Raw genomic sequence first — 54,817 nt, forward strand, 5'->3', positions numbered from 1 at the left:
GGTCTGACGACTGATGCCCGCGACCTGGGCCACATGCGAGAGCGTGATGGCCGACCAGTCGCGGGTCAACAGCAGGTCGCGCATGCCGTCCAGAATCGAGTCGCGCAGCAGTACCCGGGATGCCTCTGCATACGGGATGCGCTGCTTGTCTCGCGGCCGACTCACACGGGCGACAATATCGCTTTCCGGTGCGATTTCGAGCGCGTCGCTCGACATGGTCAAGACCGTGAGACCTCAACCATGTCGAAATCGGCCTTCGCCGCACCGCAATCCGGGCAGCTCCAGTCGTCGGGGATGTCGTCCCAACGGGTGCCCGGGGCGATGCCGTCCTCGGGCCAGCCCTTGGCCTCGTCGTACTCGAATCCGCACTGCACGCAGACGTAGAGCTTGTAGTTTTCGTCCGAGTTGCTCATCGGGTCACTCCAATCGGTTCGAAATCGATCTTCTCTCGTACCGCGCAGTCCGGGCAGCACCAGTCATCGGGCACATCGCTCCACAACGTCCCGGCCGGGAAGCCTTCTCGCGGAGCGCCTTTCGCTTCGTCGTAGATGTAGCCGCACCCGGGGCACTCGAAGGCGCTCATGCGGCCGCCTCCTGCCCCGAAGCGGCGGCGCCGTACCGGGCCAGGACCTTCTCGCGCAGCCGCGGCTGGATGTTCACCTTGGTGATGTCACCGTCGTAGTGCTCCAGCACCCGGTGGTCCATCACCTTGCGCCACAACGGCGGCAGATAAGTGAGCCCGATCAGCGACGCGTACCCGCTCGGCAGGTTGGGCGCGCCGTCGATGCTGCGCAGGGTCTGGTACCGGCGTGTCGGGTTGGCGTGGTGATCGCTGTGCCGTTGCAGGTGGTACAGGAACAGGTTGGTCACGATGTGGTCGGAGTTCCAGCTGTGCACGGGTGCGCACCGCTCGTAGCGACCGCCGGAGGTCTTCTGCCGCAGCAGGCCGTAGTGCTCAAGGTAGTTGACCGATTCCAGCAGGCTGAAGCCGTAGATCGCCTGGATCACCATGAACGGCACCACGCCGAGACCGAAGATCGCGATCAAGACGCCCCAGAACACCACCGACATCGCCCACGCGTTGAGCACATCGTTGGACGGATGCCACGGCGACTTGCCCTGCCGGCGAAGACGCTGCGCTTCCAGTTCCCACGAGGACTTCAGACTGCCGAACACGCTGCGCGGCAAGAACTCCCAGAACGTCTCGCCGAACCGCGCCGACGCGGGATCCTCGGGGGTGGCCACCCGGACGTGGTGCCCACGGTTGTGCTCGATGTAGAAGTGGCCGTACCAGGTCTGGGCCAGCGTGATCTTGGACAGCCAGCGCTCCAGCGAGTCCCGCTTGTGCCCCATCTCATGTGCGGTGTTGATGCCCACCCCTCCGAGCACACCCACCGACAATGCGATGCCGATCTTGGCCGGCCAGCCCAGCCCACCGTCGAACCCGAGCCAGCTGAGGTCGGACGCCGTGAACAGATAGGCCCCCATGATGACGCTGGCGTACTGGAACGGGATGTAGACGTACGTGCAGTACCGGTAGTACTTGTCGTTCTCCAGCTGCTCCATCACCTCCTCGGGCGGGTTCTGGCCGTCGGGACCGAAGCGCAGGTCCAGCAGCGGCAGCAGGACGTAGAGGAGGATCGGGCCGATCCACAGCGGCACCTGCGCGGCGACGTGCCAGCCGGCCTGGTTGAGCGCCCAGACCAACGGCAGCATCACGAAGATCGCCGTCGGGGCGATCAGCCCCATGAGCCACAGATGCCGCTTCTTGTCCCGCCACTGCCGGACGTCTGCGACGTCCCGGCCGCCGGAAAGTCCTGCCACCACGATGAGCCTCCTTTGTGAGCGCTATCACTGCAATGACTTGACTATAGAAGCTGTTATGTCTCCTGTCTAGACATTGAACTATGTTTTGTAAAGCTCTCGGGGTGTGCGGGGTCACAACCAGCTGCACCGAAACGGAAGCCAGGGACAGATCCACGGCGGATCTGCCCCTGGCTTGGAAGTTGAGGTCGCGGGCGCCCCGCTCAGACGGTGGCGACCTCACGGTTGGCCAGCACGGAGTGCCGCCGGCCGTAGACGAGGTACACCAGCACGCCGATGCCCATCCAGGCCAGGAACCGGATCCAGGTCAATCCGGTGAGATTGAGCATCAACCACAGGCAGGCCAGGATCGCGGCGATGGGCAGCACCGGCACCCAGGGCGCGCGGAAGCCGCGCGGCAGGTCGGGCCTGGTCCGGCGCAGCACGATCACGCCCGCCGAGACCAGCACGAAGGCGAACAGAGTGCCGATGTTGACCATCTCCTCGAGACGGCCCATCGGGAACACCGAGGCGGCGATCGCCACCAGCACGCCGACGATCACGGTGATCCGCACGGGCGTGCCGTGGCTCCCGGTGACGGCGAGCCGGCGCGGCAGGAGGCCGTCGCGCGACATCGCGAACAGGACCCGCGTCTGGCCGAGCATCAGCACGATCACCACGGTGGTCAGGCCCGCGAGCGCGCCGATGGAGATCACTTTCGCCGCCCAGTGCACGCCGTTGGCCTCGAACGCGGTGGCCAGGTTGGCGTGGCCGTCGGGCGCGTCCCGCAGCACGGTGTAGGACACCATTCCCGACAGCACCACGGCCACGGCGACGTAGAGCACGGTGACGATGCCGAGCGAGGCCAGGATGCCCCGGGGGACGTCGCGCTGCGGATCGCGGGTCTCCTCGGCGGTGGTGGCGACCACGTCGAACCCGATGAACGCGAAGAACACGATCGAGGCGCCGGCCAATACGCCGTACCAGCCGTAGTGGCTGCCCGCACCACCGGTCAACAACGAGAACAGCGACTGATCGGCCCCGGTGGCGCCCTCGCCCGCCTCACCCGGCGGGATGAACGGGGTGTAGTTGGCGGCCTTGATGTAGAACGCGCCGACGATCACCACCAGCAGCACGACCGACACCTTGATGATGGTGATGACGAGGCTGAAGTGCGCCGACAACTTGGTACCGATCACCAGCAGCACCGTCACCATCGTGATGATCAGCAGCGCGCCCCAGTCCACGGCCAGGCCACCCACATCGGCCACCCCGCCGCCGAACCCGAAGACGGTCCCGAGGTAGCTCGACCACCCCTTGGCCACCACCGCCGAGGCGACGGCGAACTCCAAGATCAGGTCCCAGCCGATGATCCAGGCCACGAACTCGCCGAAGGTGGCATAGGAAAAGGTGTACGCACTTCCGGCCACCGGCACGGTCGAGGCGAACTCGGCGTAACACAGCGCTGCCAGACCGCACGCCACCGCGGCGATGACGAAGGCGATCGAGATCGCGGGACCGGTCAGGTTGCCCGCCGTCGATGCGGTGATGGTGAAGATGCCCGCGCCGATCACGACCGACACCCCGAAAACGGTCAGATCCCACCACGTGAGGTCTTTGCGCAGCCGTGTCGACGGCTCATCGGTGTCAGCGATCGACTGCTCAATGGTCTTGATGCGCCGAAGGGCAGACATAGGTAGTGGTGCCTCTCATCCTGGCCTGGGTCACGCCATGTTCCCATCACGGCCGCCCGGAATTGCGTAGGACTCTCAAACTGCTGCAGAACCGTGCTGTCGCACAGCAGTGGGGCGTAGATCACATTCGGCGCCGATCGTGATACGGTCCGGCGCATGGCTGAGCTCCCCTACTTTGACCTGCTGATAGACGAACGGCAGGACGGTGGCGAAACCGGCCAGCTGTGGGAGAACCAGGTGCACTGGGGTTATTGGGAGAACCCCAAGACGGCGACGGGCACCCGAGACGACTACATCACTGCCATGGAGCAGATGGATCACGTGCTGTTCGCAGCCGGAAAGGTCGCCGACGGGCAGAAGCTGCTCGACGCCGGCTGCGGTTTCGGGGGCACCATCCAGCAGATCAACGGCACGTACTCCGACATGGACCTCACCGGGCTGAACATCGACCCGCGTCAGCTCGCGGCGGCCGAGGCCCAGACCAAGCCGGTCAACGGCAACGAGATCGGCTGGGTCGAGGCCGACGCCTGCCAGTTGCCGTTCGAGGACAACTCGTTCGACCGGGTCCTTGCCGTCGAGTGCATTTTCCACTTCCCATCACGCGAGAAGTTCCTCGCCGAAGCCGCACGCGTGCTCAAGCCGGGCGGCTACATCGCGGTGTCCGACTTCGTTCCCACCATGATGTTCTTCGGCAAGACCCCGATCTGGATGGCGATCCGCCCCCGAATCGCCAAGTCCTACGGGACGCTCGGGAACGTCCCACTGCGGGGCTACAAGTCGATGGGCAAGCGAGCGGGCCTCGAGCTCGCCGCCAAACGCAACATCCGGAAGAACACGTTGCCGACGTACCCGTTCCTGCTGAAGTTCTTCCGCGAGCAGGGCTCAGCCGATGCCCAGAAGACGATGATCGTCGGCACCCGCTGGATGAAGTGGCTGTCCAAGCTCGGCCTGATCCAGTACCGGGTCTACACGTTCCACAAGCCCGCCTGACCTCTCCCGAGGCGAGCAGACGCCAAGAATCCGCCGGCCCGGTGTCACACCCTGGGCCGGCGGATCGCTGTTGAGGGACGGTCAGAGAGTCGGCATGAACTCGGCGAGCGCCAAGATCATGAACACCACCAGCGCCAGTCCGATCAACCCGCCCGCGGGGATCATCGCCACGCACACCACGACCCAGACGAAAAGCCTGGGCCATTCGAACGGCTGGTTGCCCATCACTCCGCCGCGCCGGTCCCGCAGCNAGATGTGTAAAAGAACAAGACCCTGGCCATGATCGCGACGGCCGCGACCCGCCATGCCACCACGGTTCGGAGTCCGGCCGCGTCCAGGATGCCGGGGCCTCGATCAGGCTCGCCGCGGTATCGCGGTAGTCGCCCGTCGATACCCAGCATTCGCCAGATCCAGCGCGACCATGCCGTTCGTAAGCCCAGATCCTCGGCTACCCGCCGGACGTCGGCAGCCGATTCCGCCATCATCCGGCGGGACCGGGCGCTCCTCCAGAACGCGTCCTTGAAGACGCGTCGCGGAACACCGAACTGCCGGGCGAACGTTCGCGGCGGTCCGATCATCTCCCCGATCAACCACCGGAGGAAGAAGGGGAACAGAAACGCGTACCACGCCCGTTTGAATCGCCCGACACGTTGCATTCGTTCGGCCAGATGGTCGTCGGCGAACGCAATGTGGCGGGCTTCCTCCGCAAGGTGGATGTAGGTGATCTTGTTCAGTAGTGGCGGCACGTTGGCGGCGCCACGGTGCTGCAGTGTCTGCTGGAAATGCAGTGGTTGTTCCCCGCAGAGCACCCCGATGAAATGGATGATGTTGGCGTAGCCGCCGATGAAGCCCAGGATCGGCCCGATCACGCGGGATCCGCGCCGCATGCCGGGAACGTCCTCACCGGTGCGGTTGACGAACTCCTGGAACATCTGGATGTGGTTGCACTCGTCGACGAGTTCGTGGAGCAGGTAGCGGAATACCGGTGACCCGTTCGGCAGTTTGCCTGCGTAGTGCACCACCCCGCGGATCAGCATCATCTCGAACTGCAGGGTGACCTTGAGGGTGTTGGCGGTGATCCAGCGCCCCATGTCGATTCGCCGCTGCAGCGGCTGCTGGGCGTACCACTCGGTGGCTGCCAGAGGAGCCGATTCCGGGTCCAACTGCCACCGCGGATCGTTCTCGTCGAGCGCGTTCTGCGGGGCATCCCAGTCGATGTCGACGTACGGATCGAAGCTGCGACGGACCGTAGCTCGAGAGAGGGCCTCCACCCGATCGATGTAGAGGTCCTCTGATAAGCCGTCGTCCGCGTCGCTGATCGTCGTCATTTCCCCATCCGTTGAGTGAAGTTGCTTGCAGAGGGTACCAATCTGAGAGCTCCATCACGTCTCTAGCCACGGAATTGTGCCCCGGTTTGTTGCAAGCCTGCTGATCCGACCGTGATTTTGCGGGCCGACCTGGGCCGATACGTCTCACAGCAGGTCGAGTGCGGCGCTGCGCGGAGGGCCACAGTTGCGGTCTGGCAGGGCCGGCACGGGCAGCGGGAAAAATGCCGGACACAATTGACGTGGATTCTCATTCCTCCTCAGGACGTGCGCCGTCCCCCGTACGGTGGTAGCCGATGGGCAGGACTCTCGAAATATCGCCAAACCACGCTGTTGTCATCGGAGGGAGCATCGCCGGCCTGTGCGCGGCCCGGGTGCTCGCCGATCATTTCGCCGACGTCACTCTCTACGAGCGCGACGAGTTACCCGATGAACCGGTCAATCGCACCGCCGTGCCCCAGGGTCAGCATGTGCACCTGTTGATGGCGCGGGGCGCTCAGGAACTTGAGCTTCTGTTCGAAGGCCTGCTCGACGACATGGCTTCCTCGAACGTCCCAGTTGTCGAGAACCAGCCGTCCTCCATCCACTTCGAGGCAGGCGGTCACCTGTTGGGCACCGGCCAGACGCTCGAGTCGAACTTCACCGCCTACGTACCCAGCCGCGGACAGCTCGAATGGCAGATTCGCCGACGCGTGCTGGCCCTGCCGAACGTGCGGATCGTCCGTCGCGGGGTGAGCGAGCCGCAGTACGACCCCGGTACCGAACGGGTGACCGGGCTGGTGCTCGACGACGGTGAACAGGTGGCCGCCGATGTGGTGGTCGATGCCTCCGGTCGCGGCAGCCGCCTGCCGGTGTGGTTGGAGCAGTGGGGATTCGAGCGACCGCCCGAGGAATCGATCAAAGTCGGAGTCACCTACGCATCGCAGCGCGTCCGCATCCCGGCCGAGCTCATCACCGAGAAGATGGTCCTCGTCAGCGCGAAGCACGACAGCGGCCTGGGCATGGGCATGCTGTTCCACGAGGACGGCATCTGGACGGTGACGGCGTTCGGAGTCGCCAAGGCCGAGCCGCCGAGCGACTTCGACGGGATCAAACAACTCGGCACCACCGCCCTGCCACCGCACCTCGCGGCGGCCCTGCGCGCCGGTGAAGCGGTCGGCGAGATGAACTTTCACCGCTATCCCGTCAGCAAGTGGCGTCGGTACGACAAGTTGGGCCGATTCCCTGACGGGATCTTCCCGTTCGGTGATGCAGTGGTCAGCCTGAACCCGACTTACGGTCAGGGCGTGACCATGTCGGCTGTCCAGGCGGCCAACCTTCGGCAGGTGCTGGCCGAGGGAACCCACGACGTGACCGCCCGTCTGGCTCGCCGCACCGCGAGAACCACCTATCCGGTGTGGACCATGAACTCGGTGGCCGATCAGGTGGCACACGGGGCCGAGGGCGACCGGGCCTTCTGGTTCGGCCCGGTGTTCGGGCTGTTCGACCAGTTCCTGGGGGCCGCTGAAACCGACCCGGTACTGGCCGAGTGGTTCTTGCGCCGCACCAGCATGCTCGACAGCCTCTGGCTGACCCCGCCGCCGCGGATCATCGGACGGGCGATCCGCCACAACGTGCGAGCCTGGCTGGCCGAACGGAGCCAACGTGGCAGGTCCGCGGACTCGATGTCCGTCTCGCGCTAGATCCCGACGGTCACCCGGAAGAGTTTCGTCGGCTCCCCGGCGGTGACCCGGATCGGGCCGTCCTGCGCCGCCACCCAGGCGGCCGAACCCCGGTCCATGGTCAGCTTGTCGTCGTCGGCGTACACCACGGCAGCGCCCTGCGTGCACAACAACAGTTGCGGGCCGTCGTGGTGGGAGTGCACGTCGATCTCGTCGCCGATCCGGTCGCCGTCGATCGTCAGTACCGACACCGCGAACTCTTGCGCCGGTGTCTGATAGACGGTTTCGGCTCCGTGAGTGACGGTTTCGGGAACCAGCTGGTGTTCCGGGGTCGGGGTGAAGTCCAGCACCCGGAGCAGTTCCGGCACGTCCACGTGCTTCGGGGTCAACCCGCCGCGCAGCACGTTGTCCGAGTTGGCCATCACCTCGACACCGACCCCATGCAGGTAGGCATGCAGATTCCCGGCGGGCAGGTAGATGCCTTCGCCCGGCTGCAGGCTGATGCGGTTGAGCAGCAGGGAGGCCAGCACACCGGCATCGCCGGGATAGCGCTCCCCGAGTTCCAGCACGGTCTTGACCTCGGCGGCGAATTTCTTTGCCCCCGAACGGATGTAGTGGACCGCCCCGTCGAGAACGGCCGGCACCAGCACGTCGAGGTCTGGCTGCGGCGCGGTGATCCAGGTGGTGAACAGCGCCCGCAACCCGTCGGCGTCGGACTGGTCGGACAGCAGGTTGATGAACGGGTCGAGGTCCGAGACGGCCAGCGCCCGCATCAACTCGACGGTGTGCTCGACGGGCCGGAATCCGGCAAGGGCATCGAATTGCCCTAAGGCCACCAGCAATTCGGGCTTGTGGCTGCGGTCGCGGTAGTTCCGGATGGGCGACGACACCGGGATCTCCAGCCGGTCCTCACGGTCGAAGCCTTCCCGGGCCTGTGCGGCGCTGGGATGCGCTTGCAACGACAACGGCTCGTCGGCGGCGAGCACCTTGACGAGAAACGGCAGTGCGTCGCCGAACCGGCCGATCGCCACACTGCCGAGTTGACCCTCGGGGTCGTCGGTGACGGCCTGCAGCAGCGACTCCTCGCCGTGCTCGGTCTGCAACCAAGCCGGATCGGCGGGATGCGCACCGAACCACAGCTCAGCCTCTGGATGGATTGTGGGACTTGGCCTTCCGGTGAAATCGGCGATGGCCGTCCGCGAACCCCAGGCATAGGTCCGCACCACTCCGCGTAGCAGATGCACTTCTTATCCTCGAACCAGTTTCAAATACACGGCCGTCATCTCGACACGCACGGCCAAAATCGCAAGTTGTTGTTCGGGGCGCCCGGCCGGCAGAACCGTCCCGGCCTGTTCGGGTACGTCCTCGGCACCGACCACCGTGATGTCGTCGAAGCCGGCGACCCGGGCCCCCACCGATTGCCGTTCGTCGTCGGTGATCAACGCGAACGTACGCGTGCGCCGAGGCAGCGGTCCGTCGATCTCCTCGTCATGGAACAGCGAGCGGGCCGCCGGCGACCCCAGTGCCCCACTGCCCACAGCGGCCAGCACATCGCCCAGCCCCGCGGCCCCGACAACCTCCCCGGCCAGCCGCAGCATCGCGGTGGCACCGTGCCGGGCCAGCGCCAGGGTGGCCGGATTGGCCCCGGCGAGCACCACGTCACTGTCCGACATGCGCTCGGCCAGGGTCTTGGCCGGGTTGGTGAACAGTTCGCGCCCGGCGCTGTTGCGCAGCGCTTCAGCGTCCAGTTCGTCGGCCAGCGCGGACAGATCCACGCGCATACCGGAATCGACCACATGCAGCGCGGCCAGACCGGCAGCCAGGTACCGGGTCAGGCCGAAGTCGTCGGGGACCCACAGCCGCGGCGCCAGCACCACCGCGCGCCCGGCCGCGACGTCCCGCAGTGGGCCCTCGTGCGGTGCCACGATCAGCACCCGTGCGCCGCGACGCACCCCGGTGGCCGCCGCGTTCACCAATGCCGGGTCGCCGGGATCGTCACCGGCGACGATCAGCACATCCAACGCGCCGAGCCATGGCGGCGTTTCCCCGGCCACCACGAAGGGTGCCGCGATCGACGCACCGAGCACACCGGCGAGGATGGCGCCCGCATGTTCGGCGGTACCGCGACCGCCGACCCAAATCACCGTGCGCGGAGGATGATCGGAGCGCAACGGGTCGAGCACGCCCTCGGCCAGCGCCGCCGCGGTCGCCCGGACCTGGGCTCCCGCCATGGCCGCGGCCCGCAGCAGACCGTTGCGATCGGCGGCGAGAAGTCCGTCGCCGTCGTCCAGGTCGACCGTGGCGTCCACGGCGTTCACGGCACCGGCTCGCTCACTTCACGGATCTGCGCCGAAACTCTGTCGACGAGTGCGGCCACGTCCTCGGCCGTACGTGCTTCCACGTTCAGCCGCAGCAGTGGTTCGGTGTTGGAGGTGCGCAGGTTGAACCAGTTGCCGTCACCGAGATCGACGGTGACGCCGTCGAGATGGTCGATGGAGTGGATCGAGCTGCCGAACGATCGCAGCACGGCGTCCACACAGGCCGGCGCGTCGCTGACGGTGAAATTGATCTCCCCGGAGGCCTCGTACCGCTGGTAGTCCGCCATGAACTCCGACAGCGGACGGTCCTGCTCGCCTAGTGCGGCCAGCACGTGCAGCGCGGCGAGCATGCCGGAATCGGCGCCCCAGAAATCGCGGAAGTAGTAGTGCGCGGAATGCTCCCCACCGAAGATGGCGCCGGTGTCGGCCATCAAAGCCTTGATGTAGGAGTGGCCGACGCGTGATCGCACCGGGGTTCCGCCGCGTTCGGCGACCAACTCCGGGACGGCGCGCGAGGTGATCAGGTTGTGGATCACCGTGGCACCGATCTCGCGGGTGAGTTCACGCGCGGCCACCAGGGCTGTCACCGCCGAGGGCGACACCGGTCGGCCGAGTTCGTCGACGACGAAGCACCGGTCGGCATCGCCGTCGAACGCCAGGCCGATGTCGGCGCCGGTGGCCAGCACATGGGCCTGCAGGTCGACGAGGTTGTCGGGATTCAGCGGATTGGCTTCGTGGTTGGGAAACGTTCCGTCGAGTTCGAAGAACAGCGGCAGCACGGTGGCCCCCGCGACCGGTCCGAGCACCGCGGGGGTGGTGTGGCCGGCCATGCCGTTGCCCGCATCGACCGCGATCCGCAACGGGCGCAAGGAAGACAGATCGACCAGCGACCGCAGGAAGGCCCCGTAGTCGGACAGCACGTCGCGGTCGGACACCGACCCGGCACGCCCGTCGAACGCGGGCACGCCCGCGATGACCTCGTCGGCGATCACCGACAGCCCGGTGTCCTTGCCCACCGGCTTGGCCCCGGCCCGGCACAGTTTGATCCCGTTGTAGGCGGCCGGGTTGTGGCTCGCGGTGAACATCGCCCCCGGGCAGTCCAGCAGGCCCGAGGCGAAGTACAGCTGGTCGGTGGAGGCCAGCCCGATGCGGACCACGTCCAGTCCCTGGGCGGTGACGCCGTCGGCGAACGCGGCGGCCAGCGTGGGTGAACTCTCCCGCATGTCGTAGCCGATCACGACCTGCGACGCACCCTCGGCGCGGACCAGACGAGCGAACGCGCCGCCGACCTCGGCAACGAAGGCCTCGTCGATCTGGGAGCCGACCAATCCGCGGACGTCATAGGCCTTGATGACATCGTGAACAGCCGTCGCTGGCCTAGACATATAGCTCCTTGTGAAACGGGATCGTTGGCGCCAGCCTAGNCGCCGCCACGGGCCGCGCCGGGCTGACCTTCGCGGACCGCGTCGGCCAGCGCCACCAGATCGTCTTCATCGGGGTTGGCGGGCAGCGGCCCGGCATGACGGACCAGCTCCCAGCCTCGCGGCGCCGTGATGCGTCCGGCATGGCCGACGCACAGGTCCCAGGAGTGGGGCTCGGACACCGTGGCAAGAGGTCCGACCACAGCCGTGGAGTCGGAGTAGACAAAAGTCAACGTCGCCACGGCATAGTGCGGGCACCCGGGCCGGCAGCAGCGACGGGGAACATTCACGCACCAGAGATTACTTCGGACGATCGCTGCGCGGTGCCGGACACGCGCAGCCGACGGGCCCCCGATCCCGAACCGTTACGATCATCGCCGTGGCCCAGCGCAACCCATGGCGATCGCGTCGCGGCCGCGATATTCGCGGTCCGCTGCTTCCGCGAACGGTTCCCGGCTGGCGCAGTCGCGCCGAGCGGTTCGACATGGCGGTGCTGGAAGCGTATGAGCCGATCGAACGGCGGTGGGGTTCACGATTGCGCGAACTCGACGTCGCCGTCGACGAGATTCCGCGGATGTCCCCGAAAGATCCGGACAGTGTGCAATGGCCACCCGAGGTCATCGCCGACGGGCCGATCGCGCTGGCGCGGCTGATACCTGCTGGGGTTGATGTCAGGGGGAACTCGACCCGGGCTCGAATTGTCTTGTTCCGCAAGCCCATCGAGCGCCGGGTCAAAGGATCCGATGAGCTGGCTGACTTGCTGCATGAAATCCTGGTGGCCCAGGTGGCCACCTATCTGGGAGTCGAACCGTCAGTCATCGACCCAACGATCGACGACGACTGACGTCGGGCGCCCGCGACGGGCGCTCAACTGCACGCGTCAGATGATGCCGCGCTTGAGGCGCCGACGCTCCCGTTCGGACAAACCGCCCCAAATACCGAAGCGCTCATCGTGCGCGAGCGCGTACTCCAAGCACGCATCCTTGACTTCGCAGCCCTGGCAGATGCGCTTGGCCTCGCGGGTAGACCCGCCCTTCTCCGGAAAGAACGCCTCCGGGTCGGTCTGTGCGCACAGCGCACGTTCCTGCCATTGGTCGTCCTCAGTAGCCGGATCACCATCAATGTGATCGGGAACCAAACTCAGTTGAGGGCGGGCGACCGCCCCCTCCGGTGTCGGCCCGGCGTTGATGTGCGGTGCGTTGTCTACCGAGCCGAGTAGCCGGCTGTCAAACCGGACCACACGATCGAAATCGCCGCTCTCATAAGACATTATCCCCCGCCTCCTCACTCGGTCTCGTAGATCCTAAGTGGAGCCCCACTATTGTTCTCTGCGGTCACCCCATTCGAACATTTGATCGAATCTCGGTCCGCGACACCGGAATCGGTCACCAACCGGGAAATGACACATCTGTGATTACACACGTGTTAGCTGCCGGGGTCAAGCGCCAGGGCGCGAATTCATACCATCTCGTAATGTCAAATCGGCGCGTCGCGACATCGGCGTGTCCTGGCCGTGACGACGTCGTTTCCATCCGCGAGGCCTCAACGCCTAGGGTCGGACGTTGTGAAGATCACCGTTCTGGTCGGCGGCGTCGGAGGCGCCCGCTTTTTGCTGGGGGTCCAGCACCTGTTGGGCCTCGGGGCATTCAGCGGCGACGACAGCAAGCATGAACTCACCGCGATCGTGAACGTGGGTGACGACGCCTGGATGCACGGCGTGCGGATCTGCCCAGACCTCGACACCTGCATGTACACGCTGGGCGGCGGCATCGATCCGGAGCGCGGCTGGGGTCATCGCAACGAAACCTGGCACGCCAAGGAAGAACTCGCCGCCTACGGCGTGCAACCCGATTGGTTCGGCCTGGGCGACCGGGACCTGGCCACCCACCTGGTGCGCACCCAGATGCTGCGTGCCGGCTACCCGCTGTCGCAGGTCACCGAGGCGCTGTGCAAGCGCTGGTCACCCGGGGCGCGCCTGCTGCCGGTCACCGACGACCGGAGCGAGACGCATGTGGTCATCACCGACCCGCAGGACGGCTCACGGCACGCGATCCACTTCCAGGAGTGGTGGGTCCGATACCGGGCACAGGTGCCGTCGCACAGTTTCGCGTTCGTCGGTGCAGAACAGGCAACCGCGGCCCCGGGTGTCACCGAGGCCATCGCCGACGCGGATGTGGTGTTGCTGGCACCGTCGAACCCCGTCGTGAGCATCGGGCCCATCCTGCAGATACCCGGCATCCGCGCCGCGCTGCGCTCGACCAAGGCGCCGGTGATCGGCTACTCCCCCATCATCGATGGAAAACCTTTGCGCGGCATGGCAGATGAGTGCCTGCGCATCATCGGCGTAGAGTCCACGTCACAGGCCGTCGGAGAGCATTTCGGCGCCCGGTCGGCGACCGGCCTGCTCGACGGTTGGCTGGTGCACGAGGGCGATCAGGCCGAGATCGACGGCGTGCGGGTACGTGCCGTGCCGTTGTTGATGACCGAACCGGCCGCCACCGCCGAGATGGTGCGGGCCGGCCTGGATCTCGCGGGCGTCGCCCTGTGACCTCCGCAGTGAACACCGAGCACGGCTCGGCCGGCCGGGTCGAGATTCTGCCGGTGCCAGGACTTCCCGAGTTCCGGCCCGGGGACAACCTGGCCGCTTCGCTCGCCGAGGCGGCGCCGTGGCTGCAGGACGGCGACGTGCTGGTGGTCACCAGCAAGATCGTCTCCAAGTGTGAAGGCCGCATCGTCACCGCACCCTCCGATCCGGAGGAGCGGGACACCTTGCGGCGCAAGTTGATCGATGACGAAGCCGTCCGGGTGCTGGCACGAAAGGGCCGGACCCTGATCACCGAGAACGCCATCGGCCTGGTCCAGGCCGCGGCCGGCGTCGACGGTTCCAACGTCGACTCCAACGAATTGGCACTGCTGCCAATCGATCCCGACGGAAGCGCGGCGGCCCTGCGTGANCACCACGGAGCCACCGATCACCAACGCGCCGGGTGCGACGGCCGCACCCTCGTGGACGAGGGACTCACCACGCTGACCGTTGAGTGCCGGCGAGGGCGCGATTCCACGCACCAGATCGGCCGAGCCGCGCACGAAGTCCTCGGGCGTGCCCATGTCGCGCCAGTAGGAGGCGTCGACGTATCCGCACACCTTCAGCCCGTCGGTGAGCAGGCCCGGGAACACCTCGCGTTCCACCGATACCGGCCGCCCCTTCGGGATCTGGTCGATCACATGCTTTTTGAACACGTAGCAGCCGGCGTTGATCTGGTCGGTCGGCGGATCCTGGGTCTTCTCCAGGAACGCGGTGACGACGCCGTTGGCGTCCGTGGGCACACAACCGAACGCGCGGGGATCGCTGACCCGCACCAGATGCAGCGTGACGTCGGCCTGATGGGTGTCGTGTGACTCCAGCAGTGCGGCCAGGTCGGCGGCCGAGAGCACATCGCCGTTGAACACCATCGCCGTCTCGTAGCGCAGCTTGTCGGCCACGTTGGCGATTGCACCACCGGTGCCGAGCGCCTCGGTCTCCGTGACGTATTCGATCTCCAGCCCGAGGTCGGACCCGTCGCCGAATGCCTCCTCGAAGACCTCGGCCTTGTACGACGTACCCATGACCACGTGCTTGATGCCGGCCTCGGCGATCCGGGCCAGCAGGTGGGTCAGGAAGGGAACACCCGCGGTGGGCAGCATCGGCTTGGGCGCCGAGAGGGTCAGGGGCCGAAGCCGGGTGCCACGTCCACCGACGAGGACGACGGCGTCCACTTCTGCGGGATTGATCACGTCAGCGCCCTTTCGCCTGCTTACGTCGAGAACTGCCGACCACCAGGCCCGCACGTGCTGCCAGCGCGCCCCGGATCGTCCACCGTAACGGTGCCTGCCAGGCCGCCGGATACCGATCAGCCAGGAAAGTGTAGGTACTGCGGTGATGGGCGGCCAAGTTGCGCGCCGGGTCACGGCCGGTGGAGTGGCCCTTGTGGTGGAGCACCTCGGCGGTCGGCACGTAGACGTTCTGCCAGCCGGCCCGGGCGATCCGATCGCCGAGATCGACGTCTTCCATATACATGAAGTAGCGCTCGTCGAAACCACCGACGGAGTCGAAGGCGGACCGTCGCATCAGCAGGCAGGACCCCGACAACCAGCCGACCTCACGCTCGCTGGGTTCCTGGCGGTCCTGGCGGTAGGCCGCGGTCCATGGATTCGATTTCCAGAACGGGCCGACCACGGCATGCATGCCGCCGCGGATCAGGCTGGGCTGGTGGCGCGCCGACGGGTAGACCGAGCCGTCGGGGTCGCGGACCAGCGGCCCCAGCGCACCGGCCTGCGGCCACCGGTGGGCGGCGTCGAGCAGCAGGTCGATCGAACCCGGTCCCCACTGCACGTCCGGGTTGGCCACGATAAAAAATTCCGAGCACTCCGCATCCGATATCTCGGCGGCGCCGCGGTTGACCGCACTGCCGTAGCCCAGATTGCTGCCGGTGCGCAGCAGCCGCACGTTCGGGTACCGCTTCTCCGCCTGTTCTGGCGCACCGTCGGTCGAACCGTTGTCGGCCATGATGACCTTCACCGGCCGATCGGTGGCCAGCGCCAGCGACGCCAGGAAACGGTCGAGATGTGGGCCCGGCGAGTACGTCACCGTCACCACTACGAGCGGGCGGACCGCATCCTCAGTCACNACCATGGGCCGGGCCTGGCGCAACGGCCAGGCCGATTTCGCGATCGGGGCATCCGGGCTGACCGTGCTGCACGGCTACGCGGGCGCACGCGACCGCCACGGCAACGAGCTGTTGGTCACCGAGGTGGCCGTGGCCGACGAGATCGCCGCCGCGGCCGATCTGGTGAAGGGCAAGCTCACCGCGATCCCGGTCGCGGTGGTGCGTGGGCTGGATCTGCCCGACGACGGGTCGAACGCGCGCACGCTTCTGCGTTCCGGCGAGGACGACCTGTTCTGGTTGGGCACGGCCGAGGCAATCCAGATGGGGCGCAACCAGGCTCAACTGCTGCGCCGTTCGGTACGTCGCTTCAGCGATGACCCGGTCGACCCCGCCGTCATCGAGGCGGCCGTCGGCGAGGCACTGACCGCACCGGCCCCGCACCACACCCGCCCGGTCCGGTTCGTCTGGGTGCAGGATCCCGCCACCCGCATCCGGCTGCTCGACCGGATGAAGGAGAAATGGCGGGCCGACCTGACCGGTGACGGCCGGGATCCGGAGTCGGTCGAGCGACGGCTGAACCGAGGCCAGATCCTCTACGACGCACCCGAACTCGTGATCCCCTTCATGGTTCCCGACGGCGCACACAGCTATCCCGACGACGCGCGCACCCAGGCCGAGCACACCATGTTCACCGTCGCCGTCGGCGCCGCGGTGCAGGCCCTGCTGGTCGCGCTCGCGGTGCGCGAGGTGGGCAGCTGCTGGATCGGCTCGACGATCTTCGCCGGCGAGGAGGTGCGGGCCGAGCTGGATCTGCCCGCCGACTGGGAACCGTTGGGCGCCATCGCGATCGGCCATGCCGCCGATCCGCAACCGGAGCGCGATCCGGTGCCCACCGACGGCCTGCTGGTCCGCAAATGAGCGCTGAGAGCCTGCACGCCTCAGCGGTCGAGTTGCTGACGCGTTGGCAGACACCGGATCCCGGCCAGGACACGCTGCGCCACGCGGTGTTGTCGTTTCTGGCCGCCCGTCCCGATGCCTGTCTGCGGGCCTGCGTGCCCGGCCACATCACGGCCTCGGCCCTGGTCGTCGACCACACCGGGACCCAGACGCTGCTGACGCTGCATCCGCGGTTCGGCCGCTGGCTGCAGCTCGGCGGGCACTGTGAGGAAGCCGATGCCGACATCCCGGCGGCCGCACTGCGTGAGGCCACGGAGGAATCGGGAATCAGCGGCCTGACCATCGACCCGCAATTGGCCACGCTGCATGTGCATCCGGTGACCTGCTCACTGGGAGTGCCGACCCGCCACCTCGATATGCAGTTCGTGGTGCGCGCACCGGCCGGCGCCGAGATCGCCTGCAGCGACGAGTCTTTGGACCTGCGCTGGTGGCCACTGGACGCGCTTCCCGACGGCACCGACTTCGGGCTGAGACAACTCGCCGATTCGGCGACCAGAAGCGCCTAACCGGGCGCCTGCGTGCAGTACGCCCGCCGTGCCGCCCGCAACGCGACCGCCGTCTGCTCGGGGGTGGCCGCATACTGACCGGCCATCTGGTCGATCACCGCCTGTGCGGGTGTGCCGGTGTAGAGCAGCCGACACATCTCCCGGCCCACCAGTAACAGCTGGTCGTCATCGCCGGGAAAGACCCCGCGCGTAGCTTTCAGGTAGGCAGTGTCTTGTGCGGTCAGCGGTATCGGCCACGCCGCCGCCTCCGGTGCCGAAACCCCTAGCACCGCCCCGAGCAGCAACGCCGCCGCGATCGGTGCCACTGCATTGCGCCGCAGTCCGTTGAACATGGCCCCTCCCCTTCTGCCGGTAGCAGCCTAAGCCCGGATAGGTGCCGGCAAACACACTTTCTCGCCAAGTTCGGGTAGTCGACTACTCAAGCGCTGCCACGCCCTCAGGGATATTCGGCGCCGGTGCCGAATGTGCACCAGCTGATTCGGACCTGCATCGCCAGTGATGGCCGCGAAGGTCAGACGTCGGTCGAGTACCGGATCCCGCCGTCGGGAACGGACACGCCGGGCCACACCCGCGCGCCGCGCAGCAGCTCGCAGCGCGCGCCGATGTCGGCCCCGTCGCCGATCACACCGTCGCGGATCAGTGCCCGCGGGCCGATGCGGGCCCCGAAGCCGATGATCGAACGCTCGATCACCGCACCGGCTTCCACCCGCACCCCGTCGAAGATCACCGCGCCGTCGAGCCGTGCGCCGGCACCGATCTCGGCGCCGCGGCCCACCACGGAGCCACCGATCACCAACGCGCCGGGTGCGACGGCCGCACCCTCGTGGACGAGGGACTCACCACGCTGACCGTTGAGTGCCGGCGAGGGCGCGATTCCACGCACCAGATCGGCCGAGCCGCGCACGAAGTCCTCGGGCGTGCCCATGTCGCGCCAGTAGGAGGCGTCGACGTATCCGCACACCTTCAGCCCGTCGGTGAGCAGGCCCGGGAACACCTCGCGTTCCACCGATACCGGCCGCCCCTTCGGGATCTGGTCGATCACATGCTTTTTGAACACGTAGCAGCCGGCGTTGATCTGGTCGGTCGGCGGATCCTGGGTCTTCTCCAGGAACGCGGTGACGACGCCGTTGGCGTCCGTGGGCACACAACCGAACGCGCGGGGATCGCTGACCCGCACCAGATGCAGCGTGACGTCGGCCTGATGGGTGTCGTGTGACTCCAGCAGTGCGGCCAGGTCGGCGGCCGAGAGCACATCGCCGTTGAACACCATCGCCGTCTCGTAGCGCAGCTTGTCGGCCACGTTGGCGATTGCACCACCGGTGCCGAGCGCCTCGGTCTCCGTGACGTATTCGATCTCCAGCCCGAGGTCGGACCCGTCGCCGAATGCCTCCTCGAAGACCTCGGCCTTGTACGACGTACCCATGACCACGTGCTTGATGCCGGCCTCGGCGATCCGGGCCAGCAGGTGGGTCAGGAAGGGAACACCCGCGGTGGGCAGCATCGGCTTGGGCGCCGAGAGGGTCAGGGGCCGAAGCCGGGTGCCACGTCCACCGACGAGGACGACGGCGTCCACTTCTGCGGGATTGATCACGTCAGCGCCCTTTCGCCTGCTTACGTCGAGAACTGCCGACCACCAGGCCCGCACGTGCTGCCAGCGCGCCCCGGATCGTCCACCGTAACGGTGCCTGCCAGGCCGCCGGATACCGATCAGCCAGGAAAGTGTAGGTACTGCGGTGATGGGCGGCCAAGTTGCGCGCCGGGTCACGGCCGGTGGAGTGGCCCTTGTGGTGGAGCACCTCGGCGGTCGGCACGTAGACGTTCTGCCAGCCGGCCCGGGCGATCCGATCGCCGAGATCGACGTCTTCCATATACATGAAGTAGCGCTCGTCGAAACCACCGACGGAGTCGAAGGCGGACCGTCGCATCAGCAGGCAGGACCCCGACAACCAGCCGACCTCACGCTCGCTGGGTTCCTGNCCGGGCGCACCCGCTCGGGGTCCGCGCCGACGGCCGCGAAGGTCTCCCTGGCCAGATCGAACCGGCTGGCCGGCCCGGTATTGATCGCGTGCAGCACACCCGGGCGCACCGCGCCGTCGGCGATCTGCAGCAGCGCGGACACCAGGTCGCCGGTGTAGGTCGGCGATCCGATCTGGTCGGCCACCACATCGACGGGTCCGTCGCCGGCCGCCAGTCGGCGCATGGTCGCCACGAAGTCGGCTCCGTCCTCGCCGCGGTACACCCAGGCGGTACGCACGACGTGCGCGTCGGGTTTGGCGGCCAGCACGGCCTGTTCCCCGGCCAGTTTGGTGTGGCCGTAGACGTTGACCGGCCCGGTCGGCTCATCGATCTCGTACGGCGTGCGGCGGTCGCGGTCCGCGCCGAACACGTAGTCGGTGGAGATGTGCACCAGCCCGGCCCCGACCTGGGCGCACACCGTGGCGAGGTTTCCCGGACCGGTGGCGTTGACGGCAAAGGCCCTGGCCTGGTCGGTTTCGGCGGCGTCCACCTGCGTGTACGCGGCACAGTTGATCACCACGTCACCGGGCTGCACGACCTGCCGGACCGTGTCGACGTCACTGATATCACATTCGGCCGAGCTCAGGGCCAGCGTCTCACGTCCCTCGCGACGCGTTTGATCAGCCAATACTCCGCCAACCATGCCTCCGGCCCCGGTGATCACGATGCGTTGCGCCATCCGCCGAGTCTGGCACGCCGGTCCGCGTTACCCGGCTCACGTCCAGGCCGCAAGTAGCCTGGGCAGGTGCCCATCCCCCTGCTCCGCTCCGTCGCTGTCGCCGCAGCGTCGGCCGTGGTACTCGGGACCGGGGTGGCCTGGACCCAGATCCGCTCCTTCGAATCCGGCATCAATCACATCAGTTCGCCGGCCCTCGGCGAGGGCGGCGACGACGGCGCGATCGACATCCTGCTGGTCGGTATGGACAGTCGCACCGATGCCCACGGCAACCCCCTGTCCGCCGAGGAACTGGAGACGTTGCGCGCCGGCGACGACGTGTCGACCAACACCGACACGATCATCCTGGTGCGCATCCCCAACAACGGGAAGTCGGCCACCGCCATCTCCATACCCCGCGATTCCTACGTCGAAGCGCCGGGCTGGGGAAAGATGAAGATCAACGGCGTGTTCGGGGACGTGAAGCTCGACCGGATGAAGCAGCTCGTCGAGGTCGAGGGTGAAGATCCGGCCACCGCGGAGCCCAAGGCCACCGAGGCCGGCCGCGAGGAACTGATCCAGACCGTCGCCGGGCTGACCGGTGTCACGGTGGACCATTACGCCGAGATCGGCCTGCTGGGTTTCGCGCTGATCACCGACGCGCTCGGCGGCGTCAACGTCTGCCTCAAAGATGCCGTCTACGAACCCCTGTCGGGCGCCGATTTCCCGGCCGGCTGGCAGAAGCTCGACGGCCCACAGGCTCTGAGCTTCGTCCGGCAACGCCACGACCTGCCCCGCGGCGACCTCGACCGGGTGACCCGGCAGCAGTCGGTGATGGCCTCGCTGGCCCACGAGGTGATCTCCAGCAAGACGCTGTCCAGCCCGGCCACACTCGGCCGGCTGCAGAACGCCGTGCAGCGTTCGGTGGTGATCTCCGACGGCTGGAACATCATGGACTTCGCCGAACAGCTGCAGAAGATCGCCGCGGGCAATGTGGCCTTCGCGACCATTCCGATCCTGCGTGAGGACGGCTGGAGCGACGACGGCATGCAGAGCGTGGTCCGGGTCGATCCGGACGAGGTCCACCGGTGGGTGGCCAGCCTGCTGCAGGACCAGGACGAGGGCAAGACCGAGCAGCTCAGCTACTCCCCCGACAAGACCACCGTCGAGGTGGTCAACGGCACCGACATCAACGGCCTGGCCGCCGCGGTGTCACAGGTGCTGAGCAACAAGGGGTTCGTGCCCGGCGCCACCGGCAACCACCAGGGCGCCCCGCCTGCCTCGAGCCAGGTGCTGGCCGCCAAGGCCGACGACCTTGGCGCCCAGGCGGTTTCGAAGGACCTCGGCGGCCTGCCCATCAACGAAGATTCGTCGCTTCCGGCCGGTGCGGTGCGGGTGGTGCTGGCCGCTGACTACGTCGGGCCCGGATCAGGGCTGGACGGCACGGACCCGACCCTCGGTGACGTCGATCCGGCCGCCGCCGGCGACCTGTCCGGCGACACCGGCGGCGAGACCCCGCCACCGCCGCCCTCGCCGATTCTGACCGCGGGTTCCGATGATCCGAAGTGCGTGAACTGATCGCCCTCGAGTACAACCAGAGATTATGAGCACAGTCAGCGCCGCGGTGCTGGATCCGTTGTTGGCAGCGGATCCGGCCGGGCCACGGATCACCTATTACGACGACGCCACCGGAGAGCGCATCGAGTTGTCGACGGTGACGATGGCCAACTGGGCCGCCAAGACCGCCAACCTGTTGCGCGACGAGCTGGATGCCGGCCCGGGCTCCCGGGTGGCGGTCCTGCTGCCCGCGCACTGGCAGACCGCCGCGGTGCTGTTCGGGATCTGGTGGATCGGCGCCGAGGTGGTGTTGGGCGGTGGTTCCGACAATTCAGCCGACCTGGCGCTGTGCACCCGGGAGCGGCTCGATGAGGCCGACGACGCGGTGGCCGGCGGCGAGGTCGCGGTGCTGTCGTTGGACCCGTTCGGCAAGCCCGCCGCCGATCTGCCCATCGGCGTCACCGACTACGCCACGGCAGTCCGCGTGCACGGTGACCAGATCGTGCCCGAGCGGGTTCCGGGGCCGGCCCTGGCCGGGCAGTCGGTGGCCGAGGTGCTGCAGCGGGCCCAGAATGCTGCGGCCGCACAGGGTTTCACCGGTTCGGACCGGGTGCTCTCCACCGCATCCTGGAACACCCCTGACGAGCTCGTGGACAACCTGCTGGCGGTGTTCGTCGCCGGCGCGTCACTGGTCCAGGTGGCCAATCCCGATGCCGATGCGCAGGAACGGCGTCGTACGACGGAGAAGGTCACCCGCGGCTAGCGCTAAGCCCAAATGCCCAATGGCCAGTTATTGCACGGCCATTCGGTGAAAGCGTGCATTAACTGGCCACTGGAGCGGCGTTGGATTACTTGAGCAGGGCGCGGCTCATGACCACACGCTGAATCTGGTTGGTGCCCTCGTAGATCTGGGTGATCTTGGCATCGCGCATCATCCGCTCCACCGGGAAGTCCACGGTGTAGCCGGCGCCACCGAACAGCTGCACCGCGTCGGTGGTGACCTCCATGGCCACATCGGAGGCGAAGCACTTGCTCGCCGCCGAGATGAAGCCGAGGTTGGTCTCGCCACGCTCGGCCCGCGCCGCGGCGTGGTAGACCATCAGGCGCGCGGCCTCCAGCTTCATCGCCATGTCGGCCAGCATGAACTGGACGGCCTGGAAATCGGCGATGGCGGTACCGAACTGCTTGCGGTCCTTGGTGTAGGCGATCGCCGCGTCCAGCGCGCCCTGGGCGATACCCACGGCCTGCGCACCGATCGTCGGGCGGGTGTGGTCCAGCGTCGCCAGCGCGGTCTTGAAACCGGTACCGGGCTCACCGATGATCCGGTCGCCGGGGATCCGGCAGTTCTCGAAGTACAGCTCGGTGGTCGGGCTGCCCTTGATGCCGAGCTTGCGCTCCTTGGGGCCGACGCTGAAGCCCTCGTCGTCCTTGTGCACCACGAACGCCGAGATGCCGTTGGCACCCTTGTCCGGATCGGTCACCGCCATCACGGTGTACCAGGTCGACTTGCCGCCGTTGGTGATCCAGCACTTGGTGCCGTTGAGGATCCAGTCATCGCCGTCGGCCTTGGCACGGGTGCGCATGCCTGCCGCGTCGGAACCGGCCTCACGCTCGGAGAGCGCGTAGGAGGCCATCGCCTCACCGGAGGCCAGCGACGGCAGCACCTGCTTCTTCAACTCCTCGGAGCCGCGCAGGATCAGGCCCATGGTGCCCAGCTTGTTGACCGCCGGGATCAGCGAGGCCGAGCAGTCCACCCGGGCCACTTCCTCGATCACGATGCAGGCCGCGACCGAGTCGGCACCCTGGCCGCCGTACTCCTCCGGCACGTGGATCGCGTTGAACCCCGAGGCGTTCAGGGCCTGCAGAGCCTCCTCCGGGAAGCGCGCATTCTCGTCGACGTCGGCCGCGTGCGGGGCGATTTCCTTCTCCGCCAGCGCCCGGATCGCCGCCCGGAGCTCCTGGTGCTCCTCGGGCAACTGAAACAGATCGAATGATGGGTTACCGCCCCAGCCGGCCATGATCTTCTCCCTAGCTCTGCGCTCGTGGCTCTCTTGGATCAATCGTTGCGCGGACTGCACATCGAGTGCATCGCCCTGCTACTTTCGGTACTCAGTACCATAGCATCGGCACTCAGTCCCACGAAAGGTGCACTCATGCCCGATCTGCCAAGTACACGGGAGCGCCTGGTCAGCGCGGCATTCGAGCTGTTCGAAGAACGTGGGTACGAGGCCACCAGCGTCGACGACATCGCCGCACGGGCGGGGGTGGGACGCACCACCGCGTTTCGCCAGTTCGGGTCGAAAGAGGCGTTGATCTTTCCCGATCACGAGACGCTGCTGCGGCGCGCCGACGAGAGGTTGTCGGCGGCGCCGGCCGACGCGCTGCCCGCGGAAGTCATCGCGGTGGCGACCACGTCGGTATTCGAGAACTATCTAGCCGAGGGCGAGCGCGCCAGGACGCGGTATCGGCTCACTCGCACGGTAGGAGCCCTGCGCGACTTCGAAACGGCCGTGGTGTCACGGTATGTCCGGCTGTTCACCAGACATCTGAGGGCCGCGCAGAGCGGGGACTGGACGGCAGATCTGCGCGCCGAACTGTTTGCCAACGCCGTGGTTGCCGCGCACAACCACGTGCTGCGCCGATGGCTGCGCGGCGACGTGACGAATCCACGATCGGACCTGGCCGAGGCGCTGGCCGCGACCTGGCCGATCTATCGGGGCGGCGCCGGCCGCACCGCGGTGGTGGTGATGTCGACCGATGAACCGATCGAGTCCTTGACGCCTCGCATTCGCGAGCTCATCGGGGATTGACGTCAGTCGTCGCCCAACAGGCGATCGCGCAAGGCGGCGTCCTTCGCCAACACCATGGCTTCCAGATCAGCTTGGAATTTCACCATCCGAGCCTGCAGCGCGGCGTCCGCGGCGCCCAGAATTCGCACGGCCAGCAATCCCGCATTCCGTGCTCCGCCAATGGAAACCGTGGCCACCGGCACCCCGGCCGGCATCTGCACGATGGACAGCAGGGAATCCATGCCGTCGAGGCGGGCCAGTGGCACCGGAACGCCGATGACCGGAAGCGGTGTGGCCGAGGCGACCATGCCGGGCAGGTGTGCGGCGCCTCCGGCCCCGGCGATGATCACCTCGATGCCCCGGTCCGCGGCGGTCTTGGCGTAGTCGAGCATGCGTTGCGGCGTGCGGTGCGCCGAGACCACACCGACCTCGAACGGCACCTCGAACTCCGCGAGGGCGGTGGCCGCGTCGGACATCACCGACCAGTCACTGTCGCTGCCCATGATGAGCCCGACCCTGGGACCCGAACCCGAGCCCGTCGCTTCGCTAGTCACCGTGTTCATCCCATCCGTCGGTCCACTCACCGTGTGACAACCAGTGCGCCGCCCGCACCGCACGCTCGCGGAGTTCGTCCATATCCGTGCCGATGATGTTGACGTGCCCGAGTTTGCGTCCGGGCCGCTCCCCCTTGCCGTACAGGTGCACCTTCGCATCGGGGATCCGGGCGAACAGGTGGTGCAGCCGCTCGTCCATCGACATGGTCGGCGTCTGCGGCGCCCCGAGGACGTTGGCCATCACGGCGGCCGGCGCAATCGCCGAGGTGTCGCCGAGCGGGTAGTCCAGCACGGCGCGCAGATGCTGCTCGAACTGGCTGGTGACGGCGCCGTCCATGGTCCAGTGCCCGGAGTTGTGCGGGCGCATGGCCAGCTCGTTGACCAGCAGGCCACCGTCGGCGGTCTCGAACAGCTCGACCGCCAGCACCCCGACCACACCCAGCTCGTTGGCCACCCGCAGGCCGAGTTCCTGTGCGGCCGAACCGAGTTCGTCGGACAGTCCGGGCGCCGGCGCGTACACCTCGACACAGATGCCGTCGCGTTGCACGGTTTCGACCACCGGCCAGGCCGCGCCCTGCCCGAACGGCGAGCGCGCCAGCAGCGCGGCGAGCTCCCGGCGCATCGCGACGCGCTCCTCGGCCAGCACGGCCACGCCGTCGGCCAGGTACCCGGCCACGACCCCGCGGGCGGTGGCCAGGTCGTCGGCCATCACCACGCCCTTGCCGTCATAGCCGCCGCGCACCGTCTTGATCACCACCGGACCGTCGATCTCGCGCACGAACGCCTCGACATCCTCGACGGAGGTGATCTCGGCGAACCTCGGCACCGGGGCGCCGAGGCTCTGCAGCTTGCGCCGCATCAACAGCTTGTCCTGCGCGTGCACCAGCGCCTGCGGCGGCGGGTTCACCGTGATCCCCTCGGCGACGAGCTGCTCGAGGTGTTCGGTCGGCACGTGCTCGTGGTCGAACGTCAACGCCGAGGCGCCGGCGGCCGCCTGCCGCAGGGCGTCGAGATCGGTGTGAGACCCGATGACGACATCGGGAGTGACCTGCGCGGCGGATTCGTCCGGTCCGGCGGCGAGTACTCGCAGTGTCTGCCCGAGGGCGATCGCGGCCTGGTGGGTCATCCTCGCGAGCTGGCCGCCGCCGATCATCGCCACCACGGGCGATGCCCCGCCGGCAGGCGAGGACGGCTTCTTGGGAGTTGTCGGCACGCGCTCTATGGTGTCATGCGCCGATTGTTGTCATCTCCGTGACCGGTGCATTGACCTGCGGTTAAGGCCCGGCCTCGCAGCGATGCGGCATCGAAGGGCGCATTTCCGTACACTGCCTACCTGTGTCCTTCGCCGATGCGACCATCGCGCGCCTGCCGCGATTCGTTCGTCCCTACGCCGAGCAGCATCACGAACTGATCAAGTTCGCGATCGTCGGCGCGACGACGTTTGTCATCGATTCGGCGATCTTCTACACGCTGAAGCTCACCGTGCTGGAGCCCAAGCCGGTCACCGCCAAGATCATCGCCGGCATCGTCGCGGTCATCGCCTCCTACATCCTCAACCGGGAATGGAGCTTCCAGAACCGCGGCGGCCGCGAGCGCCACCACGAGGCATTGCTGTTCTTCGCATTCAGCGGCGTGGGTGTGCTGCTGTCGATGCTTCCGCTGTACTTCTCCAGCTACGTGCTGGGCCTCCGGGTGCCGGAGGTGTCGCTGACGGTCGAGAACATCGCCGACTTCATCTCGGCCTACATCCTGGGCAACCTGCTGCAGATGGCGTTCCGGTTCTGGGCGTTCCGCCGCTGGGTGTTCCCCGACGAGTTCGGCCGCAACCCCGATCTGGCACTGGAATCGACGCTCACCGGTGGCGGCATCGCCGAGGCGCTGGAGGACCACGCCGAGCGCAAGTCGGCCACGGTGACACCGCTACGCCGGCCCAGCCGCCGCGCGAAGCTGCGTCAGCTCGGTGACTCTTCGGACCCCAGGGTGTCGAAAACTTCGTGATACAGCAGTGAGTGCACCTGTTCCACGCGCGGAATGTCGTGGAATTCCAGGGGATCTTGCGACGCCGATTCAATGATCAGGGTGCCGGTGCGCAGCACCCGGTCGATCAACCCGTGGCGGAATTCGACGCTGTTGATCCGGGCGAGCGGGATGTCGATGCCGGCCCGGGTCAACACGCCGTGGCGGAACATCACCCGCCGATCGGTGATGACGAAGTGCGTGGTCCACCAGTTCAGGAACGGCCAGACGGCGAGCCAGCCGACCACGACGAGCCAGATCACCCCGATCACGATGAACAGCACGTTCTTGGCGGTGGCCTGCCAGTCCATGGCATTGACCACGGCCGCCACGAAGGCCGCGGCCGCCGTGGCCAGGAGCAGGACCAGGACGGCGCCGATCAGGCGTTTCCAGTGCGGGTGCCGATGCAGCACCACCTGCTCGTCTTTGGCCAGCACATTCTCCGGGTAGCCCACGGCAGAACTCTACGACTCCACGGGCCGCAGGTGGGTGATGTCGCCGGCCGACACCGTGACCCGGTCGGTTCCGGTGTCGATGATCAGCCGACCGAGTAGGTCGATGTCGGCGGCCGTTCCCTCCACGCCGGTGTCCCCGGGCAGGATCGCTCGCACCCGGCTGCCGATGGTGACGCTGCGTTCGCGGTAATCGGTCGCCAGCTTGGGGTCGGCCTCGCGCCAGCCGGCGAACCGGTCGGCCAGATGCCGTAGCAGCGCCTGAGCCAGCGGGCCGCGGTCCACGATGGCCGCGCCGAGCCGGGTCAGCGAGGTGGCGCGCGGGTCGGGCGCCTCGTCGGAGGTCATCGTCACGTTGAGGCCGACGCCGACCACGACGACCGGTGCCGGTGACGCCACCTCGGCCAGGATGCCTGCGAGTTTTCCGCCGCCCGGCCCTACCTGCACGTCGTTGGGCCATTTGAGGCCCACGCGGATGCCGGTGAGCTCGGCGACGGCGTCGACGACGGCGACCCCGGTGGCCAACGGCAGCCAGCCCCAGGTGTCGACGGGCACCCCTGCGGCGTCGACCCCGACGGACAGGGCCAACTGGGAACGCGGTGGGGCCGACCACTGCCTGCCGTGTCGGCCGCGCCCGGCGTTCTGATGCTCGGCGATCAACACCGCCCCGGCGATGTCCTCCCCGGCGGCCGCCCGGGCCAGCAGATCGGCGTTGGTGGATCCGGTTTCGTCGACGACGTCGAGCCGGCGCCAGGGCGCGCACAATCCGGCTCGCAGTGCGGCGGTGTCCAGCGGTGGTCGCGTATTCATCGCGGCCAGCTTACTGGGGGCCGGAAATGTCACTCACCGCAATTGGATTCGGTGGGCGCCCCGGCGAAACGCTGCACCAGCCAGTTCATGATGTCTTCGTCGGGATAGCCCTTGTCATGATCTGCCTGGGACAACTCCACATGCTGGATGTCAGCGCCCAGGCGGCAACTGAGCTTCACCGAGTAGTCGACCCACGACGGCAACACCACCTGGTCCTGCGTTCCGTTGATCACCACCATCGGCGCCGCAGGCGGCCGCTGCGGCAACGCGGTCTGTCGCAACGCGCGTACCAGCTCGTCGGTGGCCTCGACGCTTTCCGGCCGCATGTCGTCGGCGTCGAGGCCGGACCGCAGCCAGGTGTCCTGCTCCGTACAGCCGAGGAAGCCGGGGATCGTCGGGTCGGCACTGCCGCGCAGGTACGGCGACGTGCTGGGCAACAGGCCGGCTCGGTGCAGGCCGACGACCACCAGCGGCCACACCCCTTGTTGTTCGGCGGTCAGCTCGCCGCGGTAGGCCCGCTCGGCCAGGTCGACGACGTTGACCGGCGGCGCCAGTGCCATGGCGCCGGCCATCGTCAGACCGTCACCGTAGGTGTCAGCCAATTCGTTTGCCGCCCAAGCGGACTGACCACCCTGCGAACCGCCGAACGCCGCCCAGTTCGATGACACATCGGGAAACAGCCGCATCAGCGCCCGGGTCGCGTCGATCAGGTTGTAGCCAGCCGAGTACGGCTCAAGATAAGCGTGCACACCCTGATCGCCGAGGCCCTCGTAGTCGCTCATCGCCACCGCGAAGCCCGACGCGAGCAGACCGGTGACCGTGGCGGTGTACCCCATCAGGTCGGGCCGCAGCGACGGCCCACATCCGTGGTCTGACCCCGTCGTGGCGTGGCCCACCGAAACCACGGGCCAACCGCCGGCCGGCGGCGCACCCTTCGGCACGGCGAAGACCCCACCGACGTCGACCGGCCGGCCGGTCACCCCCGATGTCGAGCGGTACAGCGCCCGCTTCACTTCTCCGGCGGCTGCGGCGAGTTCGGCTGAATAGCGCACCCCGGTGTCGACCCTCACGATCTCACCGCGCCGGGCCAGGGCCTCCGGGGTGGGAGCCGCCGGGGCCCGGGCGATCGGCGGATACAGACCCGGAGCCTCCGGGGAGGACGACTTTGTCCCGCACGACACCAGACCGACCGCGAGCAGTACGGCGCAGACATAGCGAGCCACCCGCTCGGCGCCGTGCCGCATCGACATGTCCGTACCCCGCGGGGCTATCGCGGCGCCGCCAGGTTGGCCGCCACCTCCTGCTGCCAGAGCTCGTTGGCGTGCGTGGTGTCGACCTCCTGCTCGAAGCGGTCGGTCATGTCGGGCGTGACGTCGGCGACGTCGACATAGAACTGCTCGTACCACCGCCGATGGTGGTAGACGGGCCCGTCCTCCTCCGTCAGCAACGGGTTGTCGATGCGCGCCTTGTGTTTCCAGATCTCGACGTCCTCCATGAAGCCGTCACCGAAACTGCGGCTCATCGTCGCCGCAAGCTTCTCGGCCTTCTCGGCCGGCAGCCCCGGATTGCGCTGGACCGCGACGCCCCACTGCAGCACGAACGAGTCGTGCGTCACCGGGTAGTGGCAATTGATCAGGGCGATCTCGACGGTGAAGTTCGGGGCCAGATCGTTGTGCAACCAGTTGATCATGTACGCCGGGCCGAAATACGTTGCCTCCGAACGCAGATAGGTGCCGTCCCAGAGTTCTCTGGTGGCATAGTCCGGCCGCGGCTTGGACTCCATGAACTGGCTGGCGGTGTGGCCTTCGATGACGTTCTTGAAGTACGTCGGGTAGGCGTGGTGGATGTAGAAGAAGTGCGCCATGTCGACGTTGTTGTCGACGATCTCGCGGCAGTGCGACCCTTCGATCAGCAGCGAGTTCCACTGCCACGGTGACCAGATGCCGTCCTCGTAGCCCTCGATGGTGGGCGGGGTCAGCTCGGCGGCCGGCTCCGACCCTTCCGGGTCGTGCCAGACCAGCAGCTGGCCGTTGACCTCGATGGTCGGCCATTTACGGGTGCGGGCCAGCCGCGGTGTGCGCTTGGCGTACGGCACCAGCTTGCACTTGCCGTCGCTGCCCCAACGCCAGTCATGGAACGGGCAGGCCAGATTGTCGTCCTTGACCGACCCCATCGACAGGTCGCCGCCCATGTGCCTGCAGTACGAATCCAGCACGTGCAGCGCGCCGGCCGAGTCGGAATAGACGACGAGTTTGGTGCCGAACGCCTCGATGCCGTGCGGCTGCCCGTCGCGGAACGAATCGGCGAGCCCGATGCAGTGCCAGCCGCGCGCGAACCGCGTCATCGCCGCGCCGGCGTCGATCTCCCGGATGTCACTCATGCTTCTCGTCCTAACATGTCTTTGACCGCCAGGTGGCTGAACAGCATGCTCGTTCCGATCGGATTTCCGCCGCCGGGATAGGCATGGCCGCTGGGGGCGGCCATGGTGTTGCCCGCCGCGTACAGGCCTGCGATCACCTGACCGTCGGTGTCGAGTACCCGGGCGGCGGTGTCGGTACGCAGCCCGCCCTTGGTGCCGAGGTCGGAGATGCCGAACGCCGCGGCATGGAACGGCCCCTTCTCGATCGCGACCAGAGGTGACGCGCCGCCGGAGAACGCCCGATCGTAGGCCTCGTCGCCGCGGCCGAAATCCTCGTCCGTGCCGGACGCGACGAAGGTGTTGAAGCGTTCGACGGTGGCGGTGAGGTTGTCGGCGTGGACACCGATCTTGGCGGCCAGCTCCTCCAGGGTGTCGGCGGTGTGCCACAGCCCGGCGTCGATGTATTGCTGGGTGTCGACCATCGAGACGTTGGTGGCCTTGACCGGAGGTACTTCGCCCTCACGGTCGTCGTAGATCATCCAGTACGGCAACGTCATCGAGCCGTCGGCCAGCCGGGGCAGGATGGCCCGGCCGATGCGGTCGTAGGCCGCCGACTCGTTGACGAACCGCTGCCCGTTCTGGTCGACGAAGATGCCGCCGGTGAACCACAGCGCGAAGGCCGACCGTCCGTCCGGATGCGTCATTCCCGGGGACCACCACGCCTGCTCCATGAGGTCGACATCNAGAGGTGTAAAAGAGACAGCCGTACTCACGGCGCAGTTCGTCGTTCCCCTCGAACCCGCCCGCCGCGAGCAGCACGCCCCGGCGGGCCTGGATGGCCCGGCGCTGACCGTCGGATTCGACGATCGCGCCGGTCACCGTCCCGTCCTCGACCACCAATTCCACCAGCGCGGTGTTGCGCCGCAGCGAGGCGTCCGGGTACTGCTCGATGGCTTTCAGGAAGCGGGCGATGAGGGCCCGGCCGCCGATGAAATAGTCGTCGGGCTGTTCGGCGCCGAGCCGGTCGGCGTCGAGCGGCCCGCGGACCAGCTCACGTAGGTGCGGCGCCTTCTCCACCTTGAGCGGGCGGGCCGCGATGTGGCGCTGACCGTCGGTCCTGGCCTTGGGCGCCTTGCCGAAGTAGTCGGGCCACGGCATCGGGGCGAACTTCAAGATGTCGTCGGCTTCGAGGTACTCGATGAGGCCCGCACCGCCGCGAACGTAGGTGTCCTGGAGTTCGCGCGGGGTGCGGTCGCCGACGACGGCGTGGTAGTACTCCAGCGCGTCCTCGATCGTGTCGTCGGTGCCGGCCCGCTTGAGCACGGGATTGCACGGGAACCACACCCCGCCGCCACCGGAATACGCTGTGGTGCCGCCGAATTTGTCGCTGGCCTCCACCAGGATCACCGACAGGCCTTCGCGGGCCGCGGTGTAGGCGCCGGTGACGCCACCGCCGCCCGACCCGGCGATCAGCACATCACACTGGTCATCCCACTTCATAGATAACGCTGCCTCCCGTACTGCGTGAACTCGGCGTCCAGCGACTGTTTGTCATCGTCGCCCATGGCCTCATACGCGGGCGCGCCGCGTCCCACCCACCGGTACACGACCTCGTCGGTGTGCCAACGTTCCTGTTGCAGTTCACGTTTGAGCACCTTGTTGGACCCGGTGACCGGTAGGTTCTTCGACACCCGCAGGAACCGCGGAATTCCCTTGCTGCCCAGATCGTCCTGTTCGGCGAGGTAGTCGACGAACGCCGCGGCGTCGAAGCCGCTGGGGTCGGCCACCTCGATCGCGGCCATCACCTGGTCACCCGACCGCGGATCAGGCACCGCGTAGGCCCCGGCCGCCACCACCTCGGGATGGCGGCGCAGTACCCGCTCGATGTTCAACGCCGAGGTGTTCTCGCCGTCGACGCGGATCCAGTCCCCACGCCGGCCGGCGAAGTAGATGAAGCCGTCCTCGTCGAGATACCCGAGATCACCCGTCCAGTACCACCCGTTGCGGATGCGCTCGGCGTTGGCTTCGTCATTCTTGTAGTAGCCCTCGAAGGTGCGGGTGCCGAACTTGTCGACGATCTCCCCGACCGCATCGTCCGGATTCAGCACCCGGCCGTGCTCGTCGAAAACAGCTGGGACGCAATCCTTCAGCGATTCCGGATCGACGATGGCCACCCCGGCATGCGCGGGCCGGCCCAGCGCGCCCGGCGGCATGTCCGGCGCCAGCACCACCGCTCCACCACCCTCGCTGGACCCGTAGCCCTCGAACAGTTCGGCACCGAACCGGCGCTTGAACTCCTTCTGGTCGTCCGGCGAGGCCTCGGTGCCGAAACCCCGCACCAACGGGTTGTCGGCGTCGTCGGGTTGTTCCGGCGTGGCCATCAGGTAGCCGAGCGCCTTGCCCACGTAGGTGAAGAACGTCGCGCCGTAGTACCGCACGTCGGGCAGGAACCCCGACGCCGTGAACGACGGCGTCAGGCACACCGTCGCGCCGACCGACAGGGCGGGCGCCCACAGCGCCATGATCGCGTTGCCGTGGAACAACGGCATGCAGCAGTACTCGACGTCGTCGCGCACATGGCCGAACTTCTCGGCAGCCGCGTAGGCGATCCGGGCCAGCCGCCCCTGGCTGCAGATGACGGCCTTGGAGGCGCCCGTCGTCCCCGAGGTGAACAGCAGCAGCATCAGCGAGTCCTCGCCGACCCCGGCCGCGGCGGCGGGAACGCCGCGGTGTGCGTCGACCAGCGCCAGGTAGTCCGGAGTGTCGATCACCAGGATGCGTTCCGGGCCAAGCCCGATGTCGAGGCTGCGCAACCGCTCGGCACCGGCGGTGTCGGTGACGATCAATTGGCAATCGGCATGGCGGATTTCGGCGGCCAGCTCGGCGGCGCCACGGGTGGGGTTGATCCCGACGACAGCGGCCCCGACGAGTGCCGCACCGCCCAACCAGAACACGAAGTCGGGCTCGTTGTCGAGCAGGATGCCGATATGGAAGGGGCCTTGGAATTGCCCCGAGTCCCGCAGCGCCTGGGCCAGCGCCCCGCGCGCGGCGGATTCGGCCACCACCTCATCCCAGGTCCAGTCCCGGTCGCGGGTGCGCAGGCCGAGGTGCTGGTCGCCGACCCGGTCGAGCAGCAGCGACGCGATGTCGGTCCGGGCGTCAGGCATGGGCTTCGGCGGCGGCGCGCTTCTGGTCGACGTACTTCTGCGGCAGGTCTTCGGGGTTCAGCTTGGTCACGCTGACCGGGCCGGTCTGGTAGGCGTCCTCACCGAGGATCAGGCCGTCGGCATCGATCGGCCAGTTGATCAGCTGACGGAACAGCAGCAGGTAGTCGCCGTCCGGGTCCTCGACCTCGACGCCGATCGCCTGGGCGGCCGCCCCCGGGTAGATCATCTTCATCCAGCCTTCGGTCATCAACAGATCATCGTCGACGGCAAGGCGATCGATCTCGAAAACGAGGTGGTTGGCACCGCTGGCCACGAATGCCTCGTAGTAGGCACGCACGCCCTCGGTGGTCTTCGGCCCCATGTCGGCGTTGGCGTACCAGAAGTGATAGTCCGGGTTCGGAGCCAAGGTGGCCATCAGGCGTTCCATGTCCGGCTCCGCCTCGGCCTTCATGTGCTCGAGAACGATGCTGAGCACCTGACGATGCCGCTCGTCGGTGGTCACGGCGAGACGTTCTTCCACCGGAACCCAGGTCTTGGTCGGGTCGATGACGGCCATGTCGGCCTCCTTGTCTGTTGCGGGCTGCATCGCAATCTTGGCCAAAGTGGTGATGCCCGTCACCCGACATGCGTCGCGCGATCCGACCGATTCGCCCGACGCCCGTCGGGGTGGGCCGGGATCGCGCCAGGCTCCTCCCCCGAAAGCAACGCCATGGTCGCTGCGCGGCGCCGCCAACGACCATGGCGTTGTCCTCGAGTGACGTGGGAGCCGAATCTCGGTGTTCGGCGTCCAACAGATGTGCGAGTTCCATTCGTCGGGAGCGCGGCCGTGGCGGCCGGCCATCTCACGAGAGGCCAGCTGCGCAGCCGGTATCGGCCGATCTACCGCGATGTCTATGTACCCCGCGAGCACCAGACACGCTTGCGTGACAGGGTCGTCGGCGTCGCCCTCACATCGCCCGATGCGGTGATCGCCGGCCTGGCCGCCTCGGCGATGCATGGTGCCAGGTGGGTCGACGACACCGCTCCGGTCGAATTGATCGCGACCGTCCGGCCTCAGCGGGGGTTGATCGTTCGGCGGGAAACCGCGCATCAGGACGAGGTCATGACCGTCGGAGGTATCCGCGTTACCACTCCGGCCCGGACGGTTTTCGATCTCGGCCGTCACCTGACGAGGGACCGGGCCGTCGAGCGGATGGACGCACTGATGAACGCTTGCCCGGTCGACCTTGAGGACGTCGCGCTCATCGCGAAACGCCATGCCGGTGCTCGGGGCCTGCGACGGCTCAGGGTGGCGTTGCCACTGGCCGATGCGGGGGCCGAGTCGCCGCCGGAATCGCGGCTGCGGTTGTTGTTCATCGATGCCGGACTGCCCTGTCCAACAACGCAGTTCGTCATCTGCGACGAATCCGGGCGTTACGTCCGCCGGATCGACATGTGCTGGGAGCAGTACCGGGTCGGGGCCGAGTATGACGGCGAGCAGCATCTGACCAGTCGGCAGCAATATGTGCTCGACGTTCGGGTGAACCGGGTGCTGCAGCGGCTCGACTGGCACGTGGTGCACGTCATCAAAGAGGACCGGGGCGACGACATCGTCGCGCAGGTGCGCGCCGCCCTGGTGTCGCGGGGCTGGGAACCCGGTCCCGAAAGCAACGCCGTGGCTGCCCGTCCGCGCCGTGAGCGACCATGGCGTTGATCTCGCGAAAGGCCTAGAGCAGGTCCGCGTCGGCGAGTTCGGCCGAGGACATCGAGATCCGCCGGACCATGAGTACGAGCGTGCCAAGAAACCGGTCCACCGGATCCTCGAAGTCCCAGCCCATGGCGGCCTGGATGCGGGCCAGGCGGGCCGCGACCGTGCTGTGGTGCACGTGAAGTTCGGCGGCGGTGCGCCGCAACGAGCCGTAGACGAAGAACGCCTCGGTGGTCTGCACATCGAGATCCCCGGCGGGCGTCGACGCAATCTCGTTGATGCGGGCCACATCTCGGTTACGCCGCACCCGGTCGATCGGCAGGTCGGCCAGCAGCTCCAGCGAGCTGAGCCGTTCGTAGGCCACCACGCGCCTGCCGAACCCGGTCGACGACGCGAACCGCAGCGCCCGCACGGCTTCGTGCCATGATGTGGACGCACTGAATGCGCTTCCGACAGAACCGATTCCGACCCACGGCCCGGACGCCGTGTGGGTGCTCACCACCGCGGGAAACCGTTCGACGATGAGCCGCTCAAGCCGATCCGAGAGCTCGCGCATGTCGAACGACCCCTGGCACACGATCGCCGTGGCGTTGCCGATCACCGCCGACCGCACCGTCGGCGCGGACAGCACATCGGTGATCAGATGGACCGTCTCGCCCGGCGAATGACCCGACGCCGCCAGCACACACGTCGGCCGGAGCTCGTCGAGCCCCAACAGCCGCATGGCCCTGGCCCGGTCTTCGCGATGTTCCTTGGCCGACAACACCACCTCGAGCAATGCCGGATCACCGAGGTGCGGAGTGCCGCTCACCCCGGTCCGCGCCGCGACCCGCCCGATCACCCGGCGCAGCCGGTCGAGCAGCACGGCATCCAACGGGTGGCCGGAGCCGTCTCGCTCCACCCAGACGACGGTCTCGTGCCCCACCGGCGGCGCGGCGCCGTCGTCGATCGGATCGAGGCGTCCCGATGCGTCGTAGCGGACGGCGGTTCCTCCCGGCCACCGGACACCCACGGGGCATCCGGCGGTCAGTGCGGCAAACCGTACGGCCGCATCCGCATTGGCCTCCTGCTCCTCCATCGCGTCGAATTGGGCGACGAGCCGCAGCACCGATGCGGGATCGGTGCCCAGTTCAGAGAGCAGAACCGGCGCCGTGGTCATGTCGAGAGCGTAGGCGCAGGGCCGCCACCGGCGTCAGGCCACAGCACACAACGCCAACCAGAGTGACGCGCGCCACGCCCACCTCTCTTAGACCTGTCTTAGGGTTACCGATAACATCGGGTCCCATGACGAGCGTTACCGAGCCGTCCGCCGAGCACCAGGTGGACATCCACACCACTGCAGGCAAGCTGGCCGATCTCAAGCGACGGGCCGAGGAGACGCTGCACCCGGTCGGCGAAGCCGCCGTGGAGAAGGTCCACGCCAAGGGCAAGCTCACCGCCCGCGAGCGCATCCTTGCCCTGCTCGACGAGGGTTCGTTCGTCGAACTCGACGCGCTGGCCAAGCACCGCAGCACCAACTTCGGCCTTGAGAACAACCGGCCGCTGGGCGACGGTGTGATCACCGGCTACGGCACCATCGACGGCCGCGACGTCTGCATCTTCAGCCAGGACGCCACAGTGTTCGGCGGCAGCCTCGGCGAGGTCTACGGCGAGAAGATCGTCAAGGTCCAGGAGCTGGCCATCAAGACCGGCCGCCCGCTGATCGGCATCAACGACGGCGCAGGCGCCCGCATCCAGGAGGGTGTGGTCTCCCTCGGCCTGTACAGCCGGATCTTCCACAACAACATCAAGGCCTCGGGTGTCATCCCGCAGATCTCGCTGATCATGGGTGCGGCGGCCGGCGGGCACGTCTACTCCCCCGCGCTGACCGACTTCGTCATCATGGTCGACCAGACCAGCCAGATGTTCATCACCGGCCCGGACGTCATCAAGACCGTCACCGGCGAGGACGTCACCATGGAGGAGTTGGGCGGCGCCCACACCCACATGGCCAAGTCCGGCACCGCGCACTACGTCGCGTCCGGTGAGCAGGACGCCTTCGAGTACGTTCGCGATCTGCTGAGCTACCTGCCCCCGAACAACTACGCCGAGCCGCCGCACTACCCGGTGGCCGCGCCTGAGGGCTCCATCGAGGAGACCCTGACCGAAGAGGACATCGAGCTCGACACGCTGATCCCGGATTCCCCGAATCAGCCGTACGACATGCACGAGGTCATCACCCGCATCCTCGACGACGACGAGTTCCTCGAGGTGCAGGCCGGTTACGCGGGCAACATCGTGGTCGGCTTCGGCCGGGTTGACGGGCGCCCGGTGGGCATCGTGGCCAACCAGCCCACCCAGTTCGCGGGCTGCCTCGACATCAACGCCTCGGAGAAGGCCGCCCGGTTCATCCGGACCTGCGACTGTTTCAACATCCCGATCGTCCTGCTGGTCGACGTCCCCGGCTTCCTGCCCGGCACCGACCAGGAGTACAACGGCATCATCCGCCGCGGCGCCAAGCTGCTCTACGCCTACGGCGAGGCCACCGTCGCGAAAGTCACCGTCATCACCCGCAAGTCCTACGGCGGCGCGTACTGCGTGATGGGTTCCAAGGACATGGGCGCCGATGTCGTGGTCGCCTGGCCCACCGCTCAGATCGCAGTGATGGGCGCTTCGGGCGCGGTGGGCTTCGTGTACCGCCAGCAGCTCAAGGAGGCGGCCGCCAAGGGCGAGGATGTTGATGCCCTGCGCCTGGAGCTGCAGCAGACCTACGAGGACACCCTGGTCAATCCCTACATCGCCGCCGAGCGGGGCTACGTCGACGCGGTCATCCCGCCGTCGCACACCCGTGGCTATGTCGCCAACGCCCTGCGACTGCTGGAGCGCAAGATCATCCAGATGCCGCCGAAGAAGCACGGGAACATCCCACTGTGAGCGCCGAGGTGCAGGCCGACGTCACCACCGACGAGGCCAAGACAGATCACGAGGCACACATCAAGGTGCTGCGTGGCGAGCCCACCGACGAGGAGATGGCCGCGCTGATGGCCGTTCTCAGCACCGCCGGTGGCGGCGCGGCCGAGCCGGCCGTGCGTGACCGCAACCTGTGGGGCCACCCGGTCGACAAGCTGCGCTACTCGATCTTCAGCTGGCAGCGGGTGACGCTGCTGGAGCGCACCCACATGCGGCGCTAGTGAGCCGCTAGATGACCCGGGTCGTCCTGGGTTCGGCATCGACAGGCCGGCTTGGCGTTCTGCGCCAGGCCGGCCTCGATCCGTTGGTCGTGGTTTCGGGTGTCGACGAGGACGCCGTGATCGCGTCGCTGGCCGATGCCCCACCGGAGCGGGTGGTGAGCGGACTGGCCGTCGCCAAGGCCGATGAGGTGCTCACCCGTCTGCCCGCGGCGCTCGCCGCGGACTGTGTCGTCATCGGCTGTGACTCCATGCTGTTTCTCGACGGGCGACTGTGCGGCAAGCCTGGCGATGTCGACACCGCGCGGCGACAGTGGCAGACGATGGCGGGCCGGACGGCCCAGCTGTACACCGGCCACGCCGTTCTCGCCGTCCGCGACGGGGCGGTGGCCCATCGCGTCGTCGACACCGGAATCACCGCGGTGCGGTTCGGTTCGCCGTCGGAGGCGGATCTGGAGGCCTATCTGCGCACGGGCGAACCCCTCGGTGTCGCAGGCGGTTTCACGCTCGACGGGATGGGCGGCTGGTTCGTCGACGGCATCGAGGGCGATCCGTCCAATGTGATCGGGTTGAGCCTGCCGTTGCTGCGCCGGATGCTCGCCGCGGCTGGGATTTCCATCGCGCAGCTATGGGCGCCGCGCACCGGGAGCTGACCGGCCTATCCGGCAGACGATCGCGGCGGAATCATGATGTTGGGCGATTCCGTGTGCAGGCGGTCCAGGGTCGTGGCCAGTTTCATGCCGGGTGTATCGATCACACGTCCGTACTCCTGTCGAATCTCGTTGAGCGAGACCACCGTTCGATAACACCGCGGTCATACCGACCCCGCCGGGGACCATCGCGGGCCGACGGCGTCGCGCGGCAGTGACCAAATTGCAACCTTTCCGGCTGGCGGCACGCCGTGTCGATGCCCAGAAAAGTCTCAACTACGGGTTGACACTGGGCCGATGCCGATCGAAGAAACGATGTGGGATGTTCGCGTGGCCCGCGACTTCGAAACATGCGATCTGGAGCGGCTGCGCGCCGCGTTCGCCGACATCATCACCAAACGGCTGTCGCCGGGCAAGCGACTGCTGCGGGTGGTGACCTGGTCCCAGAACGGCGGCTCGCTGTTCCGCGCCAACAACGGTGCCCGCCGGTACGCCGTGGCCTACGAGGTGGCCTACACCGCCTAGCCCCGCGCCGCGAGCGACTGCGGCGACGCAGATAGCCGGACCGACGGTACGCTCATGGTGTGCCGCTGCCTGCTGATCCCAGCCCCACTCTTGCCGAGTACGCCCATCCGGAGCGCCTGGTCACCGCCGACTGGCTGGCCAGCAACCTGGGCCGGCCCGGCTTGGCCATCGTCGAGTCCGACGAGGACGTCCTGCTGTACGACACGGGCCACATTCCCGGTGCCGTCAAGATCGACTGGCACCTCGACCTCAACGACCCTCATGTGCGTGACTACATCAACGGTGAGCAGTTCGCCGAGTTGATGGACCGCAAGGGCATCAGCCGCGACGACACCGTCGTCATCTACGGCGACAAGAGCAACTGGTGGGCCGCCTACGCGTTGTGGGTGTTCACCCTCTTCGGTCATCCCGATGTGCGCCTGCTCGACGGCGGCCGCGATCTGTGGGTCTCCCACGGCCGCGACACCACGCTGGAGGTGCCCACCCGGCAATCCAGCGGCTACCCGGTCGTCGAGCGCAACGACGCCCCGATCCGCGCCTACAAGGACGATGTCCTGGACATCCTCGGCAAGCAGCCGTTGATCGACGTCCGCTCGCCTCAGGAATACACCGGCGAACGGACGCACATGCCCGACTACCCGGAAGAGGGCGCGCTGCGCGGCGGGCACATCCCCACGGCGAAGTCGATCCCGTGGGCCAAGGCGGCCAAGGACAGCGGCCAGTTCCGCAGCCGGACCGAGCTCGAGGAGCTCTACAGCTTCCTCACCCCCGAGGACAAGACCGTCGTGTACTGCCGCATCGGTGAGCGTTCCAGCCACACCTGGTTCGTGCTGACCCACCTGCTCGGGCTGCCCGGCGTGCGCAACTACGACGGCTCCTGGACCGAGTGGGGCAACGCCGTGCGGGTGCCCGTCGCCGTCGGCCCCGACCCTGGTTCGGCACCGTGACCATGCCGGCCGCCCTGGCTGAGGTCGTCTCCGACTTCCAGGAGGTGGCCGGCCAGGACAAGCTGCAGCTGCTGCTGGAATTCGCCAACGAGCTGCCACCATTGCCGACTCATCTCGAGGAGGCGGCAATGGAGCCCGTGCCCGAATGCCAGTCCCCGCTGTTCCTGGACGTCGACGCATCCGACCGCGCCAATGTGCGGCTGTTCTTCAGCGCACCCCCGGAGGCGCCGACGACGCGTGGCTTCGCCGCGATCCTGGCCACCGGTCTCGACGGCCAGCCGGCCGACGACATCCTGGCGGTGCCCGATGACTTCTACACCGCCCTGGGACTCGGCGCGTTGATCAGCCCGCTGCGGCTGCGCGGAATGTCGGCGATGCTGACGCGCATCAAACGGCGGCTGCGCGCGGCCTGAGGTCCCGCCGACCTGCTACGGGTCCGGGTACATCCGCTGGGTGAGTTTCGGGACGACGTTGCCCGCCGCCGCGGGCAGGATCTCAGTTCCGTTCCGATCGACGATGGCCGAATCGGTGACGATGGGCGGCGCCACCGAGCCGTCGACGAACCGTGAGGTTTCGTGAACCTTATGTCCGACGCCGAGACGGCAGCCGTCCGACTTCGCGAGATCGCCGAGTTCTTTTGGCGCCCAAAATAATTCGGGGTTGACGAGCAGCGGCCCGGCCTTGACCGGGCCCGCCCCGCCGTAGGTGTAGCACGGGAAGTTCCACTTGTTCGGCCCGCGGCTTGCCGACTCGCGGATCTCCGCGCGCACCGATTCGCCAGGCGCCAGGTAGTACACGGTGACGCGGAGGCTTTTGGGAAACTTCTGGGTGAAATAGCCGATCACCGGCAGGGGTCCGCGATTCTCCGGCGCCGGGGCCACGAAGGCTGCCTCGACCGCGGCCTGCGCTTGTTCGGCTTCGCGCTTGCGTTTGGCCGACAGGTCGTCGCTGATGATCGAGCCACCGAGAAACAGCGCAACGATGACCAACCCGACCCCGCCTGCCCGGGTCAGCCCATAAACCGTGTCGCTCGGTTCGTTGGCCTCCGGATTTTTGAACTTCCAGGACTCGGTCACCCACCAGAGGCGCCTGGGCCAGGCCACCATGACCGCACCGGCCAACACGCCGACGACAATGACGAGAATCCCCGTTCCCACGGGCCAACCGTAGTTCCGCCGAGCCCGGCGGCGACGCAGCAATTTCCGCCGTCAGCAGGACCGATGGAGCCACACCGAGATTCGGGGTGAAACCTACTCACGGGTAACCGATACCGGTTTGGCAAGCCTCAAGGTGCGGCGCATAAACTGCCCGCGATAGATTCTTAAAGACGTTTCTTAGAGAACTGCCGAGGAGGCACCGTGGCCAACCACGCCAGCTCAAAGATCTCCAAGGTGCTGGTCGCCAATCGCGGGGAGATCGCGGTCCGGGTGATCCGCGCCGCCAAAGACGCCGGCCTTGCCAGCGTGGCCGTGTATGCCGAGCCGGACGCCGATGCACCGCACGTACGCCTCGCCGACGAGGCCTTCGCCCTGGGTGGCCAGACCTCAGCCGAGTCCTACCTGGTCTTCGAGAAGATCCTGGATGCCGCCGCCAAGTCCGGCGCCAACGCCATCCACCCGGGTTACGGCTTCCTGTCGGAGAACGCCGACTTCGCCCAGGCCGTGCTCGACGCTGGGCTGATCTGGATCGGGCCGAGCCCGCAGTCGATCCGCGATCTTGGTGACAAGGTCACCGCCCGCCACATCGCCGCACGCGCCCAGGCACCGCTGGTCCCAGGCACCCCGGACCCGGTGAAGGACGCCGACGAGGTCGTCGCCTTCGCCAAGGAGTTCGGCGTGCCGGTCGCGATCAAGGCCGCCTTCGGCGGTGGCGGTCGCGGAATGAAGGTGGCCCGCACCATCGAGGAGATCCCCGAGCTGTTCGAGTCGGCCACGCGTGAGGCCGTCGCCGCGTTCGGCCGCGGCGAGTGCTTCGTCGAGCGCTACCTGGACAAGCCGCGCCACGTCGAGGCTCAGGTGATCGCCGATACGCACGGCAACGTGGTCGTCGCGGGCACCCGCGACTGCTCGCTGCAGCGTCGCTTCCAGAAGCTCGTCGAGGAGGCCCCGGCCCCCTTCTTGACCGACGCGCAGCGCAAGGAGATCCACGAGTCCGCCAAGCGCATCTGCAAGGAGGCCGGCTACTACGGTGCCGGCACCGTCGAGTACCTGGTGGGCCAGGACGGCCTGATCTCCTTCCTCGAGGTCAACACCCGTCTGCAGGTGGAACACCCGGTCACCGAGGAGACCTCGGGCATCGACCTGGTGCTGCAGCAGTTCAAGATTGCCAACGGCGAGGCCCTGGACATCACCGAGGATCCGACCCCGCGCGGCCACTCGTTCGAGTTCCGCATCAACGGCGAGGACGCCGGCCGCGGCTTCCTCCCCGCCCCCGGCCCGGTGACCAAGTTCGAGGCCCCGACGGGCCCGGGCGTCCGGATGGACTCCGGGGTGGAGTCCGGCTCGGTCATCGGCGGTCAGTTCGACTCGATGCTGGCCAAGCTGATCGTCACCGGCGCCACCCGCGAAGAGGCCCTGGCCAGGAGTCGTCGGGCGCTGGCCGAGTTCAATGTCGAAGGGCTCGCCACCGTCATCCCGTTCCACCGGGCCGTGGTCTCCGACCCCGCCTTCATCGGTGACGACGAGAAGTTCGACGTGCACACCCGCTGGATCGAGACCGAGTGGAACAACACGGTCGAGCCGTTCACGGGTGGCGATCCGATCGAAGAAGAGGACACCGTTCCTCGCCAGACCGTCGTCGTCGAGGTCGGCGGCCGGCGCCTGGAGGTCTCGCTGCCCGGTGATCTGGCGATCGGTGGCGGCGGCGGTGCCGCGGCCCCCGGCGCGATCCGCAAAAAGCCGAAGGCCCGCAAGCGTGGCGGTGGCGGCGGCGCGGCGGCCTCGGGTGACTCGGTGACCGCGCCGATGCAGGGCACCGTGGTCAAGGTCGCCGTCGAGGAGGGCCAGGAAGTGGCCGCGGGCGATCTGGTCGTGGTGCTGGAGGCCATGAAGATGGAGAACCCGGTGACCGCGCACAAGGACGGTGTCATCACCGGCTTGGCCGTCGAGGCCGGCGCTGCCATCACTCAGGGCACCGTGATCGCCGAGATCAAGTAATTCTTCTCACGCCGAGTGGCCACTTGTGGCACAGATTCTGTTGAATCTTGTGTCATAGGTGGCCATTCGGCATCTTGACGGCACGGTGGAGGTCCTGTGGAACCTGTGGAGATCAACAACGGCCAGTGGTATCTGCGCGGACTGCGCGCCGACGACCGCGTCGACGATCGGCCCGCGCTCGCCGATCTGGGCGAGGACGACCTCGATTACGTTCACGACGCCGCCGACGGCTGGGCCGATGACACCCGGTACACCTGGGCGGTCTGCGAGCCGACCACCGGCGAACTGCTGGCCGAGGTCATCCTCGATCCCGTCACCGGATTCCTGAGCAGTCGGGGCCGCCCCGGTTTCGAGGACGCCGCCGCGATCTCGGAGGACACCGTGCGGCGCTACGCGGCGCAGGTGCTCGGACTGGAGGTGCACACGTGAGCACACCCGCCAACCCCAAGGTCGTGACAGTGACCGGTGCGGCCGGCCAGATCGGCTACGCCGCGCTGTTCCGCATCGGCGCCGGTGCGCTGCTGGGGCGCGACGTGCCGGTGAAGCTGCGGCTGCTGGAACTGCCCTCGGCGGTCCGGGCGGCCGAAGGCGTGGTGATGGAACTGGTCGACAGTGCCTTCGACCTGCTGGTCGACGTGGAGATCCACGACGACCCGGTGCGGGCGTTCGACGGGGTCGACGTCGCCCTGCTGGTCGGGGCGAAGCCGCGCAGCAAGGGCATGGAACGCGCCGACCTGCTGGCGGCGAACGCCGCGATCTTCGCCGAATCGGGGAAGGCGCTGAATGCCGGGGCGGGCAGCGATGTGCGCGTCGTCGTGGTCGGCAACCCAGCCAACACCAACGCGCTGGTGGCCTCGGCGCACGCCTCCGACGTCCCGCAGGAGCGGTTCACCGCCCTGACGCGGCTGGACCACAACCGGGCCGTCGCCGCCCTCGCCACGCATGCCGGTGTGCACGTCTCCGACGTGTCGCGGGTGACCGTCTGGGGCAACCACTCCCCCACCATGTATCCCGACATCTTCCACGCGGTCGTCGACGGACGGCCCGGCGCGGATTACGCATCCGATACCGACTGGCTGACACACGATTTCATCCCGACGGTGGCCACCCGCGGCACGGCCATCATCGAGGCGCGCGGTACGTCGTCGGCGGCGTCGGCGGCCAACGCGGCCATCGACCACGTGCGGGACTGGGTCGACGGGACCGATCCGGATGATTGGACCTCGGTGGCCCTGCCGTCTCCGGGGATCTACGGGGTGCCCGAGGGCGTCGTCGCCTCGCTGCCCGTCAGGGCGGTCGACGGCGCCTGGCAGATCGTGGAGGGCCTCGAGATCAACGAGTTCTCGCGGGCCCGTATCGACGCGTCGGTGGCCGAACTGCTCGAGGAACGTCACGCCGTCGAGCGGTTGGGGCTGCTGTAGGCCGCACTCAGCGCTCGTCGATGTCGAGACCGGTGGCCAGGTCACCGCACTCGACGCCGACGACATCGTCTCGGCCGCCGAGGAACGCCCGGGCCCCCTGGTCGCCGTGCAGGGCGGCGGTCAGCGCCGCCAGGTGCCTGCGGGCCACGACGACAGGGTGGCCGGGGCGCCCGTCGTAGCCCGCGCGGGCCAGGCCCGAGCCGGCCGCTTGCGCCGCCCGCAGCACCCGGGTGATGACGTCGGCGCCGATGTCCGGGGTGTCGACGGTGTGCAGGACGATCCATGCGGCTGGACCGACGGCAGCCAGCCCGGTGCGGACCGACGCGCTCATGCCGTCGGCCCAGCGTTCTGCCACCACCGCCCGGGCCGGCTCGGGCACGTCCACGACCGCGGCACCGAGCACCACGATCACCTCGTCACAACCACCGTCACGGAGCGCGGTCACCGCCTGTTTCAGCCAAGCACCGTCTTCGGCAAGCACTTTCGGCATTCCGAAGCGGATACCGGCGCCGGCGGCCAGCACCACACCGGCAACTGGAGCGGCATTCGACATGCGAACAGTTTGACCTGGGACTTTAAGAATCCACTCAGACAAATTGTCCGCCGACCTTGATCGCGGTAGGGTCTTGTCAGGTTGAGTTCACAGCCGCAGCGAGCGTCATCGACAGTACGCGCGGGAACTCGCACCGTTGTCGACTGACGCCGCACCACAGTACGAATACGTGTATTACGACTGATGGAGCTACGAATGACCGTTTTTTCGACGAACGCCCTGATCGACCGCACCGACGATTCGCCGGCCGCGTTCGCCACCCGCTGGCTGCCTCCATCGACGGCGGTGGTCAGCGCACACGGTGAAGTCGACGCCCTGAACGCAACCGAGTTCGCCGACTACGCGGTTGGCAACATCACCAACGCCGGCCGGGTCGTCATCGACCTCACCGGCGTCGACTTCTTCGGCACCGCAGGGTTTTCCGCCCTCAAGGCCATCGAAGTGCGTTGCGCGGTAGGAGATGTCGACTGGGTACTGGTGCCCAGCAAGTCAGTCAACCGGCTGTTGCGGATCTGCGATCCCGATTCCGAGCTGCGCACGTGCTACAGCGTGGCGGCAGCCCTGTCCACACTGAACGGCAAGACCCCGCTACTGCAGTTGGTCACGAAGTCGCGCTAGCGATTTCGCCAACAGCCGCGATACATGCATCTGCGAGACACCGACCCGCTCGGCGATCTGCGTCTGCGTCATGGATTCGAAGAATCGCAAAACCAGCACCGTGCGCTCCCGCTCAGGTAACTGAGCGAGCAACGGCCGCAACGTTTCTCGATTGTCGATCTGATCCAGACCGACGTCCAGATCGCCGAGCGTGTCGACTATCGCCGGGGCATCCTCATCTCCCCCGCCACCGCTGTCGATGGACAGCGTGTTGTAGGAGCTACCCGCGACAAGCCCCTCGATCACCTCTTCACGATCCATGTCGAGTTCTTCGGCAAGTTCTGAAGCCGTCGGAGCGCGCCCCAACCGCTGGGACAGCTCGGCGGTCGCCGCTCCGAGCCGCAGATGCAGTTCTTTGAGCCGCCGCGGCACCTTCACCGACCAGCTGTTGTCCCGGAAGTGGCGGCGGACCTCGCCCATGATCGTCGGCACCGCGAACGACACGAAGTCGGATCCGGCCTCCACATCGAACCGGTTCACCGCGTTGACCAGGCCTACCCGTGCGACCTGGACCAGATCCTCGCGGGGCTCACCGCGGCCGTCGAAACGCCGGGCGATGTGATCGGCGAGCGGCAGGCACCGTTCGACGATCCGCTCCCGTTGGCGTTCATAGGCCGACGAGTCCTCGGACAGTCCGCTGAGTTCGCGAAACATGTCGCGAACGTCTGCATACTCCGACGTCACCGCAGCAAGCTCGCTCGCCTCGTCGTCAGAGCGATGCCGAAGACCTGGCCGGCGTCGGGCCCGTCACCGTCGGTGAAGGTGGCGACCTCGTCCGTCAGTGAGCTGAGCACGTGCCAACTGAAGCTGCCGGGCGCGACCGCCGCGGCACCCGCACACACGGCCGAGGCGGTGATCACCACGGTGTCCTGGTACGGATCGACGACCAGTTTGAGTGTCGATTCCGGCAGGGCGGCCCGGATCAATGCGGTGCAGGCCTCGTCGACCGCCAGTCGCAGGTCGGCGACGACGTCGAAATCGAGATCCTCGAAGGTGGCCACCGCGGCCACCAACGTGCGCAGCACAGCTAGGTTCTCCAGTCTGGCAGCGACCCGGATCTCCACCGACCGCTCCGCGCGGTCCGTCGACTTGGGTTGCCTCTGCTCCTCGGCCATCTCACCTCCCGGCATCTCGGACCGACAGTATCCCAGGATGGGCCATGGGCTCACGACACCGCACCGCGTGCCTCAGGTGACTCGACTTCGCCACTGCTCTCCTGTTCTTCGTCCGGGTCGGGGGGCTCGAACCGCGACCGCCCCGCCAGGGATGCCCATCCCGTCGTTACGGGAAACCTCAGTTGGAGCGTGGGATCATTGTCAACATGGATCCGGACCGTCCCGAGCTGGATCAGCCCTGGGACAAGGCCGCCCGCAACGAAACGGAAGCCGAACGGCTCGACCGCAACTGGGCCAGCCTGTTGCAGGAATTGCGCGTGGTACAGACCGGCGTGCAATTGCTCACCGGACTCCTGCTCACCCTGCCGTTCCAGGAACGGTTTTCGATGCTGGACGAGCCGATGCGGGTCGTCTATCTGGTGACCGTGGCATGTTCGGCGGCCGCCACCGCTCTGCTGGTGGCCCCGGTCGGCATGCACCGCATCCTGTTCCGCCGGCACCGGTTGAACCTGCTGGTCTCCGCGGCGCACCGGTGCGCATTCATCGGGCTGCTGCTCCTTGGCATCGCGATGGCCGGCGTGGTCATGCTCATCTTCGACACGGTTGCCGGGCACGAGGCCGGCGTGATCGCCGGCGCGATTGCGCTGATCACCTTCGTCGGGATGTGGCTGGCGGTGCCGTTGGCGATGCGTCTCGGCCATCCGATGTCGATCGGGTCTTCAGTCCAGCTCGGCGCGCAGAGCAGCGAGTAGCGGTTTCGCCGCCTCGTCGAGGAACCGCTGCTGGCCTTCGTCGCCGATCTGGACCAGTGCGATGTCGGTGAACCCCGCATCCCGGTAGGGCGCCACCGCCGCGACGATGGCGTCGAGGTCAGGCCCACATGGGATCGCCTCGGCCACGTCCTCGGGCCGCACGAACCGGGTGGCCGCGGCGAAGCCGGCGGGGGTCGGGAGGTCGGCGTTGACCGCCCAGCCACCGCCGAACCAGCGGAACTGGTCGTGGGCGCGCTCCACCGCGGCATCGCGGTCGGGATCCCAGCACACCGGCACCTGTCCGATCACGCGTCCCTCGGGCAGCACTCCGGTTGCCTGCCGATGGTCGCGCCAATGGTCGACGATGGCTCGGTCCGGCGCGACGTTGATCAGGTGGTCGGCGGCCACCGCCAGCTTCTCGACGGCTTTCTCGCCGGTGATCGAGATGCCGATGGTCACCGGATCGTCGGGCACATCCCAGATGCGCGCCGAATCCACCTCGTAGAACTCACCGCGGAAGTCGATCAGTTCACCGCTGAGCAGTTCCCGGATCAGCTTGACCGCCTCGGCGAGCATGTCGAGACGGCGCTCGACGGTCGGCCAACCGCGCCCGACGACGTGTTCGTTGAGGTTCTCCCCGCTTCCGAGGCCGAGGGTGAATCGGCCGTCGGCCAAGATCTGAACGGTGGCGGCCTGCTGCGCGACGATCGCCGGGTGATACCGGATCGTCGGGCAGGTGACATACGAGTACAGGTGCACCGTGTCGGTGGCATGGGCCACCGCCCCGAGCACCGGCCAGGCATTGGGGGCGTGGCCCTGGCTGGCGAGCCACGGACTGAAGTGGTCGCTGCACACCTCGAAGTCGAAGCCCACATGTTCGGCGGCCACCGCGTAGCCGACAAGCTCGCGTGGGCCGCTCTGCTCGGTCATCAGGGTGTATCCGAATCTGGCCATGCCGCTGGGATACCCGTGCATTAGGCCTCGAAACTGGGTATGCGAAGACCATGACCGAATCACAGACTGTGCAGACAGAGCACAAGACCGAGCGCCGGATGCGGATGTCCCTGACCTGGGTGCTCGCCGTGCTGACGGTGCCCGCGGCCATTCTGGTGTTCCTGTACGGCATGGGCGTGGTGATGGGCATGGCAGGCTGCACCGGGCCGACCTGCGCCGACAAGGGGCCGGGGGAATTCTGGTTCGGAATCCTGTTCTACGGTGCGCCCGTGGTGCCCGTGGTAACCCTCGCCGTGTCGATAATCACCGCGAGGCTGCGCTGGGGCATCTTGGTTCCGTTGGCCGGATTAGCGCTGCTGGCAATCGATTTCGCGGTCCTTGCCCTGACGTTCTGAGCCAGAGAGCGCGCGGGCGCCGCACACCACGGACCCGGCCGCACCCGCGGCCGGGACGGGCGCCGGGGAAGCTCAGCTGCTCGGGCGCTGCTTGAGCACTCCAGGATGGTCCGAGTACCAGCGGTCCTCGATGCGGCGTACCCGCAGGTGCTCGAGCGCGAGCCACAATCCCCCGATGAGGAAGCCGGCCGCCGACAGCGCGCCAACGGTAAACCCGACATCCGGATGACCGGTTGCGAACGCGGCCAATGTTCCGACGAACAGGACCACCGACACCAGAATCAAGACGATCGCGGGCATGATGACGTTGTCCTTCATGGACTCGCCGGCATGCGGTCGTGTCGTCCGGGCGTGATCAACAGGATCTTTCGGGCCGTGCATGGCTGCTCCTTCCCGCCACCTATCGCCCCTGCCTACCGGGCTTCTTCCACGGTAGAACTCCGCGACGGGTCTGGCGAGGAAAACACCGGATCACCTGCCACTGCGGATGGTCCATTGAGGCGCAGGGAGGCGCAATGAATTGGCCCCGCCGTTGACGGCAGGGCCAATTCGCGAACTTCCGACCTTCGGCGGTCGCGGGACGGCCGGTCAGTGGTTACGTAGCATCCCGATCAGTTCGCGCTTGTTCTTGTCCGAATAACCCTTGATACCAAGCTCTTTCGCCCGGCTGCGCAGATCGTCTACGGTCCAGTCGTCATACGAGCCGGACTCACCGCCTGAACGTCCGACGCTCGAACGCCCCCGAGCGGCAGCGGCGTTGGAGATCCGCGCCGCCTTTTCCTTGGAGTTTCCTTCTTCTCGCAGCTCCTCGTAGAGCTTCTCGTCCTTGATCGAAGGATTCGGCATCATGCACCTCCCGTGTCAGTGATGTGTTGTGGTCGATGGTCCGCGTCAGTACCAGCTGCGCCGGCCGGCAACCGGCCGTCCGATGGCGCCGAGCAGCCAGAACACCGCTCCGACCACCAGCAGGATCACGCCGACCACCCAGAGCAGGTAGACGTCCAGGACCAGGCCCAGAATGAGCAGAATCGCGCCGAGCAGAATCATGACGACCTCACTTCACGACGGCGATGGAGTCCATCGCGCTGGGTTGCGGCAGACGGCACTCGTCCACCTTTGGATTGACGCCGGCATAGTTCAGCGGGCCGGCCAGGACCGTGAGCGCTATGGCGCCTGCGGTGGCGCAGTTGGTCGATCCGCCCTGGAAATAATCGCGCTGCCAGGCGGCCACGACGCCGATCACCAGCCAGATGAGCACAAGCGTTCCGAACAATCCACCTAGTCTCATGGCGGGCGAATACCCGGACAGTTCGCACGTCAAACATTCCACGCACCGCACAGCTTGTCCGCCAAAGGAATTGAGCCTAATGCGGTACCTGGGGCATGGGGTTCCCACCGAAACTGCTGCGGCTGACGTGGCAGGAGTGGCTAAGCCGCAGGTCCATGATCATTGTTCGAACCCCTGAAGCGGCGTAGAGTCCAGAACAGGTTGAGTTCACAGCCGCCCCGGAATCGTCAAACGGGCGCAGGGTCGTGAGTCTCCCTGCGCCTAGGGGTTTTGAGCCCACAGAGCCTGAGTGTGACGGGACCACAGTGTTACTACTGAGGGAGTCACAAAATGCCAACCATAAGCGTCGCGAGATCGACCTCACCGCCGCTCGGCGACCACACCCACGCTCGATTCGGCACCAGGTGGTTATGGCCCGCCACATCGGTGATCAGCGTCCACGGTGAGTTGGACGCATCCAACGCCGCCGAGTTGACCGAATGCGGCCTGCGGAACACCCGGCCGAGTGGACAACTGGTGCTGGACATGCGTTCCGTCGAATTCTTCGGTGCCTGCTGCTTCGCCTGCCTGCACACCATCAACGTGCAATGCGCAGGCGAGAACATCGATTGGGTCCTGATACCCAGCCCCGCGGTGAACCGAGTGCTGCGAATCTGCGATCCGGAGCGCGTCCTGCCCACCTCCACCGGACTGCCGTCGGCCCTGTCCAAACTGCGTAACCAGCCGCGTCAACTTCAACTGGTGGACCTGAATCGCTAGGCGTGCGCCGGCGCCCACCGCCGCCGGATGGTCAGCGAGATACCGAAGGCCGGGCCGCCGGTGCCGGAGTCCTCGGACTCGATGTGGTCGGCAAAGGTCCGTACCTTGTCGGTCAGCGCCTCAAGGACGCGGCGGCTGAATCCGCTCAGCCTGAAGCCGTCGTCGGCCTCGATACCTTCGGTCTCGTCTCCGGCACAGATTGTCGACACCCGGACGTTCACCTGGTGAGCGTAGGGATCTTCGACGAGGACCAAGGGGGCACCGTCCGCGGCGATACCGATCAGCACCGTGCAGGCCTCATCCACCGCCAGAGCCAGATCGGCAGCGGTTTCTCGATCCAACTCCTCATAGCCGGCCAGAGTCTCCGTCATGGCCCGCACCACGGCCAACGCTTCGGCTCGGGCGGGCACCCGGAGTTCGACAGCGCGCGGTCCGCGCGTGTGACCTGAGCCCCGGCGGGGTATTCGCCGCCCGTGCAGCACAGTAAACGGCCGGCCCGGTCTGTGGCCGGGCCCGCGGTCATCAGGTTTGCCACCGGAACTGGTCCGGCAGACATTCTCCTCTCCGCTACCGGAGCGCCCTGACAATGCCATGTTTGCCGCGTACCCATCGCCGTCCGGTGGCTAAACCAGGACGAAGACGCCGATGAGACTGCGCCACAGCACCGTCGGCGGCCCAGGTTTGCGGCGGATCCGGCGCGGCCGTGGGTTCAGCTACCGTGACGACAGCGGGGCGGCCGTCTCCGACCCTGAGACGCTGCGACGCATCGAAGCCCTGGTGATACCACCGGCGTGGCGGAAGGTGTGGATCTGCCCGTATCCCAACGGGCACATCCAGGCCGTCGGAACCGATGCCGCGGGCCGCCGCCAGTACCTCTACCACGCGCAGTGGCAGGAGGACCGCCGCGAGGAGAAGTTCGACCGGGTGTTGGAGCTGTCGGGTGGACTCGCCGACTGGCGCAACGACATCGCCACCGATCTGCGGCGCCGCGGCCTGACCCGGGACCGCGTGCTGGCACTGGGACTGCGTCTCCTGGACCTCGGCTACTTCCGGGCCGGCGGAGACCAGTACGCCGAGGAGAACAACTCATTCGGCATAGCCACGCTGCTGCGCGAACACATCACGCTGCGTTCGGAGGCCGTCGAGTTCGACTATCCCGCCAAGAGCGGTATCCGGCGCACCCTGCTGGTCGAGGACCCCGCGGTGACGCGAGCGGTCCGGTCACTGCAGCGCAGCCGCAGCAACGGCGACCGACTGCTGGCCTATCGCGGCACGCACGAGTGGACCGAGGTGCACGCCGAGGACCTGAATGTTCGTTTCAAGGAGATGGTCGGCGAGGACTACACCGTCAAGGATCTGCGCACCTGGCACGGCACCGTGCTGGCCGCCCAGGCCTTCGTCGACGCCGATCCTCCCGTCGACGAAAAGGTGGTCAAGCGGGTCGAATCCGCGGTCATGCGGGAGGTCGCGGAGGCGTTGGGCAACACCCCGGCGGTGGCCCGCAGCGCTTACGTCGATCCCCGGGTGATCGAGGCATATCGGGACGGGCTGACCATCGCCGCGGGGGCGCGCCGTGCGGCTCGGGTGAGGAACAGCGACAGACGCCAGGCGATTCTGGAGCGCAGTACCGCCCGGATTATCCGAAAGGTGGGCAGCTGACATGGCCGGAAAACAGCGCGACGACCGCGGCATCAGGAACGTCTCGGATGCGGTCACGGCAGTCCTGGACAGATTGAGCCATTGGGCCGGCACCAGGTGGACGGCGACGGCGGTGACAGCCGCCATGGTGGTGTATGTGATGTTCGGCGTGGCGGTCGGGTTCGAGCATTGGTGGCAGGTCTCCGTACATACCGCCGCCGCCGTGGTCACCCTGCCGATGTTGTTCGTCCTGCAACACACCACGAACCGTGAAACCACGGCGATACTCATAAAACTGGACGAGCTGATCCAGGCGACCACCGACGCCAAAGACGACTTCGTCGATCTCGAGGACCACGAGGTAGACGATCAAGAGGAACTACACGATCACCATCACCACGACAGCTGACGGTGTCCGTCAGAATCCGCCCGGCCGTCCGTTGCCCAGGTACCGCAGACCGCCGTCGGCGACCGCACTGGGGGCCAGCACATTTCGGGTGTCGATGACCACCGCCGCCGAGGCCGCCTGTTCGCCGATCCGCGACCAGTTCACCTCCCGGAACTGCGGCCATTCGGTGAACACCACGACCGCATCGGCGCCCTTGGCCGCCAGGTAGGGATCGTCGACCGCCAGAACACCGGACCGCCGTATTTCGCCGTGGTCCATCATGTCCAGCCGCGGATCGTATCCGGTCACCTGGGCTCCGGCCCGGCTGAGCGCACCGCAGATCACCAGCGCCGGTGAATCCCGCAGATCGCACGTTCCGGCCTTGAACGTCAAACCCAGTGCGGTGATTCGTGATTCGGCGAGAGGAATGGGCATCGTCCGGCGCAGGACGTCGAGGATACGGCCGGTCTGTGCCGCGTTGGTCGAGCACGCCGAGGACACCTCAGCCATCTCGACACCGTGGCGGTGGCCGGTGTGCAGCAACTCGGCGGTGTCTTTGGGCAGGCATGAGCCGCCCCACCCCGGGCCTGGTTGCAGAAAGTGCGGACCGATCCGGACATCGGCTCCCATACACCGGGTGACGTCGCCGATCTCGGCCCCCACCCGCGCGCACAGCTGCGCCAGCGAGTTGGCATACGAAATCTTCACGGCCAGAAACGCATTGCTGGCGTACTTCGCCAGCTCGGCGCTTTCCGGGCTCATGCGAAGCGCCCCGCCCGCGGCGGTGCCGTAGAGCCGCTCCACGACGTCGGCCGCGGCACCGTCGTCGGCACCGATCAGGATGCGGTCCGGATGGCGGAAGTCGTAGACGGCGTGGCTTTCCCGCAGGAACTCCGGATTGGACACGGCGCGCACCTTGTGCCGGGACAACCGCTCGTTCACGCGGCGGGTGGTGCCGACCGGAACGGTCGATTTCATCGCCAGCACGGCGCCGGGTTCGAGGATCCCGGCCAGATTCTCGACGACCGCATCGACCGCACTCAGGTCCGCCGACCCGTCGCTGCCGCTGG

The 54,817-nt window shown here is 67.3% G+C and carries 60 protein-coding genes and 7 pseudogenes (2 of these 67 only partly in view); 27 read left to right on the forward strand and 40 right to left on the reverse strand.

All coding sequences use genetic code 11. From position 1 onward, the window contains the following. From alkX to BN4332_RS29935, 5 genes are all read right to left on the reverse strand, one after another. Positions 1-165, reverse strand: partial view of a TetR family transcriptional regulator AlkX gene (gene alkX / locus BN4332_RS29915; RefSeq protein ID WP_066903598.1) — the beginning only. It extends 459 nt beyond the left edge of the window; 165 of the gene's 624 nt are visible here — the first part of the coding sequence; it begins with the start codon at positions 163-165; its stop codon lies beyond the left edge, outside the window. A 53-nt stretch (positions 166-218) separates the two neighbouring features. Continuing rightward, complete coding sequence (locus BN4332_RS29920; protein WP_066903491.1) at positions 219-413, reverse strand: rubredoxin; 195 nt, start codon at positions 411-413, stop codon at positions 219-221. Beyond that, positions 410-583 (reverse strand): rubredoxin, encoded by a 174-nt coding sequence (locus BN4332_RS29925; RefSeq protein ID WP_074133231.1) that lies wholly within the window; start codon positions 581-583, stop codon positions 410-412. Before BN4332_RS29925 ends, BN4332_RS29920 begins: the two co-directional genes overlap by 4 nt. After that, positions 580-1,749 carry an alkane 1-monooxygenase gene (locus tag BN4332_RS29930; protein WP_235654356.1) on the reverse strand — a complete coding sequence of 390 codons (1,170 nt, stop codon included), beginning with the start codon at positions 1,747-1,749 and terminating at the stop codon, positions 580-582. The genes BN4332_RS29925 and BN4332_RS29930 overlap by 4 nt, the downstream gene beginning before the upstream one ends. A gap of 278 nt (positions 1,750-2,027) precedes the next feature. Continuing rightward, a complete protein-coding gene (locus BN4332_RS29935) occupies positions 2,028-3,497 on the reverse strand; it encodes an amino acid permease (protein ID WP_066903497.1) in 1,470 nt (489 codons plus the stop codon). A gap of 156 nt (positions 3,498-3,653) precedes the next feature. On the opposite strand from BN4332_RS29935, the gene BN4332_RS29940 reads away from it, so the two are divergent. After that, entirely contained in the window at positions 3,654-4,487 is an 834-nt protein-coding gene (locus tag BN4332_RS29940) for a class I SAM-dependent methyltransferase (RefSeq protein ID WP_066903499.1), read from the forward strand. An 81-nt stretch (positions 4,488-4,568) separates the two neighbouring features. Here the strand turns inward: BN4332_RS29940 and BN4332_RS34750 are convergent, their stop codons facing one another. Both BN4332_RS34750 and BN4332_RS29945 read right to left on the reverse strand, forming a co-directional pair. Next, positions 4,569-4,712 (reverse strand): hypothetical protein, encoded by a 144-nt coding sequence (locus tag BN4332_RS34750; RefSeq protein WP_235654330.1) that lies wholly within the window; start codon positions 4,710-4,712, stop codon positions 4,569-4,571. Next, positions 4,712-5,815, reverse strand: a complete 1,104-nt coding sequence (locus BN4332_RS29945) for an AurF N-oxygenase family protein (protein WP_235654331.1) — start codon at positions 5,813-5,815, stop codon at positions 4,712-4,714. Before BN4332_RS29945 ends, BN4332_RS34750 begins: the two co-directional genes overlap by 1 nt. 293 nt (positions 5,816-6,108) lie before the next feature. Here BN4332_RS29945 and BN4332_RS29950 point away from each other — a divergent pair, with 293 nt between their 5' ends. After that, the gene (locus tag BN4332_RS29950) at positions 6,109-7,494 is read left to right on the forward strand and encodes an FAD-dependent oxidoreductase (protein WP_066903501.1); all 1,386 of its coding nucleotides are present in this window, start codon (positions 6,109-6,111) and stop codon (positions 7,492-7,494) included. Here BN4332_RS29950 and manA read toward each other — a convergent pair. From manA to BN4332_RS29970, 4 genes and pseudogenes are all read right to left on the reverse strand, one after another. Beyond that, positions 7,491-8,717 carry a mannose-6-phosphate isomerase, class I gene (gene manA / locus BN4332_RS29955; protein WP_066903503.1) on the reverse strand — a complete coding sequence of 409 codons (1,227 nt, stop codon included), beginning with the start codon at positions 8,715-8,717 and terminating at the stop codon, positions 7,491-7,493. The two genes, BN4332_RS29950 and manA, sit on opposite strands and share 4 nt — an antisense overlap. Before the next feature lie 3 nt (positions 8,718-8,720). After that, complete coding sequence (locus tag BN4332_RS29960; protein ID WP_066903505.1) at positions 8,721-9,791, reverse strand: TobH protein; 1,071 nt, start codon at positions 9,789-9,791, stop codon at positions 8,721-8,723. Further along, positions 9,788-11,176, reverse strand: coding sequence for a phosphomannomutase/phosphoglucomutase (locus tag BN4332_RS29965; protein ID WP_066903507.1), 1,389 nt, complete (start codon positions 11,174-11,176; stop codon positions 9,788-9,790). The genes BN4332_RS29960 and BN4332_RS29965 overlap by 4 nt, the downstream gene beginning before the upstream one ends. 56 nt (positions 11,177-11,232) lie before the next feature. After that, a pseudogene (locus BN4332_RS29970) lies at positions 11,233-11,502 on the reverse strand (DUF3499 domain-containing protein); the annotation flags it as partial. 131 nt (positions 11,503-11,633) lie between these two features. Here BN4332_RS29970 and BN4332_RS29975 point away from each other — a divergent pair. Continuing rightward, on the forward strand, positions 11,634-12,056 hold the full coding sequence (locus tag BN4332_RS29975) for a metallopeptidase family protein (RefSeq protein WP_066903600.1): 423 nt from the start codon (positions 11,634-11,636) through the stop codon (positions 12,054-12,056). Between the two features lie 36 nt (positions 12,057-12,092). On the opposite strand, the gene BN4332_RS29980 is transcribed toward BN4332_RS29975, so the two are convergent. After that, a complete protein-coding gene (locus BN4332_RS29980) occupies positions 12,093-12,482 on the reverse strand; it encodes a WhiB family transcriptional regulator (protein ID WP_066903508.1) in 390 nt (129 codons plus the stop codon). A 294-nt stretch (positions 12,483-12,776) separates the two neighbouring features. Between BN4332_RS29980 and cofD the strand changes: the two genes are divergently transcribed. Then, positions 12,777-13,760 (forward strand): 2-phospho-L-lactate transferase, encoded by a 984-nt coding sequence (cofD, locus tag BN4332_RS29985; RefSeq protein WP_066903509.1) that lies wholly within the window; start codon positions 12,777-12,779, stop codon positions 13,758-13,760. A gap of 8 nt (positions 13,761-13,768) precedes the next feature. Further along, positions 13,769-14,164: pseudogene (locus BN4332_RS29990) on the forward strand (coenzyme F420-0:L-glutamate ligase); the annotation flags it as partial. Here the strand turns inward: BN4332_RS29990 and manB (BN4332_RS29995) are convergent. Then, positions 14,141-14,986 (reverse strand): annotated as a pseudogene (gene manB / locus BN4332_RS29995) (mannose-1-phosphate guanylyltransferase); the annotation flags it as partial. The pseudogenes BN4332_RS29990 and manB (BN4332_RS29995) sit on opposite strands and share 24 nt — an antisense overlap. 1 nt (position 14,987) lies before the next feature. After that, the gene (locus BN4332_RS30000; protein ID WP_066903510.1) at positions 14,988-15,884 is read right to left on the reverse strand and encodes a glycosyltransferase family 2 protein; all 897 of its coding nucleotides are present in this window, start codon (positions 15,882-15,884) and stop codon (positions 14,988-14,990) included. Between BN4332_RS30000 and BN4332_RS30005 the strand changes: the two are divergent. Both BN4332_RS30005 and BN4332_RS30010 read left to right on the forward strand, forming a co-directional pair. Continuing rightward, a pseudogene (locus BN4332_RS30005) lies at positions 15,784-16,776 on the forward strand (coenzyme F420-0:L-glutamate ligase); the annotation flags it as partial. The gene BN4332_RS30000 and the pseudogene BN4332_RS30005 overlap by 101 nt on opposite strands. Then, positions 16,773-17,321, forward strand: coding sequence for an NUDIX hydrolase (locus tag BN4332_RS30010; protein ID WP_066903512.1), 549 nt, complete (start codon positions 16,773-16,775; stop codon positions 17,319-17,321). The pseudogene BN4332_RS30005 and the gene BN4332_RS30010, both read left to right, overlap by 4 nt. On the opposite strand, the gene BN4332_RS30015 is transcribed toward BN4332_RS30010, so the two are convergent. From BN4332_RS30015 to rfbD, 4 genes and pseudogenes are all read right to left on the reverse strand, one after another. Next, a complete protein-coding gene (locus BN4332_RS30015; protein WP_066903514.1) occupies positions 17,318-17,653 on the reverse strand; it encodes a DUF732 domain-containing protein in 336 nt (111 codons plus the stop codon). The two genes, BN4332_RS30010 and BN4332_RS30015, sit on opposite strands and share 4 nt — an antisense overlap. A gap of 179 nt (positions 17,654-17,832) precedes the next feature. Next, positions 17,833-18,912 (reverse strand): mannose-1-phosphate guanylyltransferase ManB, encoded by a 1,080-nt coding sequence (gene manB, locus BN4332_RS30020; protein ID WP_066903516.1) that lies wholly within the window; start codon positions 18,910-18,912, stop codon positions 17,833-17,835. Between the two features lies 1 nt (position 18,913). After that, positions 18,914-19,297: pseudogene (locus BN4332_RS30025) on the reverse strand (glycosyltransferase); the annotation flags it as partial. Then, positions 19,270-20,016, reverse strand: a pseudogene (gene rfbD / locus BN4332_RS30030) (dTDP-4-dehydrorhamnose reductase); the annotation flags it as partial. The pseudogenes rfbD and BN4332_RS30025, both read right to left, overlap by 28 nt. 66 nt (positions 20,017-20,082) lie before the next feature. On the opposite strand from rfbD, the gene BN4332_RS30035 reads away from it, so the two are divergent. Both BN4332_RS30035 and BN4332_RS30040 read left to right on the forward strand, forming a co-directional pair. Next, the gene (locus tag BN4332_RS30035) at positions 20,083-21,570 is read left to right on the forward strand and encodes an LCP family protein (protein ID WP_066903518.1); all 1,488 of its coding nucleotides are present in this window, start codon (positions 20,083-20,085) and stop codon (positions 21,568-21,570) included. 25 nt (positions 21,571-21,595) lie between these two features. After that, entirely contained in the window at positions 21,596-22,312 is a 717-nt protein-coding gene (locus BN4332_RS30040; protein ID WP_066903520.1) for a TIGR03089 family protein, read from the forward strand. An 85-nt stretch (positions 22,313-22,397) separates the two neighbouring features. On the opposite strand, the gene BN4332_RS30045 is transcribed toward BN4332_RS30040, so the two are convergent. After that, entirely contained in the window at positions 22,398-23,567 is a 1,170-nt protein-coding gene (locus BN4332_RS30045; RefSeq protein ID WP_066903522.1) for an acyl-CoA dehydrogenase, read from the reverse strand. 135 nt (positions 23,568-23,702) lie between these two features. On the opposite strand from BN4332_RS30045, the gene BN4332_RS30050 reads away from it, so the two are divergent. Further along, positions 23,703-24,359 carry a TetR/AcrR family transcriptional regulator gene (locus tag BN4332_RS30050; protein WP_066903524.1) on the forward strand — a complete coding sequence of 219 codons (657 nt, stop codon included), beginning with the start codon at positions 23,703-23,705 and terminating at the stop codon, positions 24,357-24,359. Positions 24,360-24,361: 2 nt separating this feature from the next. On the opposite strand, the gene purE is transcribed toward BN4332_RS30050, so the two are convergent. Further along, on the reverse strand, positions 24,362-24,901 hold the full coding sequence (gene purE, locus BN4332_RS30055) for a 5-(carboxyamino)imidazole ribonucleotide mutase (RefSeq protein WP_200820461.1): 540 nt from the start codon (positions 24,899-24,901) through the stop codon (positions 24,362-24,364). Beyond that, positions 24,885-26,045 (reverse strand): 5-(carboxyamino)imidazole ribonucleotide synthase, encoded by a 1,161-nt coding sequence (locus tag BN4332_RS30060; RefSeq protein ID WP_066903602.1) that lies wholly within the window; start codon positions 26,043-26,045, stop codon positions 24,885-24,887. The genes purE and BN4332_RS30060 overlap by 17 nt, the downstream gene beginning before the upstream one ends. A gap of 182 nt (positions 26,046-26,227) precedes the next feature. Here BN4332_RS30060 and BN4332_RS30065 point away from each other — a divergent pair, with 182 nt between their 5' ends. Further along, positions 26,228-26,890: a GtrA family protein gene (locus BN4332_RS30065; RefSeq protein WP_066903528.1), complete on the forward strand. Its 663-nt coding sequence runs from the start codon at positions 26,228-26,230 to the stop codon at positions 26,888-26,890. On the opposite strand, the gene BN4332_RS30070 is transcribed toward BN4332_RS30065, so the two are convergent. The 7 genes and pseudogenes from BN4332_RS30070 to BN4332_RS30100 form a co-directional block, all read right to left on the reverse strand. After that, positions 26,845-27,363: a PH domain-containing protein gene (locus BN4332_RS30070; protein WP_066903530.1), complete on the reverse strand. Its 519-nt coding sequence runs from the start codon at positions 27,361-27,363 to the stop codon at positions 26,845-26,847. The genes BN4332_RS30065 and BN4332_RS30070 overlap by 46 nt on opposite strands. 9 nt (positions 27,364-27,372) lie before the next feature. Then, complete coding sequence (locus tag BN4332_RS30075) at positions 27,373-28,170, reverse strand: biotin--[acetyl-CoA-carboxylase] ligase (RefSeq protein WP_066903604.1); 798 nt, start codon at positions 28,168-28,170, stop codon at positions 27,373-27,375. A 29-nt stretch (positions 28,171-28,199) separates the two neighbouring features. Then, positions 28,200-29,420, reverse strand: coding sequence for a lipase family protein (locus BN4332_RS30080; protein ID WP_066903532.1), 1,221 nt, complete (start codon positions 29,418-29,420; stop codon positions 28,200-28,202). Between the two features lie 17 nt (positions 29,421-29,437). Further along, positions 29,438-30,550: a 3-ketosteroid-9-alpha-monooxygenase, oxygenase component gene (locus BN4332_RS30085; RefSeq protein ID WP_066903534.1), complete on the reverse strand. Its 1,113-nt coding sequence runs from the start codon at positions 30,548-30,550 to the stop codon at positions 29,438-29,440. Next, positions 30,547-32,029 (reverse strand): annotated as a pseudogene (locus tag BN4332_RS30090) (FAD-dependent oxidoreductase). The gene BN4332_RS30085 and the pseudogene BN4332_RS30090 overlap by 4 nt, the downstream one beginning before the upstream one ends. Beyond that, a complete protein-coding gene (gene casI / locus BN4332_RS30095; protein WP_066903536.1) occupies positions 32,026-33,696 on the reverse strand; it encodes a steroid-22-oyl-CoA synthetase in 1,671 nt (556 codons plus the stop codon). The pseudogene BN4332_RS30090 and the gene casI overlap by 4 nt, the downstream one beginning before the upstream one ends. Beyond that, entirely contained in the window at positions 33,689-34,252 is a 564-nt protein-coding gene (locus BN4332_RS30100) for a nuclear transport factor 2 family protein (RefSeq protein WP_084459463.1), read from the reverse strand. Before BN4332_RS30100 ends, casI begins: the two co-directional genes overlap by 8 nt. Positions 34,253-34,615: 363 nt before the next feature. Between BN4332_RS30100 and BN4332_RS30105 the strand changes: the two genes are divergently transcribed. Next, positions 34,616-35,389 (forward strand): type IV toxin-antitoxin system AbiEi family antitoxin, encoded by a 774-nt coding sequence (locus tag BN4332_RS30105; RefSeq protein ID WP_435405216.1) that lies wholly within the window; start codon positions 34,616-34,618, stop codon positions 35,387-35,389. A 13-nt stretch (positions 35,390-35,402) separates the two neighbouring features. Here the strand turns inward: BN4332_RS30105 and BN4332_RS30110 are convergent, their stop codons facing one another. After that, the gene (locus BN4332_RS30110; protein WP_066903540.1) at positions 35,403-36,542 is read right to left on the reverse strand and encodes a PucR family transcriptional regulator; all 1,140 of its coding nucleotides are present in this window, start codon (positions 36,540-36,542) and stop codon (positions 35,403-35,405) included. 125 nt (positions 36,543-36,667) lie between these two features. Between BN4332_RS30110 and BN4332_RS30115 the strand changes: the two genes are divergently transcribed. The 6 genes from BN4332_RS30115 (at position 36,668) to BN4332_RS30140 (ending at position 41,085) form a co-directional block, all read left to right on the forward strand. After that, complete coding sequence (locus BN4332_RS30115) at positions 36,668-38,296, forward strand: acyl-CoA carboxylase subunit beta (protein WP_066903542.1); 1,629 nt, start codon at positions 36,668-36,670, stop codon at positions 38,294-38,296. After that, on the forward strand, positions 38,293-38,553 hold the full coding sequence (locus BN4332_RS30120) for an acyl-CoA carboxylase subunit epsilon (protein ID WP_084459457.1): 261 nt from the start codon (positions 38,293-38,295) through the stop codon (positions 38,551-38,553). Before BN4332_RS30115 ends, BN4332_RS30120 begins: the two co-directional genes overlap by 4 nt. 11 nt (positions 38,554-38,564) lie before the next feature. Next, positions 38,565-39,203, forward strand: coding sequence for a Maf family protein (locus tag BN4332_RS30125; protein ID WP_066903544.1), 639 nt, complete (start codon positions 38,565-38,567; stop codon positions 39,201-39,203). Positions 39,204-39,497: 294 nt separating this feature from the next. After that, on the forward strand, positions 39,498-39,725 hold the full coding sequence (locus BN4332_RS30130) for a hypothetical protein (protein WP_235654332.1): 228 nt from the start codon (positions 39,498-39,500) through the stop codon (positions 39,723-39,725). A 59-nt stretch (positions 39,726-39,784) separates the two neighbouring features. Next, entirely contained in the window at positions 39,785-40,672 is an 888-nt protein-coding gene (locus BN4332_RS30135; RefSeq protein WP_066903546.1) for a sulfurtransferase, read from the forward strand. Between the two features lie 2 nt (positions 40,673-40,674). Further along, positions 40,675-41,085 carry a SufE family protein gene (locus BN4332_RS30140; protein ID WP_066903611.1) on the forward strand — a complete coding sequence of 137 codons (411 nt, stop codon included), beginning with the start codon at positions 40,675-40,677 and terminating at the stop codon, positions 41,083-41,085. A gap of 15 nt (positions 41,086-41,100) precedes the next feature. On the opposite strand, the gene BN4332_RS30145 is transcribed toward BN4332_RS30140, so the two are convergent. Next, positions 41,101-41,829 (reverse strand): DUF6199 family natural product biosynthesis protein, encoded by a 729-nt coding sequence (locus BN4332_RS30145; RefSeq protein ID WP_066903548.1) that lies wholly within the window; start codon positions 41,827-41,829, stop codon positions 41,101-41,103. 201 nt (positions 41,830-42,030) lie between these two features. On the opposite strand from BN4332_RS30145, the gene BN4332_RS30150 reads away from it, so the two are divergent. The 3 genes from BN4332_RS30150 (at position 42,031) to BN4332_RS30160 (ending at position 45,248) form a co-directional block, all read left to right on the forward strand. Beyond that, entirely contained in the window at positions 42,031-43,827 is a 1,797-nt protein-coding gene (locus BN4332_RS30150) for an acetyl-CoA carboxylase biotin carboxylase subunit (RefSeq protein WP_066903550.1), read from the forward strand. A 96-nt stretch (positions 43,828-43,923) separates the two neighbouring features. Beyond that, positions 43,924-44,256, forward strand: coding sequence for a hypothetical protein (locus tag BN4332_RS30155; RefSeq protein WP_066903552.1), 333 nt, complete (start codon positions 43,924-43,926; stop codon positions 44,254-44,256). After that, on the forward strand, positions 44,253-45,248 hold the full coding sequence (locus BN4332_RS30160) for a malate dehydrogenase (RefSeq protein WP_066903554.1): 996 nt from the start codon (positions 44,253-44,255) through the stop codon (positions 45,246-45,248). Before BN4332_RS30155 ends, BN4332_RS30160 begins: the two co-directional genes overlap by 4 nt. Positions 45,249-45,255: 7 nt before the next feature. Here BN4332_RS30160 and BN4332_RS30165 read toward each other — a convergent pair whose 3' ends face one another. Then, a complete protein-coding gene (locus tag BN4332_RS30165; protein ID WP_066903556.1) occupies positions 45,256-45,801 on the reverse strand; it encodes a nucleotidyltransferase family protein in 546 nt (181 codons plus the stop codon). Positions 45,802-45,996: 195 nt separating this feature from the next. Here BN4332_RS30165 and BN4332_RS30170 point away from each other — a divergent pair, with 195 nt between their 5' ends. Next, positions 45,997-46,419 carry an STAS domain-containing protein gene (locus BN4332_RS30170; protein WP_066903558.1) on the forward strand — a complete coding sequence of 141 codons (423 nt, stop codon included), beginning with the start codon at positions 45,997-45,999 and terminating at the stop codon, positions 46,417-46,419. Here BN4332_RS30170 and BN4332_RS30175 read toward each other — a convergent pair. Next, on the reverse strand, positions 46,390-47,112 hold the full coding sequence (locus tag BN4332_RS30175; protein WP_235654357.1) for an RNA polymerase sigma factor SigF: 723 nt from the start codon (positions 47,110-47,112) through the stop codon (positions 46,390-46,392). The genes BN4332_RS30170 and BN4332_RS30175 overlap by 30 nt on opposite strands. Before the next feature lie 26 nt (positions 47,113-47,138). Further along, a complete protein-coding gene (locus BN4332_RS30180) occupies positions 47,139-47,573 on the reverse strand; it encodes an ATP-binding protein (RefSeq protein WP_066903562.1) in 435 nt (144 codons plus the stop codon). A 206-nt stretch (positions 47,574-47,779) separates the two neighbouring features. Here BN4332_RS30180 and BN4332_RS30185 point away from each other — a divergent pair, with 206 nt between their 5' ends. Continuing rightward, positions 47,780-48,325 carry a DUF6328 family protein gene (locus BN4332_RS30185; RefSeq protein ID WP_066903564.1) on the forward strand — a complete coding sequence of 182 codons (546 nt, stop codon included), beginning with the start codon at positions 47,780-47,782 and terminating at the stop codon, positions 48,323-48,325. Here BN4332_RS30185 and BN4332_RS30190 read toward each other — a convergent pair. Beyond that, positions 48,293-49,279, reverse strand: coding sequence for an LLM class F420-dependent oxidoreductase (locus BN4332_RS30190; protein WP_066903613.1), 987 nt, complete (start codon positions 49,277-49,279; stop codon positions 48,293-48,295). The genes BN4332_RS30185 and BN4332_RS30190 overlap by 33 nt on opposite strands. A gap of 50 nt (positions 49,280-49,329) precedes the next feature. Between BN4332_RS30190 and BN4332_RS30195 the strand changes: the two genes are divergently transcribed. Then, positions 49,330-49,674: a hypothetical protein gene (locus BN4332_RS30195; RefSeq protein ID WP_066903566.1), complete on the forward strand. Its 345-nt coding sequence runs from the start codon at positions 49,330-49,332 to the stop codon at positions 49,672-49,674. A gap of 72 nt (positions 49,675-49,746) precedes the next feature. Here BN4332_RS30195 and usfY read toward each other — a convergent pair whose 3' ends face one another. From usfY to BN4332_RS30215, 4 genes are all read right to left on the reverse strand, one after another. After that, positions 49,747-50,055: a protein UsfY gene (gene usfY, locus BN4332_RS30200; protein ID WP_066903568.1), complete on the reverse strand. Its 309-nt coding sequence runs from the start codon at positions 50,053-50,055 to the stop codon at positions 49,747-49,749. 207 nt (positions 50,056-50,262) lie between these two features. After that, positions 50,263-50,520, reverse strand: coding sequence for a DUF7218 family protein (locus BN4332_RS30205; protein ID WP_066903615.1), 258 nt, complete (start codon positions 50,518-50,520; stop codon positions 50,263-50,265). A gap of 45 nt (positions 50,521-50,565) precedes the next feature. Next, a complete protein-coding gene (locus tag BN4332_RS30210) occupies positions 50,566-50,721 on the reverse strand; it encodes a DUF6131 family protein (protein ID WP_096867170.1) in 156 nt (51 codons plus the stop codon). Between the two features lie 7 nt (positions 50,722-50,728). Beyond that, on the reverse strand, positions 50,729-50,962 hold the full coding sequence (locus BN4332_RS30215; RefSeq protein ID WP_066903569.1) for a hypothetical protein: 234 nt from the start codon (positions 50,960-50,962) through the stop codon (positions 50,729-50,731). Positions 50,963-51,292: 330 nt separating this feature from the next. Between BN4332_RS30215 and BN4332_RS30220 the strand changes: the two genes are divergently transcribed. Further along, positions 51,293-51,721: an STAS domain-containing protein gene (locus BN4332_RS30220; RefSeq protein WP_066903571.1), complete on the forward strand. Its 429-nt coding sequence runs from the start codon at positions 51,293-51,295 to the stop codon at positions 51,719-51,721. Here BN4332_RS30220 and BN4332_RS30225 read toward each other — a convergent pair. Continuing rightward, positions 51,718-52,092 carry an anti-sigma factor gene (locus tag BN4332_RS30225; protein WP_235654333.1) on the reverse strand — a complete coding sequence of 125 codons (375 nt, stop codon included), beginning with the start codon at positions 52,090-52,092 and terminating at the stop codon, positions 51,718-51,720. The two genes, BN4332_RS30220 and BN4332_RS30225, sit on opposite strands and share 4 nt — an antisense overlap. A gap of 274 nt (positions 52,093-52,366) precedes the next feature. Here BN4332_RS30225 and BN4332_RS30230 point away from each other — a divergent pair, with 274 nt between their 5' ends. Then, entirely contained in the window at positions 52,367-53,380 is a 1,014-nt protein-coding gene (locus tag BN4332_RS30230) for a DNA topoisomerase IB (RefSeq protein ID WP_066903575.1), read from the forward strand. Between the two features lies 1 nt (position 53,381). Further along, a complete protein-coding gene (locus BN4332_RS30235) occupies positions 53,382-53,768 on the forward strand; it encodes a low affinity iron permease family protein (RefSeq protein ID WP_074133232.1) in 387 nt (128 codons plus the stop codon). 9 nt (positions 53,769-53,777) lie between these two features. Here the strand turns inward: BN4332_RS30235 and BN4332_RS30240 are convergent, their stop codons facing one another. Then, positions 53,778-54,817, reverse strand: the 3' portion of a protein-coding gene (locus BN4332_RS30240) for a UDP-glucose dehydrogenase family protein (protein ID WP_066903577.1). It continues 256 nt past the right edge of the window; the window shows 1,040 of its 1,296 coding nt (coding positions 257-1,296); its start codon lies beyond the right edge, outside the window — the gene reads right to left on this strand; it ends in the stop codon at positions 53,778-53,780.

The sequence above is a fragment of the Mycolicibacterium houstonense genome (assembly GCF_900078665.2).
GTDB lineage: Bacteria > Actinomycetota > Actinomycetes > Mycobacteriales > Mycobacteriaceae > Mycobacterium > Mycobacterium houstonense.

Coding starts and splice junctions, on each gene's coding strand:
- purE (WP_200820461.1), bottom strand. CDS start 24,901: ATGAACACGGTGACTAGCGAAGCGACGGGCTCGGGTTCGGGTCCCAGG.
- BN4332_RS30110 (WP_066903540.1), bottom strand. CDS start 36,542: ATGACCACGGCGCCGGTTCTGCTCTCTGAACTGGGCACCGATCCCGCA.
- BN4332_RS30130 (WP_235654332.1), top strand. CDS start 39,498: ATGCCGATCGAAGAAACGATGTGGGATGTTCGCGTGGCCCGCGACTTC.
- BN4332_RS30190 (WP_066903613.1), bottom strand. CDS start 49,279: ATGGCCAGATTCGGATACACCCTGATGACCGAGCAGAGCGGCCCACGC.
- BN4332_RS30225 (WP_235654333.1), bottom strand. CDS start 52,092: ATGACGGAGACTCTGGCCGGCTATGAGGAGTTGGATCGAGAAACCGCT.
- BN4332_RS30185 (WP_066903564.1), top strand. CDS start 47,780: ATGGATCCGGACCGTCCCGAGCTGGATCAGCCCTGGGACAAGGCCGCC.
- BN4332_RS30085 (WP_066903534.1), bottom strand. CDS start 30,550: ATGAGTGACATCCGGGAGATCGACGCCGGCGCGGCGATGACGCGGTTC.
- BN4332_RS30215 (WP_066903569.1), bottom strand. CDS start 50,962: ATGAGACTAGGTGGATTGTTCGGAACGCTTGTGCTCATCTGGCTGGTG.
- BN4332_RS30230 (WP_066903575.1), top strand. CDS start 52,367: ATGAGACTGCGCCACAGCACCGTCGGCGGCCCAGGTTTGCGGCGGATC.
- BN4332_RS30175 (WP_235654357.1), bottom strand. CDS start 47,112: ATGTTTCGCGAACTCAGCGGACTGTCCGAGGACTCGTCGGCCTATGAA.
- BN4332_RS30170 (WP_066903558.1), top strand. CDS start 45,997: ATGACCGTTTTTTCGACGAACGCCCTGATCGACCGCACCGACGATTCG.
- BN4332_RS30015 (WP_066903514.1), bottom strand. CDS start 17,653: ATGTTCAACGGACTGCGGCGCAATGCAGTGGCACCGATCGCGGCGGCG.
- BN4332_RS30040 (WP_066903520.1), top strand. CDS start 21,596: ATGAGCACAGTCAGCGCCGCGGTGCTGGATCCGTTGTTGGCAGCGGAT.
- BN4332_RS30195 (WP_066903566.1), top strand. CDS start 49,330: ATGACCGAATCACAGACTGTGCAGACAGAGCACAAGACCGAGCGCCGG.
- BN4332_RS30060 (WP_066903602.1), bottom strand. CDS start 26,045: ATGATCGGCGGCGGCCAGCTCGCGAGGATGACCCACCAGGCCGCGATC.
- BN4332_RS29940 (WP_066903499.1), top strand. CDS start 3,654: ATGGCTGAGCTCCCCTACTTTGACCTGCTGATAGACGAACGGCAGGAC.
- BN4332_RS29920 (WP_066903491.1), bottom strand. CDS start 413: ATGAGCAACTCGGACGAAAACTACAAGCTCTACGTCTGCGTGCAGTGC.
- BN4332_RS30140 (WP_066903611.1), top strand. CDS start 40,675: ATGCCGGCCGCCCTGGCTGAGGTCGTCTCCGACTTCCAGGAGGTGGCC.
- BN4332_RS30045 (WP_066903522.1), bottom strand. CDS start 23,567: ATGGCCGGCTGGGGCGGTAACCCATCATTCGATCTGTTTCAGTTGCCC.
- BN4332_RS34750 (WP_235654330.1), bottom strand. CDS start 4,712: ATGGGCAACCAGCCGTTCGAATGGCCCAGGCTTTTCGTCTGGGTCGTG.
- BN4332_RS29950 (WP_066903501.1), top strand. CDS start 6,109: ATGGGCAGGACTCTCGAAATATCGCCAAACCACGCTGTTGTCATCGGA.
- BN4332_RS29930 (WP_235654356.1), bottom strand. CDS start 1,749: ATGGGGCTGATCGCCCCGACGGCGATCTTCGTGATGCTGCCGTTGGTC.
- BN4332_RS30010 (WP_066903512.1), top strand. CDS start 16,773: ATGAGCGCTGAGAGCCTGCACGCCTCAGCGGTCGAGTTGCTGACGCGT.
- casI (WP_066903536.1), bottom strand. CDS start 33,696: ATGCCTGACGCCCGGACCGACATCGCGTCGCTGCTGCTCGACCGGGTC.
- BN4332_RS29935 (WP_066903497.1), bottom strand. CDS start 3,497: ATGTCTGCCCTTCGGCGCATCAAGACCATTGAGCAGTCGATCGCTGAC.
- BN4332_RS30165 (WP_066903556.1), bottom strand. CDS start 45,801: ATGTCGAATGCCGCTCCAGTTGCCGGTGTGGTGCTGGCCGCCGGCGCC.
- BN4332_RS30235 (WP_074133232.1), top strand. CDS start 53,382: ATGGCCGGAAAACAGCGCGACGACCGCGGCATCAGGAACGTCTCGGAT.
- BN4332_RS30125 (WP_066903544.1), top strand. CDS start 38,565: ATGACCCGGGTCGTCCTGGGTTCGGCATCGACAGGCCGGCTTGGCGTT.
- BN4332_RS30050 (WP_066903524.1), top strand. CDS start 23,703: ATGCCCGATCTGCCAAGTACACGGGAGCGCCTGGTCAGCGCGGCATTC.
- BN4332_RS29965 (WP_066903507.1), bottom strand. CDS start 11,176: ATGTCTAGGCCAGCGACGGCTGTTCACGATGTCATCAAGGCCTATGAC.
- BN4332_RS30100 (WP_084459463.1), bottom strand. CDS start 34,252: ATGGCCGTCATCGACCCGACCAAGACCTGGGTTCCGGTGGAAGAACGT.
- BN4332_RS30210 (WP_096867170.1), bottom strand. CDS start 50,721: ATGATTCTGCTCGGCGCGATTCTGCTCATTCTGGGCCTGGTCCTGGAC.
- BN4332_RS30180 (WP_066903562.1), bottom strand. CDS start 47,573: ATGGCCGAGGAGCAGAGGCAACCCAAGTCGACGGACCGCGCGGAGCGG.
- usfY (WP_066903568.1), bottom strand. CDS start 50,055: ATGCACGGCCCGAAAGATCCTGTTGATCACGCCCGGACGACACGACCG.
- BN4332_RS30220 (WP_066903571.1), top strand. CDS start 51,293: ATGCCAACCATAAGCGTCGCGAGATCGACCTCACCGCCGCTCGGCGAC.
- BN4332_RS30205 (WP_066903615.1), bottom strand. CDS start 50,520: ATGCCGAATCCTTCGATCAAGGACGAGAAGCTCTACGAGGAGCTGCGA.
- BN4332_RS29980 (WP_066903508.1), bottom strand. CDS start 12,482: ATGTCTTATGAGAGCGGCGATTTCGATCGTGTGGTCCGGTTTGACAGC.
- BN4332_RS30115 (WP_066903542.1), top strand. CDS start 36,668: ATGACGAGCGTTACCGAGCCGTCCGCCGAGCACCAGGTGGACATCCAC.
- BN4332_RS30080 (WP_066903532.1), bottom strand. CDS start 29,420: ATGTCGATGCGGCACGGCGCCGAGCGGGTGGCTCGCTATGTCTGCGCC.
- BN4332_RS30075 (WP_066903604.1), bottom strand. CDS start 28,170: ATGAATACGCGACCACCGCTGGACACCGCCGCACTGCGAGCCGGATTG.
- BN4332_RS29925 (WP_074133231.1), bottom strand. CDS start 583: ATGAGCGCCTTCGAGTGCCCCGGGTGCGGCTACATCTACGACGAAGCG.